The 57671-nt window shown below is 39.4% G+C and carries 55 protein-coding genes (2 of these 55 cut by a window edge); 26 read left to right on the forward strand and 29 right to left on the reverse strand.

All coding sequences use genetic code 11. The features are described 5' to 3' along the window. Nucleotides 1–1239, reverse strand: the 5' portion of a protein-coding gene (locus tag AC0N32_RS02600; RefSeq protein ID WP_476392313.1) for a glutamine synthetase III family protein. The gene continues 957 nt to the left of window position 1, outside the view; the window shows 1239 of its 2196 coding nt (coding positions 1–1239); its start codon is at nucleotides 1237–1239; its stop codon lies off the left edge, out of view. Nucleotides 1240–1736: 497 nt separating this feature from the next. Here AC0N32_RS02600 and AC0N32_RS02605 point away from each other — a divergent pair, with 497 nt between their 5' ends. The 4 genes from AC0N32_RS02605 (at nucleotide 1737) to AC0N32_RS02620 (ending at nucleotide 8286) form a co-directional block, all read left to right on the forward strand. Next, a complete protein-coding gene (locus AC0N32_RS02605) occupies nucleotides 1737–3425 on the forward strand; it encodes a DUF6909 family protein (protein WP_476392314.1) in 1689 nt (562 codons plus the stop codon). A gap of 204 nt (nucleotides 3426–3629) precedes the next feature. Further along, the gene (locus tag AC0N32_RS02610; protein WP_476392315.1) at nucleotides 3630–4094 is read left to right on the forward strand and encodes a DUF1572 domain-containing protein; all 465 of its coding nucleotides are present in this window, start codon (nucleotides 3630–3632) and stop codon (nucleotides 4092–4094) included. Between the two features lie 889 nt (nucleotides 4095–4983). Beyond that, entirely contained in the window at nucleotides 4984–6825 is a 1842-nt protein-coding gene (locus tag AC0N32_RS02615; protein WP_476392316.1) for a M1 family metallopeptidase, read from the forward strand. 702 nt (nucleotides 6826–7527) lie between these two features. After that, nucleotides 7528–8286, forward strand: a complete 759-nt coding sequence (locus tag AC0N32_RS02620) for a type III pantothenate kinase (protein ID WP_476392317.1) — start codon at nucleotides 7528–7530, stop codon at nucleotides 8284–8286. A gap of 84 nt (nucleotides 8287–8370) precedes the next feature. Here AC0N32_RS02620 and AC0N32_RS02625 read toward each other — a convergent pair whose 3' ends face one another. The 19 genes from AC0N32_RS02625 to AC0N32_RS02715 form a co-directional block, all read right to left on the reverse strand. Further along, entirely contained in the window at nucleotides 8371–8802 is a 432-nt protein-coding gene (locus AC0N32_RS02625; RefSeq protein ID WP_476392318.1) for a nucleoside deaminase, read from the reverse strand. 1 nt (nucleotide 8803) lies between these two features. Continuing rightward, nucleotides 8804–9409 carry an energy transducer TonB gene (locus AC0N32_RS02630; protein WP_476392319.1) on the reverse strand — a complete coding sequence of 202 codons (606 nt, stop codon included), beginning with the start codon at nucleotides 9407–9409 and terminating at the stop codon, nucleotides 8804–8806. Nucleotides 9410–9415: 6 nt separating this feature from the next. Continuing rightward, nucleotides 9416–10045 carry an energy transducer TonB gene (locus AC0N32_RS02635; RefSeq protein WP_476392320.1) on the reverse strand — a complete coding sequence of 210 codons (630 nt, stop codon included), beginning with the start codon at nucleotides 10043–10045 and terminating at the stop codon, nucleotides 9416–9418. Nucleotides 10046–10088: 43 nt separating this feature from the next. After that, nucleotides 10089–11009 (reverse strand): helix-turn-helix transcriptional regulator, encoded by a 921-nt coding sequence (locus AC0N32_RS02640; RefSeq protein WP_476392321.1) that lies wholly within the window; start codon nucleotides 11007–11009, stop codon nucleotides 10089–10091. Between the two features lie 300 nt (nucleotides 11010–11309). Then, entirely contained in the window at nucleotides 11310–11744 is a 435-nt protein-coding gene (locus AC0N32_RS02645; RefSeq protein WP_476392322.1) for a hypothetical protein, read from the reverse strand. A 3-nt stretch (nucleotides 11745–11747) separates the two neighbouring features. Then, nucleotides 11748–12356, reverse strand: a complete 609-nt coding sequence (locus AC0N32_RS02650; protein ID WP_476392323.1) for a hypothetical protein — start codon at nucleotides 12354–12356, stop codon at nucleotides 11748–11750. 40 nt (nucleotides 12357–12396) lie between these two features. Then, nucleotides 12397–12747, reverse strand: coding sequence for a hypothetical protein (locus AC0N32_RS02655; protein ID WP_476392324.1), 351 nt, complete (start codon nucleotides 12745–12747; stop codon nucleotides 12397–12399). 5 nt (nucleotides 12748–12752) lie between these two features. Then, nucleotides 12753–13490 carry an EndoU domain-containing protein gene (locus AC0N32_RS02660; protein ID WP_476392325.1) on the reverse strand — a complete coding sequence of 246 codons (738 nt, stop codon included), beginning with the start codon at nucleotides 13488–13490 and terminating at the stop codon, nucleotides 12753–12755. Between the two features lie 144 nt (nucleotides 13491–13634). Continuing rightward, nucleotides 13635–13877 carry a hypothetical protein gene (locus AC0N32_RS02665; protein WP_294304454.1) on the reverse strand — a complete coding sequence of 81 codons (243 nt, stop codon included), beginning with the start codon at nucleotides 13875–13877 and terminating at the stop codon, nucleotides 13635–13637. Nucleotides 13878–13885: 8 nt separating this feature from the next. Beyond that, nucleotides 13886–16246, reverse strand: a complete 2361-nt coding sequence (locus AC0N32_RS02670; protein WP_476392326.1) for a hypothetical protein — start codon at nucleotides 16244–16246, stop codon at nucleotides 13886–13888. Between the two features lie 92 nt (nucleotides 16247–16338). Next, entirely contained in the window at nucleotides 16339–18309 is a 1971-nt protein-coding gene (locus AC0N32_RS02675; protein ID WP_476392327.1) for a hypothetical protein, read from the reverse strand. Nucleotides 18310–18399: 90 nt separating this feature from the next. Then, nucleotides 18400–20046 (reverse strand): hypothetical protein, encoded by a 1647-nt coding sequence (locus AC0N32_RS02680; protein WP_476392328.1) that lies wholly within the window; start codon nucleotides 20044–20046, stop codon nucleotides 18400–18402. Between the two features lie 298 nt (nucleotides 20047–20344). After that, entirely contained in the window at nucleotides 20345–20512 is a 168-nt protein-coding gene (locus tag AC0N32_RS02685; protein WP_476392329.1) for a hypothetical protein, read from the reverse strand. A 163-nt stretch (nucleotides 20513–20675) separates the two neighbouring features. Next, the gene (locus AC0N32_RS02690; protein WP_476392330.1) at nucleotides 20676–21230 is read right to left on the reverse strand and encodes a hypothetical protein; all 555 of its coding nucleotides are present in this window, start codon (nucleotides 21228–21230) and stop codon (nucleotides 20676–20678) included. Continuing rightward, nucleotides 21230–21913, reverse strand: a complete 684-nt coding sequence (locus AC0N32_RS02695; protein ID WP_476392331.1) for a hypothetical protein — start codon at nucleotides 21911–21913, stop codon at nucleotides 21230–21232. Before AC0N32_RS02695 ends, AC0N32_RS02690 begins: the two co-directional genes overlap by 1 nt. A 70-nt stretch (nucleotides 21914–21983) precedes the next feature. Next, entirely contained in the window at nucleotides 21984–22580 is a 597-nt protein-coding gene (locus AC0N32_RS02700; protein WP_476392332.1) for a DUF2589 domain-containing protein, read from the reverse strand. A gap of 343 nt (nucleotides 22581–22923) precedes the next feature. Further along, nucleotides 22924–23961, reverse strand: coding sequence for a patatin-like phospholipase family protein (locus AC0N32_RS02705; RefSeq protein ID WP_476392333.1), 1038 nt, complete (start codon nucleotides 23959–23961; stop codon nucleotides 22924–22926). 181 nt (nucleotides 23962–24142) lie between these two features. Beyond that, nucleotides 24143–24643 (reverse strand): M15 family metallopeptidase, encoded by a 501-nt coding sequence (locus AC0N32_RS02710; protein WP_476392334.1) that lies wholly within the window; start codon nucleotides 24641–24643, stop codon nucleotides 24143–24145. A 168-nt stretch (nucleotides 24644–24811) separates the two neighbouring features. After that, nucleotides 24812–25582: an XRE family transcriptional regulator gene (locus tag AC0N32_RS02715; protein WP_476392335.1), complete on the reverse strand. Its 771-nt coding sequence runs from the start codon at nucleotides 25580–25582 to the stop codon at nucleotides 24812–24814. Nucleotides 25583–25643: 61 nt separating this feature from the next. On the opposite strand from AC0N32_RS02715, the gene dinB reads away from it, so the two are divergent. From dinB to AC0N32_RS02735, 4 genes are all read left to right on the forward strand, one after another. Then, nucleotides 25644–26804: a DNA polymerase IV gene (dinB, locus tag AC0N32_RS02720; protein ID WP_476392336.1), complete on the forward strand. Its 1161-nt coding sequence runs from the start codon at nucleotides 25644–25646 to the stop codon at nucleotides 26802–26804. 10 nt (nucleotides 26805–26814) lie between these two features. Next, nucleotides 26815–29880, forward strand: a complete 3066-nt coding sequence (locus AC0N32_RS02725) for a DNA polymerase III subunit alpha (RefSeq protein ID WP_476392337.1) — start codon at nucleotides 26815–26817, stop codon at nucleotides 29878–29880. A gap of 84 nt (nucleotides 29881–29964) precedes the next feature. After that, nucleotides 29965–30258, forward strand: coding sequence for a type II toxin-antitoxin system TacA family antitoxin (locus tag AC0N32_RS02730; protein ID WP_476392338.1), 294 nt, complete (start codon nucleotides 29965–29967; stop codon nucleotides 30256–30258). Then, nucleotides 30255–30746, forward strand: coding sequence for a GNAT family N-acetyltransferase (locus AC0N32_RS02735; RefSeq protein ID WP_476392339.1), 492 nt, complete (start codon nucleotides 30255–30257; stop codon nucleotides 30744–30746). The genes AC0N32_RS02730 and AC0N32_RS02735 overlap by 4 nt, the downstream gene beginning before the upstream one ends. A gap of 2 nt (nucleotides 30747–30748) precedes the next feature. Here the strand turns inward: AC0N32_RS02735 and AC0N32_RS02740 are convergent, their stop codons facing one another. Beyond that, nucleotides 30749–31891, reverse strand: a complete 1143-nt coding sequence (locus tag AC0N32_RS02740; protein ID WP_476392340.1) for a serine hydrolase domain-containing protein — start codon at nucleotides 31889–31891, stop codon at nucleotides 30749–30751. An 85-nt stretch (nucleotides 31892–31976) separates the two neighbouring features. Here AC0N32_RS02740 and AC0N32_RS02745 point away from each other — a divergent pair, with 85 nt between their 5' ends. After that, nucleotides 31977–33275 (forward strand): M48 family metalloprotease, encoded by a 1299-nt coding sequence (locus tag AC0N32_RS02745; RefSeq protein WP_476392341.1) that lies wholly within the window; start codon nucleotides 31977–31979, stop codon nucleotides 33273–33275. A gap of 28 nt (nucleotides 33276–33303) precedes the next feature. On the opposite strand, the gene AC0N32_RS02750 is transcribed toward AC0N32_RS02745, so the two are convergent. From AC0N32_RS02750 to AC0N32_RS02765, 4 genes are all read right to left on the reverse strand, one after another. Further along, nucleotides 33304–34830, reverse strand: a complete 1527-nt coding sequence (locus tag AC0N32_RS02750) for a hypothetical protein (protein ID WP_476392342.1) — start codon at nucleotides 34828–34830, stop codon at nucleotides 33304–33306. Nucleotides 34831–34917: 87 nt separating this feature from the next. After that, nucleotides 34918–36459 carry a glycine--tRNA ligase gene (locus AC0N32_RS02755; RefSeq protein WP_476392343.1) on the reverse strand — a complete coding sequence of 514 codons (1542 nt, stop codon included), beginning with the start codon at nucleotides 36457–36459 and terminating at the stop codon, nucleotides 34918–34920. Between the two features lie 274 nt (nucleotides 36460–36733). After that, the gene (locus tag AC0N32_RS02760; protein WP_476392344.1) at nucleotides 36734–37324 is read right to left on the reverse strand and encodes a hypothetical protein; all 591 of its coding nucleotides are present in this window, start codon (nucleotides 37322–37324) and stop codon (nucleotides 36734–36736) included. Then, nucleotides 37308–37796: an RNA polymerase sigma factor gene (locus AC0N32_RS02765; RefSeq protein ID WP_476392662.1), complete on the reverse strand. Its 489-nt coding sequence runs from the start codon at nucleotides 37794–37796 to the stop codon at nucleotides 37308–37310. The genes AC0N32_RS02760 and AC0N32_RS02765 overlap by 17 nt, the downstream gene beginning before the upstream one ends. Nucleotides 37797–37930: 134 nt before the next feature. Here AC0N32_RS02765 and AC0N32_RS02770 point away from each other — a divergent pair, with 134 nt between their 5' ends. Together AC0N32_RS02770 and AC0N32_RS02775 are read left to right on the forward strand one after the other, a co-directional pair. Then, on the forward strand, nucleotides 37931–38662 hold the full coding sequence (locus tag AC0N32_RS02770; protein WP_476392345.1) for a pseudouridine synthase: 732 nt from the start codon (nucleotides 37931–37933) through the stop codon (nucleotides 38660–38662). A gap of 455 nt (nucleotides 38663–39117) precedes the next feature. After that, nucleotides 39118–40140: a quinone-dependent dihydroorotate dehydrogenase gene (locus AC0N32_RS02775; RefSeq protein WP_476392346.1), complete on the forward strand. Its 1023-nt coding sequence runs from the start codon at nucleotides 39118–39120 to the stop codon at nucleotides 40138–40140. 370 nt (nucleotides 40141–40510) lie between these two features. On the opposite strand, the gene AC0N32_RS02780 is transcribed toward AC0N32_RS02775, so the two are convergent. After that, nucleotides 40511–40999 (reverse strand): SRPBCC family protein, encoded by a 489-nt coding sequence (locus tag AC0N32_RS02780; RefSeq protein ID WP_476392347.1) that lies wholly within the window; start codon nucleotides 40997–40999, stop codon nucleotides 40511–40513. A 192-nt stretch (nucleotides 41000–41191) separates the two neighbouring features. Here AC0N32_RS02780 and AC0N32_RS02785 point away from each other — a divergent pair, with 192 nt between their 5' ends. From AC0N32_RS02785 to AC0N32_RS02850, 14 genes are all read left to right on the forward strand, one after another. Continuing rightward, nucleotides 41192–42739, forward strand: coding sequence for a sensor histidine kinase (locus AC0N32_RS02785; protein ID WP_476392348.1), 1548 nt, complete (start codon nucleotides 41192–41194; stop codon nucleotides 42737–42739). A gap of 90 nt (nucleotides 42740–42829) precedes the next feature. Then, nucleotides 42830–43516, forward strand: a complete 687-nt coding sequence (locus AC0N32_RS02790) for a response regulator transcription factor (RefSeq protein WP_169231468.1) — start codon at nucleotides 42830–42832, stop codon at nucleotides 43514–43516. A gap of 68 nt (nucleotides 43517–43584) precedes the next feature. After that, nucleotides 43585–44229, forward strand: coding sequence for a hypothetical protein (locus AC0N32_RS02795; protein WP_476392349.1), 645 nt, complete (start codon nucleotides 43585–43587; stop codon nucleotides 44227–44229). 19 nt (nucleotides 44230–44248) lie between these two features. Then, nucleotides 44249–44617 carry a hypothetical protein gene (locus AC0N32_RS02800; RefSeq protein WP_476392350.1) on the forward strand — a complete coding sequence of 123 codons (369 nt, stop codon included), beginning with the start codon at nucleotides 44249–44251 and terminating at the stop codon, nucleotides 44615–44617. 105 nt (nucleotides 44618–44722) lie between these two features. After that, nucleotides 44723–47395, forward strand: coding sequence for a TonB-dependent receptor domain-containing protein (locus AC0N32_RS02805; protein WP_476392351.1), 2673 nt, complete (start codon nucleotides 44723–44725; stop codon nucleotides 47393–47395). Between the two features lie 138 nt (nucleotides 47396–47533). Continuing rightward, nucleotides 47534–48013: an N-acetyltransferase gene (locus AC0N32_RS02810; RefSeq protein ID WP_476392352.1), complete on the forward strand. Its 480-nt coding sequence runs from the start codon at nucleotides 47534–47536 to the stop codon at nucleotides 48011–48013. Beyond that, complete coding sequence (locus AC0N32_RS02815) at nucleotides 47988–48518, forward strand: hypothetical protein (protein ID WP_476392353.1); 531 nt, start codon at nucleotides 47988–47990, stop codon at nucleotides 48516–48518. The genes AC0N32_RS02810 and AC0N32_RS02815 overlap by 26 nt, the downstream gene beginning before the upstream one ends. Before the next feature lie 87 nt (nucleotides 48519–48605). Beyond that, entirely contained in the window at nucleotides 48606–49472 is an 867-nt protein-coding gene (locus AC0N32_RS02820; RefSeq protein ID WP_476392354.1) for a helix-turn-helix domain-containing protein, read from the forward strand. A gap of 84 nt (nucleotides 49473–49556) precedes the next feature. Next, nucleotides 49557–49976, forward strand: a complete 420-nt coding sequence (locus tag AC0N32_RS02825) for an OsmC family protein (protein ID WP_476392355.1) — start codon at nucleotides 49557–49559, stop codon at nucleotides 49974–49976. A gap of 214 nt (nucleotides 49977–50190) precedes the next feature. After that, the gene (locus AC0N32_RS02830; RefSeq protein WP_476392356.1) at nucleotides 50191–50796 is read left to right on the forward strand and encodes a TetR/AcrR family transcriptional regulator; all 606 of its coding nucleotides are present in this window, start codon (nucleotides 50191–50193) and stop codon (nucleotides 50794–50796) included. Nucleotides 50797–50806: 10 nt separating this feature from the next. Beyond that, nucleotides 50807–52075 carry an acetyl-CoA C-acetyltransferase gene (locus AC0N32_RS02835; protein WP_476392357.1) on the forward strand — a complete coding sequence of 423 codons (1269 nt, stop codon included), beginning with the start codon at nucleotides 50807–50809 and terminating at the stop codon, nucleotides 52073–52075. 4 nt (nucleotides 52076–52079) lie between these two features. Continuing rightward, complete coding sequence (locus AC0N32_RS02840) at nucleotides 52080–52505, forward strand: PaaI family thioesterase (RefSeq protein WP_476392358.1); 426 nt, start codon at nucleotides 52080–52082, stop codon at nucleotides 52503–52505. Nucleotides 52506–52562: 57 nt separating this feature from the next. After that, nucleotides 52563–53804: a beta-ketoacyl-ACP synthase II gene (fabF, locus tag AC0N32_RS02845; RefSeq protein ID WP_476392359.1), complete on the forward strand. Its 1242-nt coding sequence runs from the start codon at nucleotides 52563–52565 to the stop codon at nucleotides 53802–53804. Nucleotides 53805–53916: 112 nt separating this feature from the next. Next, nucleotides 53917–55038: a redoxin family protein gene (locus AC0N32_RS02850; protein ID WP_476392360.1), complete on the forward strand. Its 1122-nt coding sequence runs from the start codon at nucleotides 53917–53919 to the stop codon at nucleotides 55036–55038. A 59-nt stretch (nucleotides 55039–55097) separates the two neighbouring features. Here AC0N32_RS02850 and AC0N32_RS02855 read toward each other — a convergent pair whose 3' ends face one another. The 3 genes from AC0N32_RS02855 to msrB all read right to left on the reverse strand — a co-directional run bounded on the left by AC0N32_RS02855 (nucleotide 55098) and on the right by msrB (nucleotide 56815). After that, the gene (locus AC0N32_RS02855; protein ID WP_476392361.1) at nucleotides 55098–55478 is read right to left on the reverse strand and encodes a cupin domain-containing protein; all 381 of its coding nucleotides are present in this window, start codon (nucleotides 55476–55478) and stop codon (nucleotides 55098–55100) included. Between the two features lies 1 nt (nucleotide 55479). Then, nucleotides 55480–56244, reverse strand: a complete 765-nt coding sequence (locus AC0N32_RS02860; protein WP_476392362.1) for a murein L,D-transpeptidase catalytic domain family protein — start codon at nucleotides 56242–56244, stop codon at nucleotides 55480–55482. Nucleotides 56245–56371: 127 nt separating this feature from the next. Beyond that, nucleotides 56372–56815, reverse strand: a complete 444-nt coding sequence (msrB, locus tag AC0N32_RS02865; protein ID WP_476392363.1) for a peptide-methionine (R)-S-oxide reductase MsrB — start codon at nucleotides 56813–56815, stop codon at nucleotides 56372–56374. 132 nt (nucleotides 56816–56947) lie between these two features. Between msrB and AC0N32_RS02870 the strand changes: the two genes are divergently transcribed. Next, nucleotides 56948–57671: the 5' portion of a DUF445 domain-containing protein gene (locus AC0N32_RS02870; protein WP_476392364.1), read on the forward strand. 521 nt of this gene lie beyond the right edge of the window; 724 of the gene's 1245 nt are visible here — the first part of the coding sequence; the start codon lies at nucleotides 56948–56950; its stop codon lies beyond the right edge, outside the window.

The raw sequence follows: 57671 nt of genomic DNA on the forward strand, positions 1-57671 counted from the left end.
TACGGAAATAATTGCCGGCGGCGCTTCGTTGGCTCCGAGTCTGTGGTCATTACTTGCCGAAGCGATGCTTGCTCTTAAAAGGTCGGCATATTCGTGAACGGCTTTAATCGTATTAACAAAGAAGGTAAGGAACTGTAAGTTCTTCTTAGGATTTTTTCCAGGGCTTAACAGGTTTTCACCGGTATCGGTCGCCAATGACCAGTTGTTGTGTTTTCCGCTTCCGTTTACGCCTGCAAAAGGTTTTTCGTGGAATAAAATATGGAAATGGTGTCTGTGAGCAATTCTTGCCATAACATCCATTAGTAAAGAGTTGTGGTCTACGGCAACGTTTACTTCTTCAAACATCGGCGCCAGCTCAAACTGATTCGGTGCTACCTCGTTGTGTCTTGTCGTTACAGGAATTCCCAATTTCATACATTCAACTTCAAGCTCTTTCATGAAATTCATGACTCTCGTAGGAATTGAACCGAAATAATGGTCATCCAGCTGCTGTCCTTTGGCAGGAGAATGTCCCAGCAAGGTTTTACCCGTTAAAACAAGGTCCGGACGAGACTGGAACAATGCTGAATCTACCAGGAAATATTCCTGTTCCCAACCCAGTGTCGGCGTTACCTTTGTTACGTTTTTATCGAAATACTGCATCACATTGGTTGCGGCTTCGTCCACAGCGTTCAATGCTCTTAAAAGAGGGGCTTTATAATCTAAAGTTTCTCCGGTATAAGAGATGAAAATGGAAGGAATACATAAAGTCGTTCCCATGATAAATGCCGGTGACGTAGGGTCCCAGGCTGTGTAACCTCTCGCTTCAAAAGTGTTTCTGATACCTCCATTCGGGAAAGAAGACGCATCCGGCTCCTGCTGGATCAATAAATTCCCGCTGAACCTTTCGATTGCTCTTCCTCCTTCGATCGGCGTGAAGAATGAATCGTGCTTCTCTGCAGTGCTTCCTGTAAGGGGCTGGAACCAGTGTGTGTAGTGGGTTACGCCTTTGCTCATCGCCCAGTCTTTCATGGCTACCGCTACCTGGTCTGCAATGTGTCTTTGGATTTTAGTCCCTTTTTTTACCGCATCCATAATGGAATTGAATGCTTCTTTAGTCAGATATTCTCTCATCGTTTCTTCAGAGAAAACATTCTGACAGAATAATTCTGATAATTTCAAAGGAACTTCAACGGAATTATCTCTTCTAAAGTCCTTAAATGGTAAAGTTTCTAACGCTTTGAATCTTAAAGTTGACATATTAGGTTTGATTTTTACGATGCAAATTTACGAAAAAAATGAACAGAAAAAATTTTAACCCTAAAAAATTAAGGGGTATTATGGAAATTAACAAAAAATTAAACGGGAATTTAGTTTTTAAAAGGGGTGTTTTTAAAATTGAATTCAAAAAAGTATTAGTTTTTCGAATTTTTCTATGAAAAAGCTAGAACCTGCTGATATCTGAAGCACAATTTATAAATTTATATCATACGTTTGATGAATTTTTTCATTTATTTTTAATGATCTACCGATATGTTTTCATTAATCTTATTATTAAACAAAAATTAATGAATGTCATTCTGATTTAAACAGAATATAAAGATATCAATTGTGATAATAACAGGCTGTGAATACCTATTTGAAGTTATTATTTGTCTTTATGATCAGGCAAATTTTATATTATGTTAAGCCATTTATTAAAAGACACTTAAAATAATTTAGGCCGATATTTTGTATATTTGTGTGAAATTTATTGTATGACAAATTCCAGAGCAAGAGAAACAACGGAAGCCATTGAAAGATTATATATTTCTATGAGACACCTCTTTTACAGAGGTTTTTTTAAACCTGCCGGTGTTTCGGGAGAAACGATAAGAAGTTTGTTAAAGACCATCAACCCGGAAATTTACGGAAGCATGAATGTGCCGAGTAAACTGGAGCTGAACGGACTGATGTATGTACTCGACAGGCTTCCTGAAGGAATCGAAGAATGTGCCTTTATTCATCTTACCTCGGATGAAGGTTTTGATAAAGGAAGTTTCGAGCCTATTGTTCCCAAAAAGAGAAGAAGAAACTGCTACAGGATCGATGAACACCAGATGAACATCGAAGTCCTTCTGGGCCGTTCGGAAATCTATGATATTCTGACCCATTTAACGTTTTTATTCATCGAGGCTGATAAAATCAGAGACCTGGCATTCACTCAGGACGAAAACTGGAAACCTACGCGGGCTTTTAAGATCATCGAAGAGGTGGTGAAAGGTGAAAAAAAATTCAGCAGAAAGGAAAAAGAAGTGGCACTCATCCATCTTTCATCTTTAATAGGAAGAACTTTTGATGAAACTTTAGATGCCTACAATACTTTCGGTGAAGACAGCAATCCGGACCGCCTGTTTAAAATCATCTATAACCTGGCAAAAGTAAGCCTTGAAGATGCAAAACAGACCAGAGAACGCGAAATTCATTTCAGTGCTATTCTAAAGGAAAGAGTAGGGCATCACTATTTTGGTGAAAAATGGGCCAATAAAGTGAAAGAAGTGCTGTATGAAAATGATCTTCATATGCGACCGCTTCATATTATTTCGGCCAATATGCATTCTGTGAAAAATATGCTTTATGCCAATGAGGCCCTTAAGAAAAAAGACCATAAAGTAGATTATAAGCTATACGGAGATATTTCTGACAAAAAAGAGCTTCGCGACAAAGTTTCCAAATACGCTTTGGACGAAGGCATGATCTACATTAATGATAAGAGTGGCAGCAATATCGACGTGCAGATCATCGATCTCAGCAAAACCAATCTTAAAAACACGCCGTTCCAGGATATTAAATTTGGAGGAGACGATGTGATTATGGTTTTTGATTACGCCTTCGGAGAGCAGGCTTTCGAGGTCATGGATGAGCTGCTGAGGCCTTTCGAACACAAAGGAGAAGTGTATATGATGAAGGTGAAATCGGTATCGATTATGGGGAAAGCCGGAATTCTTGCCGGTGGAAAAGGCGATATCATGATTCCGACCTCTCACATCTTTGAAGGAACGGCCGACAACTATCCTTTTGAAAATGCTCTTAAGCTTGAGGATTTCAGGGATGATGAATTACAGGCTTTCGAAGGGCCGATGATTACCGTATTGGGAACGTCTCTTCAGAACAGAGATATCCTTTCTTATTTTATGAATACTTCCTGGAAAGCCATCGGGCTGGAAATGGAAGGGGCACATTATCAGAAAGCGATCCAGGTAGCGTCTAAAATTAGGCACCATATTACTCCCGATCTTTTTGTAATGTATGCCTACTATGCCTCCGATAATCCTCTGGAAACAGGAAGTACGCTTTCTTCCGGCGGTCTGGGACTGACAGGAGTGAAGCCGACTTACCTGATCACTTTAAGGATCCTCGAAAAAATCTTACAAAGCGGGAAAAAAGAAATTTCTGTTAAAAAATAATTGGAAATCATATTCAAAATTAATCCTTCAGGACTTCAAAGTCCTTGAGGATTTTATTTTTCAGGAGTTTCATAGATTGAATTAGAGATGTGCTAAATTTATTATTAAATATGCACAATCATCTCTGTAAATCAGTGAGATCTTTGATTTCTTTAGATAAACCGACAGAAGTAGAAAAATAATTATCTTTAAAAAAATAAACAAATGAGTACCACTTTACAATTAGCCGGAAGATTCAGGGAAGTTTTGCTGGATGGTTTTTGGATCGCCAATACCAATTTTAAAGATCAGCTATCTGAGGTCAACTGGGAAATGGCCACAAAAAAGATTGGTTCCATGAATACCATCGCCATGCTTACTTTTCATATCGATTATTATATCGCGGGACTGATAAACGTTTTTGAAGGCGGACCTCTCGAAATAAAAGACAAATACAGTTTTGATCTTCCTCCGTTGGAATCCCCCGAGCAGTGGGAACGCCTTAAGCATAAATTATGGAAAGATGCTGAAAGATTTGCCGCCTTGCTTGAACAGATGCCGGATTCTAAGATGAATGAAGGGTTCGTTGATGAAAAATACGGTACCTATTTAAGGAATATCGACGGAATGATCGAGCATTGCTATTATCATTTAGGACAAATTACTTTGATCAGGAAGCTTTTGAGCTAAAACACAAATGACACGAATATTTTCACGAATAGCACGGATTTTATTTGTGGCTAAAATATCTCCCGCAAATCAGGCAGATTGTGCGGATCTTTAACTTAAAAAATCTGCTTAATCTGCAAAATCAGCGAGAGAATTTTATAACTAATGATGTTAATCTCATTTAAACCTTAACAATAACTCTGCATTTGAGTTGTTATTTTCAGGAAGCTTTTGAGCTAAAACACAAATTGCACGAATATTTTCACGAATAGTACGGATTTTATTTGTGCCTAAAATATCTCCCGCAGATTAGGCAGATTGTGCGGATCTTTGACTTAAAAAATCTGCTTAATCTGCAAAATCAGCGAGAGAATTTCATAATTAATGATGCTAATCTCATCCAAACCTCAACAATAACTCCACTTTTGAGTTGTTATTTTCAGGAAGTTTTTGAACTAAAACACAGATTGCACGAATATTTTCACGAATAGTACGGATTTTATTTGTGCCTAAAATATCTCCCGCAGATTAGGCAGATTGTGCGGATCTTTGACTTAAAAAATCTGCTTAATCTGCAAAATCAGCGAGAGAATTTCATAATTAATGATGCTAATCTCATCCAAACCTCAACAATAACTCCACTTTTGAGTTGTTATTTTCAGGAAGCTTTTAAGCTAAAACACAAATTGTACGAATATTTTCACGAATAGCACGGATTTTATTTGTGCCTAAAATATCTCCCGCAGATCAGGCAGATTGTGCGGATCTTTAACTTAAAAAATCTGCTTAATCTGCAAAATCAGCGAGAGAATTTCATAATTGATGATGCTAATCTCATCCAAACCTCAACAATAACTCCACTTGAGTTCTTATTTTAAATACATATCTTTAGGAAAATAAAAAATTTTAAATGAAAAAATCGTTTGCAATCCTGTTTGCGTTTATCATTTCTCAATTTCAGTCACAGCAGGGGCCTTATTATCAGCAAAATGCGAAGTATAAGATGGATATCGATGTAAATGCTGAAAAATTTACCTATGAAGGCAAACAAACCTTAGAGTATACAAACAATTCACCGGACGAATTGAATGTGGTATACTTTCATTTATATTGGAATGCCTTTAAGCCAAATTCCATGATGGATCAGCGCGTGGCGGCCCAGGGGAAAAACGGCGATGGAAGGTTGCAGAAAGACGGAGTTTCAAGGCTCGCATCAATTCCCAAAGACCAGGAAGGAGCACAAAATATCCACTGGATCAGACAAAACGGGAAAAACCTGAAGTTTGAAATTCAGGAAACGGTAATGAAAGTGTACCTGGCCGAACCGATTAAACCCAATTCATCCACAACTTTTACCCTTGAATGGGATGCTGTCATTCCACAGCAGATCAGAAGAAGCGGAAGAAATAATAAGGAAGGCGTCGATATGACGATGACTCAGTGGTATCCTAAAATTGCAGAATACGACTACGACGGATGGGCAACTTTCGACTATATCGGAAGAGAATTTCATGCCCCGTTTGCCGATTTTGATGTTACCATTAAAATAAATAAAGACTACGTTATCGGCGCAGGCGGAATTCTTGAAAATCCAGCAGAAGTTAAAGGGTACGATGCGAATGCGAAAATAAAATCTGATAAAAATAAAGCCACCTGGAAATGGACTGCAAAAAATATCCTGGACTTTGCCTGGGCTGCAGATAAAGATTATATCGTAAAAAGTTTTGATGTTCCGCAAGGGCCAAAAGTGTACCTGGTTTATCTGAACAATGATAAAACCAAAGTGTGGGAAGAGGCCCAGCCTTATCTTGTAAGATATTATCAGTTGATGAATGCCCATTTCGGGAAATACGTTTACCCTACGTACGCCTTTATTCAGGGCGGAGACGGTGGAATGGAATACGGCATGTGTACCATGATCCTCGGAGAAGCCAAAAACATTGAAGGATTGATGGGGTTAATGGCCCATGAAGGCGCCCACTCATGGTATCAGCAGATGCTGGCCACCAACGAACCGATGCGTCCGTGGATGGATGAAGGATTTACAAGCTATGCGGAAGGGTTTGTGATGAACCGGTTGTTTCCTCCGGCAAAAGAGCTTCCGAATCCTTTTGTGAAAACCCTCGACGGGTATAGAAAATTCCTCAAAAAAGGAATCGAAGAACCGGCAGTTTGGCTGGGAGACCACCACGACAACGGTACTTCCTATACGTATGCCTCTTATATAAAGGGAGAGTTGTATCTGGTGCAGCTGGGTTATATTATGGGCGAAGAAAACCTTGCGGAAACCCTGAAGCAATACTATGATCAGTGGGTGCTGAAACATCCTTCCGACAGAGATTTCCTGCATATTGCCCAGAAGGTTTCCGGGATGGATCTGAAGTGGTTTCACCATTACTGGATCAATACCACAAAAACCATTGACTACGGAATAAAAGACGTGAAGTACGGCGAAAAGTCGACCACCATTACTTTGGTGAATAACGGTCAGGTGCCGATGCCGATAGATTTTAGTGTCATCACAAAAGATAACAAGCTGATCAATTATCAGATTCCACTCAACATGACCCGCACCTGGAAAACAAAAGATGCTTACGGCGAATTCAAAACAATGCCGTACTGGCCCTGGACCCAAAAAGAGTATATCCTTACCATACCTTACAATAAATCTCAGCTGACGGTAATGGGAATCGACATTAGTCAGCGACTCGCAGACGTCAATCCGGAAGACAATATTGTTGAGGTTAAATAAACCTTTATCTATAAAATATCCCTGAAGTTTTTTTTCAGGGATTTTTGTTTGAAAATAATAAGATGACCGTCATTAAATCCAAAATCTTTGCATTATAAGGCTAAATTCACAAAAGAATATTTTAGTGTATTGTTGGTTTGATTATACATCATCTGTTTTTAACTGAAAGATATTTTGATTTTTAATTAAAACACGAGTGTTTGTAATCTTTGTAAATGTTATTTGAATTAAAATAATATTGTTTTACCGTAATGTAAGTTGTATTTTAATTAAAACATGAGTGTTTGTAATCTATGTAAATGTTATTTGAATTAAAATAATGTTGTTTTACCTTAATGTAAGTTGCATTTTAATTAAAACATGAGTGTTTGTAATCTATGTAAATGTTATTTGAATTAAAATAATGTTGTTTTACTTTAGTGTAAGTTTCAATTTACTTGTAACAGGCTGTTTGTATTGTTTGTTAACGGCATTTGAATCCGGATGTGGTTGCTTGATCTAAATATATTATACAGCTCGGCAAACGGTTTCAATTCAGAAAAACCTGCTTCAGAAATATAAATCATTTCCGGGAAACACGTTCTTATAGGATATTGGATATTCTTTCATCAAAATGATTCCGGATAAATTCGTTTTCGCTTATATTAAAATCATTAAATTTATCGCCTTAAATAATTAGAGACTCCATTTTACGCTAAATAAATGAATTCAATTGTAATCAATGTAGGAAACAGCAATATCAGATTCGGTCTTTTTCATGATGACAACTGTTATATTTCCTGGGTAATCAATACCAAGCCATACAGAACGCCGGATGAATTGTATGTTCAGATGTCAATGTTGTATCAAACCTATAAAATCGAGCCGAAGGAAATTCATAAAGTGATCATCGGTTCTGTTGTTCCCCCGCTTACCAAAGTGATGAATGCGGCGATTAAAAAGATTCATGATCTCGATCCCGTGATTGTTGACCGGACGACACCCTCCGGAGTTGTGGCAAAATCTAAGCAGATGGGAACGGACATTTATGCCAATCTCGTAGCAGCACACCATCTGTATCCCGACCGGAAAAAAATTGTGCTGGATTTCGGAACGGCCCTTACGGCAAGTTGTGTTGCGGAAAACGGGGAAACTTTAGGGGTCATTATTGCTCCAGGGATTATAACGGCTCTGAATTCGCTGATCGCACAGACCGCCCAGCTTCCAAGTATCGAATTGGTGAAGCCGAAAACCGTACTGGGGCTCGATACCGTTACCTGTATGCAGAGCGGGATGGTCTACGGGTTTTTAGGAATGGTAGAAGGTTTTATCGACAGAATCAATGACGAAGTGCAAGACCAATGCTTTGTGGTAGCTACCGGAGGCGTTTCTCATGTATACAAACCGCTGACCGACAAAATTCATGTGATGGACAGGCTCCACACGCTAAAAGGACTGTATTTTTTAGGAAAAGATTTATAGGCAAAGGTTTAGGTAGAAACTGAAGTCAATGTTTAAGTAATATTTTAAGTGTAATTATCTTAACCTCAGCCTCAACGTCCACGATCATCTCTTTGATTTAAAGAATTCTTTCACAATGGAAGCGCATTCATTTTCTAAAACTCCTGTTATGATTTCTGTTTTGGGGTGAAGGGTGAGGTGTTTGTTGATAAAGCCGCGCTGTTCGTCTCTGGCACCGATAACGACCTTTGAGATCTGCGCCCAGGACAGGGCTCCCGAGCACATGACGCAGGGTTCCAGGGTTACATAGAGCGTACAGTTTTTCAGGTATTTCCCGCCAAGGAAATTTGCGGCAGAAGTGATGGCCTGCATTTCTGCATGCGCGGTGACATCGTTCAGGGTTTCGGTAAGGTTGTGGGCCCGTGCAATGATGCGGTTGTTGGACGCCACGACACAGCCGATCGGAACTTCATCCTTTTCCAGGGCGATTTCGGCTTCGCTGAGCGCCATTTTCATAAAGTATTCGTCGGTAAACATTTTAATCAAAATTTAAATTAAAAGGAAGCCGAAATCTGTATCTTGTCGGATATCCGTCTATCCTCGCAGGTTCCCATTTGTACTCTGTAAGATATACTGCAAGTTCTGCCTGTCTGTTGAAATCACCATTCGTTCCTTCGGCCTTTACATCAACAATGCTTCCGTCTTTTTCGATAATCATGGTTACCACAGTCCTTATTTTACCTTTAGCATTAATATTTCCTGCACAGAATTTGTCGACGATTTCCTGTTTGAAACCGTTGATTCCTGTAGGATAGCTTGGTGAAATTTCTCCTTTCTCATCAAGTGGCTGAATAGTTTTAGGATCAAAATGAATAACAGGCGGATTCAATTTTATATTGGAAAGTTCGGCTAAATATTCGTCATTTCTTTTAAGCTCTAAAGAATTTAACTCCTTTTCCTTCTGTGACTGAAGTTCTTTAGTTTGTTTCTTCGAAAGCTTTGCAGTCGCCATGCTTTCGTATTTGGCAATAATACTTTCAAATTCCGGAGCATATTTTTCTTTGATAAGTTTTAAACCTTCTCTTTGCTGCGCGCTGATAAAACTGAATAGTAAGATAGAGAGAATAGAAAAGTATTTCTTCATAAAAAATTATTCAAGATTCATCGTTAAAGGGAGCCGGAACCGGTATCGTATGGGAGTGCCGTTCACGATGGCCGGTGAAAATTTTTGCGGAACCGAGTACAGGGCAATTTCGGCCTGCCGGTTAAAGGTGAAATTATCTCCCCGGGCTTCAACATTCGTGATGGTGCCGTCTTTTTCAACAATAAAGGCGATATCTGCTTTAACGATTTTCACTTCAGAATATACACCCTCGAGATAAAACAGGTCGGCAACCTCTTTCCGGAGTTCATTGATTCCCCCTGGATAATCTGCCACTTTATCGGGGCCTGAAATCGGCGTAGCTGCATTTTCACCGGATGGCGTTTTAGGAGTTATGTTAATCCGGGAAAGATCCTCCAGGTTTTTAGTCTTTAAGAGAACCGCCGTGAGGGCTACATTTTCGATACTGTCCATTTTCTGCATAAACAGCAGATAATCATTCTTCACGGAAGCCTTTCGGAAATTGTCTGTTTCGGCATCAAATTTCTTTTTAAACTCGGTACCGAGCATAGCGCGATGCTGGTTGTAGTATTGTTTAACGAGCCTGAAATCTTCGGTCTGCTGCGAACAGCAAAGAAAGGAAATTAAACAAAGCAGATATGAAAACAGGAATTTCACGTGATATATTTATGTAAATGTAGTCAAAAATCCTTTATCTGTTTCAGTCTTTCATATAGCGGCTTAAAGACTCCTGCAAATGGTTACGGATTTCATCAACTAAAATCTTCGGTTCTAAAACCTGTACTTCTTTCCCATAAGACAAAATCTCCTGCATAAAATCGTAAGTGGGGTGTAGGAAGAATTCAAAAAATATTTCTTCCGGTGTTTCTTTTGTTTCTTTCTGAGACTGGTGAAGCGGAAAACTTTTAATATATTCTCCCTGATGCCTGCTGCATTTCAGAACAATTTTCTGAGGGTTTTGTGCAGTGAGGTTCATCACGCCGAAGGCATTTTTAAAATGTTCCCTGAAGTTATACTTATAATTTTCCCTGAATTGCCTGTCGCTTACATCAAGGTAATTGATCCTGTCGAGGCCGAAGGATTTCAGGGCTTTGTCTTTGGTATCGATGGCAATAAGGTACCACCGGTCTTTGGATTCTTTCAAAGCTAAAGGGTGAACTTTCCGCGAGGTCATCAGCTTATTTTTATAATTGTAATGCTCAAAAGAAACGATTCTTTTGTTTCTGATGGCAAAAAACAAATCGTAGAAATGTTCGACTCCGGTGGGTTTCCGGCTTTCAAAAAAGATAAAATCTGAGAAGTCGGGGTGCAGGTTGAGGGCATTGCTCACCTGGAAAGATTCCAGCAATTTCTGGTTGTATTCGTCGACTTCCATAATGGGTCGGCTTTCGATATAATACCGGTTGTCTCCCTTTTTTTTGTTGTGGATCGACAGGTTGAAAAGGTCGGAAATCTCCCGGATGTCTCTTTGCAAAGTACGGATCGAATAGCTTTTAATATCCGCGTCCTGAAATTCAAAAGAGTTGAGCAGATATTCCTCGAGCTGTCCGTAGGTAGCCGGAGAACTTTCTAATCTTTTGATGATTAACGCATATCTTGTCAGGTAAAAGTCTTTTTTCATTATTAAAAGTTTCTGACACAAATATATGGGCTTCATGCGACAAAAGGTGTCGTGTTTTATTTTTGTGGATAAGTTTTAAAGAGTGATCGGTTAAATTAGAATTTTGTATTGGCATTTAAAAGTCAGTTTTCCGGCTCATTTCAAAATATACTGAAGGAAGTTTTTAAAAGAAATATCCCTTTTCATAAAGTTAAAGCAGCCATTGTAGACTGCTTTATTATTTTAACTCATAAATGTCTTACAAAATTATAGTTATCAGCAATAAAGTCGTGGCTATTACAGCTATATCTACATTGTAAACTATTCTATCGAAAGATACATTGGTTTATTTTCTGCCAAACATTCTTCTGCAATAGTTACGATTTTGTAGAAATCCTGAATATTTCTGCTTTTCGGACTTATGAGACTAAGATTCATATCATACGATTTACCTTTCCATTCCAAAGTCCAACTTTTATATCTCCTTCCTTCTACAGGTTCTATTAAAGGTAAGGTGTTGTCTATCTGTTTTTCAAAAACAGCCATTATCTGCTCTGTTTGCTCTTTATTTAATGGGAAATCTTTAAAAGTTTCGTCTACTTTATTACCTAAAACCGTTCTTAATAAATCCTCGTAAAAAGGGACTATGGTGCTTGTACTGGAAGCAATTGCAAATTTTTCATAACTATCATTTTTGTAATAATCTAAAGGACTTTTATCGCTTTCCGTTACATTAGATATTATTATACTACTCATACTTTATTCTTTAATAAATTTTACAACGACTCTAGTTTTCAATACATTCACTGATGGATCTTTTATAACAGCCTTTTTAAATCCTTTAGCTTTTGCCCATTTCCCTGAAAAAGTTTCGTAAGCAGCTTCTTCGTAGGACATTCCATTATCTACAGCTTCCCAGAAAGCTTTTAGGTTTACCGATTGTCCTCCATAAGGATTATACACTCCATCTGTTTTCCAGAAACCGATCATTCCATCTGCTTCACCTATTTCTTTATTTTTCTTCATAAATTCATAAGTGTCATCCAATATCACTTTACCTATTTCTGCAAATTTATCAGTAACTTCTTTACTGATATTAATATCCCCGTAAATAATTTTTTCTCCTGAATTAATTGGTAATTGATGTAAAGCGGCTTCTTCTGGTGACATAATCTGTAAATACCCCGAGTGTTCCCCATTTATAAAATAATCAATGTAAATTTCTTTACCTTCTTTAGTTACTTTACGAGCAGTTTTTAAAATTGCTTCGCCAAATTTATCTACTAATGTTAGCTCTACTTCCGCCGCCTGATCACCTAATCTTTCTATATGCCAAACCTGTTGCAGGCAATTCTTAAATTCAGTCATTTTAAAAAATTAAAGCAGCCATTGCTGGCTGCTTGCTGTTCTAACTCATAAATACTTTCCAATCTTTCATCAGATCAATAAGCTCCTGTAATGGCATTGTTAAATCTTGATAAGAAGTAGAATTATAGTTATCTGCGATGAAGTAAGCTGTATCCTTGCTACATTTAAAATCTCCGCACATATAGCCTATTTGCATAAACATAAGATTACCATTCGCTTCTAACCAAGTTTTACTTTCATTTCTTACTCCTTCCAAAATATCTATGATCTCTTGAATGTTATTTGGAAAACGAAACTGGCCAATAAAAAGGCCTAATAACATATATTTTTCATCTGTAACTCCTTCATGTTTACCTAATTTTGGGTCATTTATAAATTTTATTTTATCCATTTTTTTTAATGTTTAAAGATTATGTACGCCGTTCTAATTTCTCTATTATTTTCATTAATATAAAATTCAATTTCAATACCTTCTTTACTTATTCCTTGATATTTATTTCCCATTATCTGTTTTGCATTTTCACTCGCTTCTTGCACTACTTTCTTTATTTTATTGATGTCCCATTTGCTAGGAAAAAAGGTGTGAGTATCTTTCTTTAGAACCCATTTTCCCATTTCTTGTATCCAATACTCTATTTTCGCTAAGCGAACTGTTTCTCCTGTTGGTAATACTTTAGTACCAAGATTTTCTGCAATTCTTACCAGTTTATTATTCAGCTTATTTAGAATATGAAAACCTCCTACCGTAGGACTATAATTAAATCCCCTTTCTGCTGCTTTTCCTCCTCGACTGGCCAGATATTCATATTCTTCTACAAGATTTTCAGCTTTATATTTCTTTATCCGGATGTGCCCGTCTTCTACATGTTCTTCAAATCGTCTTCCTATGATAAAAATGCCTTCCAGTAAATCATCAAGATATTTCACAGCAGCTTCTTCACCCATTTCCTTTAGTTTTTTAGCAAGAGCTTCCACCTGTTTTTTGCTTCCTGTAAAAACCGTAAACCCTTTATATTCAAGTCTGGTTATAAAGTTTCCATAAATACCTGCATTGAATGTTGTTTGCTGGAAAGTAGTTTTAGGTTTCAGTCCAAGATTTCCTAAAGTCTCTGCAATTTCCCTGCTGAAGCCCAATCCTAAAAATTCTTTGGCTTTGGAAAGTTTATATCTTGCTTTTAAAAACCGCTTTTCTAAAGTTTTCCAAACGGTCTTTAAGAAGTCTCAAAAATTTTTGATTTCTATTGTAAAAGAAAAAAACAGCCCGAAGACTGCTAAAAATTAATTTTCTATAATTTTTTTTATATCCTCTAAGATACTTCCTTGATATTCTTCTATGGAATTATAATTCGTATCACAGATTATCATTATTTCTTTTGCTTCTTCAAAAGTTATTTGAGGAAAATCCTTTCTCATTTTCTTCATCGATTCTAAAGGAGACAACGTTTTTTTATATTCTAAATAGATTTCAAAAACGTTTTTTCCATTTTTTTTAATTTGCTGATAATAATTTCTATCTTTCATAACTTTAATTATTTAATTTCAAATTCTTTAAAATAAACTTCCATTTTTTCACCAGGATTTCCTCCAAGTACTTCAGGAACTTCCATTAATTTTTTATCAAATTGTTGGTTCTTAATAAATTTTAATACATCATTGTTAATAACTGTTGAACCACCTAGTTCAGCACGTGTAAGATTTAGACTTTTAGCAATATTAAATACCTTAGTCCTATATTGCATAAAAGTAACTAAAGCCTTTCCTGATCGATCTGTAGTATAAAATATATGGCACCGTAATAAATTTCCCACCTTAATTATGTATCCTGATACATATCCTGAAGTTCTTGATACAAACTCAAATGATACATATTCTCCCAATAAAAATTTGGAAACAGCTACTTCTGAAACACCAATATCTCTAAGAGTAATCTTTTGCAATAAATTGTCCAAATATTTTATTGCAGCTTCTTCCCCCATTTCCTTTAACTCTTTAGCAAGAACGTCCACTTGTTTTTTACTTCCAGTAAAAACCGTAAACCCTTTATATTCCAATCGTGTTATAAAGTTTCCATACGGAACATTTATTGGGGCTGCGGTCGATTGAAAACCAAGCTTAGGTTTCAGTCCAAGATTTCCTAAAGTCTCTGCTGTCTCCCTGCTAAAGCCCAATCCTAAAAATTCTTTGGCTTTGGAAAGTTTATATCTTGCTTTTAAAAACCATTTTTGAAGCTCGTTCCAAACCTGCTGCAGGAATTTTTTCAACCCATTGCCTCCTTTTGAGAAAAGTTCCAGTAAAGCGGACAGTGCCCTGTATGCCTGATCCTTCCCATACTTTGCCGCGGCAGAGATAGCTGCTCCGACTTCTTTGTTTACCGCTTCAACGATTTCCGCAATTTTGCCTAATTTAGCAACTTTCAGAACCTGGGTAAAAGGTATAAAAAAACTGGCAATAAAAGCAATCCCGCTTCCTCCAATATAAGAAATCCTTACCCAATCATAATCTTCTTTATTGTGGGTTTTGCAAAAATCCAGCACCCTGTCATACATCTCCGAGGCTGCGGTTCCCAAATTATCCCAAAAATCTCCTCCAAATAAAAAGTCATAGATATTATCCAGGATTTCCATAGCACCCTGAAAGTCCAGGATTGTGTTAAATGGCGCTTCCAGGATACTTCCTATTAACTTAAAGAGCGAAGATATAAAATCTACTAATCCATTCCACAATCCGCAACGGTAAGCAATCCACATTTGCATTTTTCCTGCCAGGAAGTTACCCAATTCGTTATCTGCGGAACTATAAACCGCTTCTACCTCTCGTGTAATGAAATTGTTATAATCTCTGATAAATGTTTTTATTGCGTTCGAATATTTTTTAATGTATTCTTCAAGGATATGAGGCGTAATGTCATGGAGATCCAATCCTTTTTTATCTACAAAAAGCTTATCGATATCATTGAGAAAGTCATCTGTAATGATGATCGTTTTGAGAATATTATCTTTGTCAAAAAAATAATCTTCACTTTGGGTATCCCAAAAGTCATCTGCTATTCTAAGATAATCCAAACCGTTCCCTATATTATTACAAACCCATCCTAGTGCCTTTGATGTAGAAAAGAAATAGAGAAGTCCCTGTTTAAGAGTTGTTAAAATATTCTCCAGGTTTACATTGGTCTTTTCAATATTTCCTTTTTCAAGAAGCTCTTTTATTATATCTGTACCAAGGGCTGTATTGCTTGATAGAGAGTTCATTACTGAGGAATTAAAGAATCTTTCGTCCGGTTCTCCGTCTTTATTGTAGAATTGTTTTTTTACAAACGGAGAAACTTTAGCATAAAGTTTTTTGGAAGAGAAGAAATCTTCATCACCTTCAATAAAAAAATAAATATCATTTTCTCCTAATTTTGACGCATTGTATGCCTCACGAACTTTATTCCCATCGTCGGAGAAGAAAAAATAAACGGTAAACATCAGTTTTTCATCAGGGTCCCATATTCCATTAAGATTTTTATCAAAAAAGAAATCTAAAGAGGTGTACAAATAACGATCTTTAGTTGTCTTTTTCAAATCGTTTATAACAGTAAGATCTCCTTTTTGTTCTGTCTGCGCATCTATGAAATAACAATTTTTGATAGATTGTGCTGTTTTACTGTTGTTTGGAGGCTGTATCTGTAGCAATGGACTCACATTGCTCATCCCCCTCACGGTTTCTCCGAGTTGAATAGGTTGTGACATTGTGCTTTGGGTATTAAGGAAATCCTGGAAGCTTTTATTGTTTTGCTCCATCACTGAAGAGAAATCCAGGATGTTTCCGTTCTGCCAGTCTGCCAGAAGTTCTTGCTGTGAGGCGCCGTCAAAATCCTGTATTTCATTTAAATAATCCTGAAAATTCATTAGGTTTCATTTTTGTGTTAAACAATCTTTTCCTGTTCCCCTTCCATGGTGGGAAGGGGATTTATAGTTTCAGGAAAAGTTCAGATTTTAAATTACTGAAGGGCTTCTTTCAGTGCCGATAAAGGGAGCTGGGCCACAACTTCTTTTGGATCATCGTTTGTGGTGAGCTGAAGAAATCCTTTATTCAGTTCGATATTGTCTACAAATTTGTCCTGGCCTGAATTCAGCTGAGATTCAACAATAGAAAATTCGGTTTCTGTCACAACATCGGAAGGAACTTCAAACTCGGCAGGATTTTCCTTGGTGAACGGTAAAGCCGTAGCCGTCACCAGGCCAGCCGAATCTTTCTGGAGAATATTAAGCGAAGTCGGCAAAGTTGTAACCCATGCTTTTCCCTGTTTTACCCCTAACGGTTCGCGCATTTCATCAACAATGCTCATGTACATCGGATCTCCGATAACCGGCACTTCGCCACCATTCCAGATTCTTCCGGTTGTTAAGAAGAACTGAACAGCATCTTCAAATCCGGGATTTACGGTCACAATCACTCTCGCCATACCCGCCTGCAGAAAACTTCTGAATAGAGGATCTGCGCTTTCAGACAAATACATATTCTGCCATTCTTCACGGTTTGCCCAATAATACGGATAGAAAGTGTACTGCATGATGGTCCACTCGAAAGCCTGTTCCATAAATTTGGCTAAAGCAGTGTACTGATCCAGGTTGTTATCTAAAATGATACTGAAATCCTGCATGGCTTTAGCGCCATTGGTAAGCTTTTTACCCAATGCTGAATAATCCTGGAGCAAGAAAGCGATACAGTTGTGTTTAAGAATAACCCTTTCCATATCACGATAGAAGTTGGATAGTTTTTCCTTATTGGCTTCTTCCTGTTCTTTTGCCTCTGCGGCCAGTTCTTTTTTCTTCTCTTCAAATTCAGTATAAGCCTCCTGATAAGCTTTGATGATGGCATCAAAGTTTTCCTGTTTCCATGCATTCATATAGGCATCGGAAAGTTTACAGGTAATTTCAAAATTGAAATTTACGGAGTCAATATTCGAACCCTGATACACGAAATCATAGTTGCCTGTGACATTTTGCGGAGAAAATTCTGCAACAGCATCGATGGAAGTGCTTCCGTTAGAAAAATAAGCCATGCCCCCGCTAAAGTTGCTGGTCGATAAACCACTTCCTCCTCCTCTGTTTCTTTCAAAGCCATACCACATTTTTACGTGACTTGCCTGGTAATTGGCGGGAATATCAATCGTTAAATGCTTATAGCCACCATCACCATTGAGCTTTATCCATTGCAGCCCTGTGGTAAATTTTTTGGTCGAATCGATGAGTTCCGTCAGTTTTACATTATAAATACTGGCCCAATGCTGTATTTGAACCACAGTAGCTGATTTAGAATCGGCCATCGTCCAGGGCGCATCGGCTCTTCTTGGATCAACAGGCGCCGTTAATGTTTCTGTTACGGTAGCTGCGGTGGCCAGGCGGTGTAATTTTGCCGGTTCGGGGATCATGAATTCGAACATCGTACGCTTACCATAGTTGTAGATCTGGTTTTTCATTTTCTTATCTACCCATCGGTAGACGCCGATCACATGCTTGTCGCCGTTCCTGTTGTCAAATCCGTGCGCATTATTTTCTTCAAACTCTTCAATGATCTTTTCTACTCTTTCTTCTGCTACTTTGGCTAAAATTCTCTCGGTAGCCTTCTCAGTGATTTCCTGGGATTTTGCAATGGCCTGTCGGGTACTGTTTTCTTTGGCATTATGCGAGGCAAAGCTGCCTCCGACCTGGTAAGAATTTCCGCCATAATTAAAATGAGCCTCTGCATTGATGTCCTGCTGAATGATATTGGCTACTTCAGACTGCATATCATTTCTTGTGGTAGAGGTCGTATCGTTTAAATTTTCCCTTTCTGTCGATTTCGAAGTCGTCGTCTGAATTTCACTTCTCCGTAATTTTCTGGTTGATTTTTGCTTAAATTCTTTGGCCATAATGTTCTCAATATGAGTCACCTCACCGGGAACATAAGCGTGGGTGGTTTGTACCACCTTAAGATAATCGGCAATTCCTAATCTTTTGACTCCAAAATGCTTTGGAAAAAATACGCCTGGCTGCGCTGTTGTCTCTCCGCCGGTGTTTTATGATTCTTCAGAATATAAAATTCCGGTATAAGGCTGATTGATCGTTAGGTCTGTGTATTCCAGGGTTGCCTTCTTGCCATTGTTAAAGAAAATCTGGATGACTAATGACCGGATCGTTTTTCCAAATTTATCCGTCAATAACGGAGGAAGTGTGACTTTGTTGTCTAGAATGCCAATGCCCGAATAAGCTTCCTCAAATCTTCCAAAATCCGTACTGGCAAAAACTTTTAGAGATCCTAAGCTCCATGAACTGCTTTCTGCCTGGTAATAGAAGGTAAGGCAGGCTGGCGTTCTTGAACTGACGGGGCTATAGCTTGCATTTAAATAATAAGATCTTGGAACGGTCTCGGAAAGACTGCTTCTTGAGCTGCTTACCGGTACCAGAATATTCCCCAGGTTAAGATATTTCTGTTCCTGAAGAGGCGACTTCTGAAGCAATTGCTGAGTCGCAGCAGACAGCTCCTGGTCAATTTTTTCGAAAACTTCTGCATACGTATCGTAGAAATCACTCATTTTAACGGTAATTTCCCCAAGCTTTAATTTTCTGTTTGCGGAAACAGTAATATTTAAGAAATCATATCCGTCAAAGGGAATTTTTCCGCTTTCAGGTTCGGCGAAAATGCTTACAAATAATTTGAGATCATCTAAAGAAAGCTTGGCAACAAAATCTTCGAAATTAAGCTCGTCCTTAAAAACAAATCCAAACGGAGGAATTGTTAAAGGCTGCAGGCTTAAATAGAGTTTGTCAATTTCCGCCTGGGTCATTCCTTCCGTAATCTGGGCTTTGATGCGCTCAACCTGCACATTATAGGCGTCGATCTCCTTTTTATATTTATCTTTATAAGCCAACTGTGCGGTTTCATACGCTTTGTTCTTAGCTTTTATATATTCTGCCTGAATTTTTTCCAGCTTGGGTTTTAGTCCGGAAAGCCTTTCTTTATACAAATTCAGTTTTGAAACATCTGATATTTTATCACCTTCGGCTCTTAACTGGCTTTGAACCGATACCGGAAGTTCGGTATTCGTTATAGGATCTCTTTTTGAAGGTGCGGTGCCTTCGTATCCGTCTCCGAAAAATTTCATGGGCAACACGACACGTGCTTCCAGAGCCTTTGCCAGAAGGTTTTCCCCATTTAGCTTTACCAGATCCAGCGTGGGAGGCAGCGTACTCACGTATCCGTAATGAAGAGCTCTCAAAATATGAATGATTGCTTCTTTTACATAAAAATTATTTTCGGTAACCGTTTGAAAGATAAGGTTGTCCCATAATTCGGCCATTTTAGCCTGAATGGCTGTGCTGGTATATAAAGTTTTCGCTTTAGTTTGTTCTGCTTCCAGAAGAATTTCTTTTCTGGAGATTTTTCGCCCAATTTTTAAGGCGTCTGCAAAAACACCCTGTTCGATGTTCAGTTCCGATTCATATCCTTTGGTAGAAAAGCTTTTTGCCGCTCTTTCCAGGGATTGGAATTTAGCCAGTGCAGAATCAGCAGGATTTACCAGCTTATCAAAAAAGCTCGTCAGAGTGGAAGGTCTTAAGATAAACCCGAGATTTTCTTTTTTTGTTTCGGTTAATTGTGGATTTCGTAAGCTTACGAATCTGAAAAGTGTCTGTGAAGTATTGTTTTTACTACTTTCTATTGCCATTTGTATTAATTTTTTAATTGTTAAACAGTTTTTAAATAAGGATTTAAATGAAAATAATTACGCTAGAAGGCGTATGCGTTCTATTTTTTTTACAGCTGATTCTTTTTACATGCATTTTGTTTTTTAGGGTTAATAATTTAGTTGAACAGTTTGTGCAAGGCTCCTGCTTAGATTCCGGGTTTAATTTTATTCATATATTAGTTTTTAATGTAATTTCAGGCATTTTTCTGGCTGTTCATCATGGGGAATGACGAATGATCGTATGCTGGAAAGGAAGGGCTAAAAAGGGATATGTGCTTTACAAATCCTTATCAAGAATGTCGTTTTTGAAATCTTCTCTGAAGAAATTTTCAATATCGTTCAGGCAGTTTTCGTAATCGATTTCCGTGTTTTCGATGTCGCTCCAGTCGATGGTGTAGAGGTCTTCATCGAAAGCAATATCTGAGCTGTGATTTGGAGTTTCCATGTTATATTGATTTAGACTCGGGTTATCATTTAGTTTAAATAAAATCAGATTAAATCTGGGCAGGTATTGAAGCTTTCATGGTTATTAGTTTCTGATTCAAAGATATAAACGGGTGGCGACAGAACTTGACGTGATAAAAAAAATAACTCAAAAAATGAGTTATTTAGGTAAAGTCGCTTAAATCTATTTCGTCGCCCATGAGCATGAAAATATCCATTTCAGAGAGCAGTGATTTGAGCTTTACGGCGCCGATTTTCAGGTCATTATCAGATAAAATATAAATCCAGATTTTTCTGATAAAATCTTCAAACGGCTGGCTTTGATTATAAATCTGCGTATGGGTCTGAGCGGTAATTACAAGGAGCTGCTTTACAATTTCCCGGCATTCGTTCATCTTTTTCTCATAAGGTGTCAGTACGCTGAGGACGGTATTCTGAACATCGTACAAGATTCCGGCGGCAGTTTTTATCTGGTTTCTTTTAATGTTTGTGCCTCTTCCTTCTACCATTCTTGCCGCAATAATTTTACTTCTGAATCCTGCCAGTTCGGCCACTTCACTAATATTGTATGTTGAAAAGATATTCTCCGAAGCTTTTAACCAAAGCATGATTTTATCAATGAAGTAAGGATCTTTTTTTTCCAGAGAAGAAACGATTGCTGGAAACTCCAGCAGCTTTTCTTTCAGCTGGCTGACCAAAATAAACTGTGATTTTCTCATTATTCAGGAATTAAAGTTTCAACAATATTTCCGTTAATGTCTTCATAACGCGACCATTCCATCCCGGATTCACTTATGCTCATCTTGGCATAGATGAGGTACTTGGGATCAATATTCATGAGTTTGCTGGCTTCTACGATAACCTCATTTTCTTCTACTTTTTCGATGATTTTTCTGGCTTCAAAAAGCGTGCGGTCCCTGAGGCTGTTCTGGAGTGTATCAGATTTTACCTGATCCCATTTGAAATTCGGAAGATCCAGACAAAACTCCGTAATATACTGAGGAACGATATCAAATCTTTTTTCCTGTTCTACTGTAAGAGTCGTCGTATTTTCTTTCTTTATTTCGTTGATAGTGTCATCATAATATACTTCCATTTCGAGGAGAAAAGTCCTGAGTTTCTGGTCGCTTGAAGTATCGCCGGCATTGTAGCTCGTTTTCATCACTTTGGTAATCTCATCATAAGCGAAATCTCTCAGCTTGAGAATGGGTAAAACACCTCCCTGGGCAAAAGGAATAGTAAGGTCTACCGTTCCTATTTTCATTCTAGGGATAGAAAAATTTTTCAGCATTTCATCCTGAGCATATTCTCTGGCAATCTGTAAAGTCTGCAGATCGGCCATTTTTCGGGAGGAAGCAATTTCTGAAACAATTCCTCCCAGGTATTCATTTAATTTTGGCATGATAAGTTTTTTTTTAGGTTAATTAAGATGGTAGAAAAGGATGGCCGCAAGCGCAGCCATCCGAAAAAAATTAATTGTTGACTGCGGAAATGCTGTCTTCAAGCATATCCATCACTCTTGCAAGTCCGGCCGGCAATTCGTCATTTACCGCTCTTACATGAACCCCTAAAGTATAGGTTCTTTCGGTGGTTGATGTGCTCGATGACGTTTTTTTGTACGATGCAGAGGCATTGAACTTCACTTTCCAGAATTTTGCACTTAAACTGGCAGAACCGCTGAATTCGCTTGAAACATTCTGAGTTTCCACAGAGTTTAATTTAGCGTTAAAATCAATGGTCAGCTCATCAATTCTAAGAGCGGGAACGGTAAGCATTGAAAGAAAAGGAACCTTCAGGTTAACTTCCGCCTCCTTAAAAGGGCTGCTGTTTGGTCCGGAAGTGAGCGTTGAATCATAATCCGGGTTAGGAATTGATTTTTTGTAATTAAAATCTACGTACTTCAGCAAGTCGGGCTGTCCACTCGCTCCGGGAGTAAACCCAACTTCTTTAATAAAGTTCACCTGTGAGATGGATGCGTCATGTTGCGCTTTTACTGCAGCCTGCAGCGGACCGCCAATGTAAACGCTGAAATCTAAACTGTTTAATTCTTGTACTAAATTTGTTGCCATAATTAATGGGTTTTTAAAGGTTGATAATTGATTATATAGCAGTGCTAGCAAACTGATATTCATGGGTAATACCTATCCTGTTCAGCACGAAGCTGAATACAAAGATTAACGGATAGGGTTGAGGTTATTATAGCCCGGAGAATCCGGCTATTGAATTTTCTAAATCAAAAACTACAGCGCTGTAGAATATTTTTCATGATATTTGGTTTTTTGGTTATTGTTTTTAGTTTCTGGCTCAAAGATATAATCACATAACGACAGAACTTGACGTGAAAAAAAATTTTTCTTTAAAATAAAATTATAAGGTTTTTAGCTTATTTAAGCTTGGTATAAGTGGAAAAGCTTATATTTTGTTTTTTATCAGTTTCTGAACAATCTGGTTCAGGGTATCTCTGTTGTCATCAATATAAGACAGTCCTGCCTGTATGAGATTTTCAATATTCGATCTTCTCACATTATCCATCGCAGGAGAAGCATTTTTCAGCGAAGGATTGAGGCGGTAATAATTCTTCTGGTTTCTCTGTCCCAAAGTCTGAAACATTTGCCCCAGCTGGTAATCTACCGTTTCTGCATTGGCCGACATTAAAATATCAATAATCGGGTTTACCCAGTTTATTTTTCCGGCTTGCTCCAGCTTTTTAAAAGAATAGGATCTTGCCTCAATTCCGGTACCTATGGAAATAATAATCATATCGTTCACCGTGGGATGATTGGTTTTCTGATGGTTTTTCAGAACTTCCGCAAATGGGATTTTCCTGGCTTCCGCATAAGCGCAGAGTGACGGATTGTTGGCAAACATGCCACCGTCGATCAGGCTGAAAACCTGTCCGTACATCGATTTGATCTGAACCGGTGAAAAATACGTAGGGGCCGCCGAAGTCGCTCTGCACACATCTTTTACGTAAAAATTGTCTGTGCTCAGATCTGCTTTCCATGAGTTGAAGAGTTTGGCTCTTCTGTTCTCTATATCGTAACTGGTGATTAAGCAGGGTTTTATCAGTTCTTTTAATTCTAAATTTCCAAAAAAGTCATTCAGGTTTTTTTCAAGTGCTTCCTGGGATATTTTTTTGTTGATCAGCCCAAAAGGATTGATCAGTCTTTCCCAAAAAGACACCTGAAATATGTCGCCACCTTTTTCAGCATATAATTCCAGCCCTTTTTGGATAGAATATTTTGCTTTCCGGTGTTCATCGGGACATAGAATGATGGATGCAATCAGGCCTCCTGTACTGCTTCCTGCCACAAAATCAAAATAATCGCCCAGCTTGGCGCCCGGCTTGTCATGAATCTGCAGCTGCTCTTCTATGTAGCGTAGAATAATGCAGGTAATGATTCCTCTTATTCCACCCCCGTCCAAAGAAAGAATGGTTGTTTTTTTCATTTGATTTTACTTTTTTTCGGAGAATTCCTGACGCCTTTAGACAACTAAAACCAACAGATTCCCGAAGAAAGGCTGTTGGTTTTAATTTTTATCAATGTCGTTTTTGGTTCTCTAAAGCAAAAGTAGGTAGGGGAAACGACAGAACTTGTCGCATTAAAATAATTTTTCAAATAAAAGAGAATTAAAGCATGACATAATCATCTTTATCCCTTTTCATTTTGATGAGTGTCCTCCAGCTTGTTTTGATAACGCCTTTCGCGGTAGGGAGAGACTTTTTCTCAAAATGAGGTAGATCTTTAAAGGTTTTCCAGTTGCCGCCCCAGTCCCAGCCATGTCTGGCGAAAATCTTTACGCATTCGTACCAGTCGGCTACCTTATCGTTGTCCCAGTCCTTTGCCGTATCCCAGCTGGCGGTTTTTCCATCGATCATCAGGCAGATATCAACGGCCAGCCCGTAATTGTGGATGCTTTGCCCGGCTTTGGCATTGGTGACTTTTTTTCCTGACGTAATTCTTCCGATGGCATAGAGCTTTTCCTGTTCTTCAAAACTCCTTAGACCCTGGGTGATTCTTACTTTTGCCCTTCCGGTTAAGGCTTCATCGCATTCCTTAATAATTTGCTTCACTTCCTCTCTTACCGAAGGGTGAAGCTTTTCAATTCTTTGTAAAGTTACTTTGTCCATATGCTCAATGTGTTGATGTTCCGGAAGCAAAGGTATAAGGTCGGTGCGTCAAAACTCGACGTGTAATAATTTATTCATCTTAATATACTTGATTTTAATGCTAAGAATATGAAAATGAGAAATATAAAATAAGATATTTGTCAGGATATACCGATTTAAAGCAAGCAATTACCGGGAAATTTTATCATTCAGCTTTTTAATATCACTTCTTAATTCTAAGAACATATCTTTTAAATTATAGTTTTCAATATGGTCCGGCTCAAAATCTTCCGGGAAAATTCCGGAAGCATACTGCCAGATTTCCACAATTTCCCCCAAAGGAATATCATATGGAGTATAAAAAGAGTTGTCCGCCGCCACGGTGATTGATTTTTTATTTTTAGCCTTGAATCTTTTATAGGAAATACCGTCATTCAGCGTGACAAAAACATAGCTCTTATTGGGTTTTAAATCTTCAATGTTCTCAACATACTTTCCGATGATGTAGGAACCGTCTTTAAACGGTGGCATTGAATCCCCTTTTGCGGGAAAAGCCCTGTATTTCCCATTAACTAAAAAAGGCAGGGAAATTCGCTGTAAGCTTTCAATATACTCGGGATCGCTGTAGCCGGACAGATAGCCCATCGATGCTTTCTGCGGAACAATTTCAATACTGTTGTTGCCCAATTGATCCACCACTACCGGAAGAACAATACGGTTATCCGGAAGCCTTAATATTTCTTCCAGCGGATACTTTCGGATATCCACCGAGACCAGAAGGTCGATGCTGACGTTAAAAAATTTTGAAATCTTCACCAATACTTCAATCGGAGGTTCCGAACGGCCGTCTTCGTAAGAAACATACCGCGATCGGGTAATGATTAATGTATCCGCCAGATCCTGCTGGGTGATCCCTTTCTTACCTCTCAAAAATCTGATGTTATCTGAAAAAACTGACATTGTTATAATTTGTAACAACAAATATACAAATTTTGTTTAAAAACGTAACTAATTTTGTCAGGTGGACCGAGCGATTGTACATATGGACCTGGATGCATTTTTTGTATCCTGTGAGAGACTCAGTAACTCTCAGCTTGACGGTATTCCCCTTATTATCGGAGGCGGCGACCGTGGAGTAGTCGCATCGTGTTCCTATGAAGCCCGGAAATTCGGGGTGCGTTCTGCAATGCCAATCCGCATGGCGCTGAGGCTCTGCCCGGATGCGAAAATCATCAAAGGCGACTATGAGCTGTACTCGAATTTATCCCACACCGTAACGGATATTATTCAGGAAAGGGTTCCGGTTCTGGAAAAGGCGAGCATCGACGAATTTTACCTGGACCTTTCCGGGATGGATAAATTTTTCGGATGCTATCAGTGGACCCAGGAAATCGTAGCGGCTGTAAAAAAAGAAACAGGGCTTCCGATAAGCTTTGCTTTGTCTGCCAATAAAACCGTTTCCAAGATCGGGACGGGAGAAGCCAAACCTGCCGGAAAAATGGAAATCCGGGAAACGGAGATCCGACCATTTTTAAATCCTCTTTCCATCAGGAAGATCCCGATGGTGGGTGATAAAACTTTTCAGCTGCTCTCCCGGGTAGGAATCCGTACCATTCAGACGCTGTCTGAAATGCCCGTCCTGATGCTTCAGCAAATGATCGGGAGCAACGGCAAAGAATTGTGGAAAAAAGCCAACGGCATCGACGAAAACCCGGTAATTCCGTATTCCGAACGTAAATCCATTTCTACGGAAGACACGTTTTCAACAGATACGATGGATGTTCCGGAATTAAAAAGAATCCTTACCCGAATGTCGGAAAAGCTGGCTTATCAGCTGAGAAAGGAAAAATGGCTCACCTCGACCGTAGTCGTGAAGATCCGCTATGCCAATTTCGATACCGAAACCAAACAGAGCCGGGTAGCCTATACTTCGGCAGACCACACTTTATCAAGAGTTGCCCTGGAACTTTTCAACCGATTATATACCCGCAGGATGCGGATCCGGCTGATCGGCCTCCGCTTTACCGACCTGGTCCACGGAAACCACCAGATGAACCTCTTTGAAGATACCGAAGAACAGATGAATTTATACCAGACCATGGATTACCTTAAAAACCGTTTCGGAGCGGATGCTGTCGGCAGGGCTTCGGGCTTCGATTTAGAAAATAAAACAACCCTTTAATCTTTTTGTTATGTACCTCAATTGCCATTCCTTCCACAGCCTTCGTTACGGCACTTTGTCCGTAGAAGAACTTGTACAGAAAGCCAAAGCCCTGGAAATTAAAACCTTGGTGCTTACCGACATCAATACCGTTACCGCCATTTACGATTTTAAAAAACAATGTGACAAGGCAGGAATAAAACCTGTTGCCGGAATGGAGATCAGGAAAGATAACCGGCTGCTGTATATCGCCATTGCCCGCGAATTTTCCGGAATCGGGGAAGTGAACCGGATGATCACGGCTTATAATTGTGACAACGCAGAACTTTCGGAAAGAGCTCCCAGGTTTGAAAACGTATCGGTGGTCTACCCGCTGCAGAATATTCCGAAAGAACTTAAAGACAACGAATATATCGGCATTCGCGAAGAAGAGCTGAACTTCCTGGTGCGTCCTGAACTGAAAAAGCTTGTGGACCGGATGGTAATTCTTCAGCCCGTAACTTTCACCTCTCGGAAAGAATACAATCTCCACATGATCCTTCGGGCGATTGATAACAATACTTTATTGTCTAAACTCTCCGAACACGACATTTGCCGCAAATCTGAATATTTTAAATCTGAAAGAGAAGTAACCGAAGACTTCCAGTTTTATCCTGAAATTATTGAAAATACCCAAAAGCTCCTTGACGCCTGCAGCTTTGAATTTGATTTTAAAAAAGTGAGGAACAGGCAATATTATACACGGTCCAAAGCTTCCGATCTGAAGATGCTGACAAAACTGGCCTATCTGGGGCTGAAAAAAAGATACGGAGCCGATCATGCGGAAGCCAGACAAAGAGTAGAAAGGGAATTGTATGTAATAAACGAACGTAATTTCTGCTCCTATTTCCTGATTACCTGGGATATTGTCCGGTACAGCAACCGAATAGGGCTTATGCATGTAGGAAGGGGAAGCGGTGCGAATTCCATTGTAAGTTATTGTTTAGGCATTACCGATATCTGCCCGCTTGAGCTTGATCTCTATTTTGAGCGCTTCCTGAACCTGAACAGGGATTCACCGCCGGATTTCGATATCGACTGGAGCTGGCAGAACCGGGATACGATTCTCGAATATATTTTTAAAAGATATGGCAAAGAGCATGTCGCCTTTTGCGGGACCAATGTTCAGTTTAAATATAAATCGATTTTCCGGGAAGTCGGTAAGGTTTTCGGGCTTCCGAAAGAAGAACTCGACAGCCTGGCCAATGATCCTGTTGAAAAGCATGACCAGAATTCCATTGTAAAACATGTTCACCGGTATGGTGCTTTAATGGAGAAATTTCCGAACCAGCGGAGCATGCACGCCTGCGGAATCCTGATCTCCGAAGAGCCGATCACCAATTTTACCGCACTGGAAATGCCTCCCAAAGGTTTTCCGATTGCGCAGTTCGATATGGATACGGCGGAAGACATGAAGCTTGAAAAACTGGACATCCTTTCCCAGCGTGGATTGGGTACGATTAATGATACGGTAGCCCTCATTAAGAAAACCCGGGGCATTGATATTGATATCCGCGATACAAGCATTTCTAAAGATGAACCCAAATGCAATGAATACTTAGCCATAGGAAAAACCATCGGCTGTTTTTATATTGAATCTCCGGCGATGCGCGGACTGCTGAGAAGATTAAAATGCGATAATTACAGGATCCTGGTTGCTGCGTCTTCCATCATCCGGCCCGGCGTAGCCCAAAGCGGAATGATGCGGGAATATATTTTCAGGCATAACCATCCTGATCAGTTTGAATACTTCCATCCGGTATTTGAAGAGAACCTGAAAGAGACCTACGGAATCATGGTCTATCAGGAAGACGTTATTAAGATTGCCCAATATTTCGGAGGGGTTTCCCTGGCAGATGCCGATACGCTCCGCAGGGCGATGAGCGGAAAAGGACGATCGATTGAGAAGCTGCAGGAAGTAAAGGCTAATTTTTTTGATAAATGCTTGAAAAAGGGACATTCCGAAGCGCTTACGGCAGAAGCGTTCCGGCAAATCCAATCTTTTGCCGGCTATTCCTTCTGTAAGGCGCATTCGGCTTCCTATGCGGTGGAAAGCTATCAGAGCCTGTACCTGAAAGTCTATTATCCTTTGGAATTCATGGTTTCGGTGATCAATAACCAGGGCGGGTTTTACCACACCGAAGTGTATATCCATGAAGCGAAAATGTCCGGCGGGAATATCCAGCTTCCCTGTATAAATTCAAGTGACATCCAGACTACACTGAAAGCAAATGATATTTATCTCGGATTTGGCCTGCTGGAGGGGCTTGAGACAAAAATAGTCCATAAAATTACAGAAGAACGGGAAAGAAACGGAGATTATGCTTCTTTAGAAGATTTCATCAGACGTATTCCTGCCGGGGTGGAAACCGTGCAAACCTTGATTTTCATCGGAGCCTTCCGGTTTACCGGTAAGCAAAAGAATGAGCTGCTGTTGGAAGCCCGGATGCTGCTGGCTAATTTCAAACCTGAAAACCGTGGAATGATGCTGATTGAAGAGCCTATGCAGCCATTCCGGCTCCCGGAACTGAAAAGGGAACGTTTTGAAGATGCTTTTGATGAAATAGAGATCATCGGTTTCCCGGTTTCGTGCACGCCGTTCGATCTGCTGCAGACCAGATACCGGGGTTCGGTATTGGTAAAGGATCTGCCGCTGTACCATAAACGTCAGGTAAAAATGCTGGCTTACCTGATTTCCAGAAAGCATGTCCCTACGAAAAAAGGAGCGATGTATTTCGGGACATGGATTGATGCGAACGGAGAATATTTTGATACGGCCCATTTCCCCGACAGCCTGAAAGAATATGATTTCCAGGGCGGGGGCTGCTACCTGCTGCTCGGAACGGTGGAAATTGACTATCATTTCCCGACCGTTACCGTCCACAAAATGGCGAAAATGCAGATGATTGCCGACCCGCGGTATTCTTCTGACCAGGAAAAAAATTACCAGGTACATCACAAGCTCCGGGAAGATGTCAGCATGACCTCGCGTAAGCCTTATCCACAGGCGCATGAAATCGGGTTGCCGAGACATCGGATCAATAGCGGGATGAGGTGAAAGAATTTGAATTTGTACGGATATTTAACGTATAAATATTTTATTTTACGGAATATTCCCGTACATTTGTAAAAATATTTAACAATGGGTACAGTAAGTAAAGAACATGCACGTTTTGATGCAAGACTTTCTAAAGAACAAAAGCAATTCTTTGAAAAGGCTGCTTATTTGGGCGGCTTTAGAAGCTTAACAGACTTCGTTATCCTTACAGTACAGGAAAAAGCAAAGGAAATCGTTAAAGAAAAAGAACAGATAATAGCGTCCGAAAGAGACAGCCAGATCTTTTTTGATGCCATTACGAAGCCACAGAAGCCTTCTGAAACCTTAAAAAATGCTTTAGAGGATTATAATTCCTTTGTATCAGATTCAAAGAAATGATTGAGCTTTTAGACAAGAAACATAAGCGCGAAGATTTTGATTGCGGAAAAGAGCTTTTAACTCATTATTTAAAGTTCCAGGCAGGGCAGGATATCAAAAGAAAGTTATCTGCCTGTTTTGTACTGTCTGATAATGAATCATCCGTTAAAGGCTACTATACCCTGTCAAATAATAGTATTCCCTTAAACAGCTTTCCGGGACATATTCAAAAGAAACTTCCCAAATCATATACTTCTATCCCGACGACTTTACTTGGAAGATTAGCGATTGATAAAAAATATCAGGGTCAGAGAATAGGGAAAATACTGCTGATTGATGCTTTGAAGAGGAGTTATGAAATATCACAGAAAATAGGTTTTTTTGCAGTTGTTGTAGATCCCATAGATGAAGACGCTGAAAATTTCTATAAAAAATATGATTTCATAAAACTTCCTGACAGCAAGAAAATGTTTATAGCCATCAAGACATTGCAAGAACTATTTGGATGAAATCATTTATTCCCGCTAAAAAACTTCACCGTTTCATTCACTAAAAACTTCACCTGATCCGGCCTTCCCCGGTCGGTTTTCGGGAGGTTGTTGTAGCTTCCGGTTCTTACGATCACCATCTTGTGCTCCGGAACCATGATGATATACTGGCCCTGCAGACCAAGGAAATAATAATGTTTAATCGGGTTGTCGTTGTTGATCCAGAAGCCCATTCCGTAAATTTCTTCGGAATTTTTAGTCGGGGTTTTCATTAAGTCCATGAAATCAGGGTTCAGAATCTGTTTGCCGTTAACTTTCCCATTATCCAGAAACAACTGTCCCAGCTTGGCAAAATCCCGGGCATTGGAATGGATGCAGCAATAGGTTTTTTCCATACCGCTTTCATCAGTACTCCATGTAGCGTTTTGTTCCATGCCCATCGGGATCCAGAATTTTTCGGAAAGGTAGCTCGCCAGCGACTGTCCGACTGCTTTTTTTACGGCAAATCCTAAAAGCTGGGTGGAACCGCTCTGGTATTCAAACCGTTCGCCCGGACGGGATTTGAATTTCCTGGAGAAAGTTGCTTTGATCAGGCTTCTTCCGTAATAGGCTCTGGCATTGGGCAGAAACGGGTTTTTATAATCTTCGTCCCAGTCTAGGCCGGATTCCATTTGGGCTAAATGTTTTAGGGTTAAATGCTCTCCAAACCCTTTATTTTTAAACTCTTCAAAATAATCCGAAAACAGATCGTCTATGCTGCTGATCTTTCCTTCTTCCAGAGCTTTTCCCAGCAGCATCACCGTTACGGCTTTCGCCATGGAAAAAGAATTGGTGGTAGACAGGGCATGATAGCCTTTCCAGTATTGTTCGTGGAGTAATTTTCCGTCTTTAACCACAATAAAAGATGCCGTGTCCGAATGGATGAGATCGTCGGTTATATTTTTGGGAAGCTCTTTCTTATTATATTCCGGAGACTCCTCCCAAAGCACCGGAGATTCCGTAGCGATGAGGTTGGCGGAGAAAAATTTACCGTCGTCGATATTGGCGCTCATCTTTCCCCTTAGATAGGTTTTTGAAATTCCGTTGAAAAGATAGCCGTAGCCTAAAATATAAAAAATGGCCAGGGCAATGATGATGAACGCAGCAAGATAAATAAGAGTGGTCATAATAATCGGTCTGCAACAAATTTAAAATAAATTTGAAAACATGAAACGAAATGATTTACTTTTGTGGTTATTGATCTGAAAAACGATGAAAAAACTGATTGCCATACTGCTTTTATATTGCTGCAGTATAGTTTCCGGACAGGTATACAAACCCATAGATACTGCTGATTATGCACAACGTAAAGCCTTCCTTGCCGGCTTTTCCCAAAATACAGAAAATCTCGGAAAAAAAAGCAGATCCGATTATCCCGGGAATAAGGGAAGCGAATTATCTAAAATTTATAAAGAATTCGGAAAAGAATTTGAAAAAAAAGTAAAGGAAAAGGACTTCATTTTCAATTCCGTCTTTGATGCCAAGGTAAAAAGCCTGATCGAACGCCTGCGGAAAAACAATTCTCAGATCCCGCAGCAGCTGAAGATTCTTATTGCGAAAGACAATACGCCGAATGCCTATTGTTTTGCAGACGGTACTTTTGTGATCAATATGGGGCTTTTCAACTGGCTGAATAATGATGATCAGCTGGCCGCCGTTATTTCCCATGAACTGGGGCACAAAATAGCAGAGCATACCCTGAAAATTTTCCTGGGCCTAATCGATCAGAATAAAATGGACAGGATGGTGGTTCAGGACATAAAATCAAATAAAGAAAATCGGAATGAAAGAGCCTTTGATATTCTTAAAAACAGGATCTACAGAAAAGGTGCTGCAAACAGAAAACAGGAAATGCAGGCGGATTCTTTAGGCTATGTTATTTTCAGGAACAGTGATTTCAGGAAAAATGAATTTGTAAATGCGTTAAAAAGATTGGAAGATTTCGATACCATTTCACCAAGAGAACTGAAGGTAGAAACATACATAAAATATTTTAACCTTCCGAACCAGGAGTTTAAGGACAAATGGCTGGACAAAGAAGATTTTTCCCTCTACAATTATAATCATTTTAAAGAAAAGCTAAATAAGGATTCCTTAAAGTCGCATCCTGAAATGACTTTAAGAATAGATCATCTAAAAAAACTTTTTCCTGACCTGAGGTCTGATTTTGCCGATGAAAAGCCTTCTGAATCTTATGCTATACTTGAAAAGATAGCAAGAATGGAAACCCTGCCGAATTTTTATCATTCCGAAGATTATGGAGTGGGCATCTATGCAAGTTTGCAGTTTTTACAGGATGGGGAAGAGGAGAAGTATTATAAAAGCTGGCTCGGGAAATGTTTTGCCAAAATTTACGAAGCACGTAAAAATTATAACCTCAACCGGTACCTTGACCGGGTAGATCCCAAAAACCAGAGCGAAAGCTACCAGCAGTTCCTGAATTTCATGTGGAACCTGAGCTTGGATGAAATTAAGAATGTAGCCGATTATTATCAAAAAACAGAATCCTGACCATCGGTCAGGATTCTGTTTTTTTTGTTTAATAATTTAATCGCTCAAGACGTACCTTGTTGAATTTTTCCTTTTCATTATATTCACGCAATAGAATATAACCTTCTTTTGCAATATAAGGTTTTACCAGATAATCATCCTTTTGTGAGATAGGGATCACCTCCTGCTTAAATTCTCCTTTTATCAGCGTATTAATGAACAGTTTCCATGATTTCTGTTTGGTTTCTTTGTCTTTCTGGTAATCCCTGAAAAAGAATACTACATCATTTCCGTCATTGATATATTGTGAAAAAAGATAGTCTCCGGTACTAAGAGACTTTTCTTTAGCAAAAATCCGGACTCCTTTTATTTTAAAGTCCTTATCCGTGAAAATGTAAACGAGGTCCGTTGTTTTCGCCATCCCGGTATTGAAGTCAGCTTTTTGTTTTTCCAGAAGAAGTCCGATACTTCCGTCTTTGAGAAAAAATACGTCGCGTGGCTGCAGGTGGTAGCTTTTTTCTACATAACCCAACCGGTCTAGTTGTGGGATGTGGGTCGAAAGGTCGGTAATATAATTGATCTTTTTAGTGTCAACATCAAGTGTATTTTTATCAATGATCATCCGTGCGTATCCTGTGCCCAGCTTATCCTCAAAATTTCTTCCGAGGATCACAATCTTGTCATCAAAGGTTTTGTCACCATCCAGAACCCTTGTCATAGAAGAAAGCCTGCTGATATTTTCCAGGGTATCGTCAGAAAGGCCGGTAAGTGGCTTGTTGCTGATTTCTTTTCCTGTTCTCATATCCAGAACAAGAAGGGAAAACGTTTTTTTGTCATCATCCACTTTCTTTAAAATTCCGTACATGCGGTCATCATCTTTTTCCAGGAGGGTAAGTGAAGAAAAACTTTTTTTGGTTCCGTTTTCGTTATAGCGATACCTCCAGACCTCTTTTTTGTTTTCATCAAATTTGATGAGACTGTTTTTATTGATGTATTTTCCGTAGTCGTTGTATTCTACAGCGAGATAGCCGCCTTCCTTAATTTCGCTTACTACCGAAATATAGTTGTAGCCTTTCTCCTTTTTCTCGGTACGGCTTTCTTTTCTTTCTTCCTTGAAGGTTTTAGGTTGGGTGATCTCTTTAAAGGTTCCGTCTTCAAGATAATCGTAGTATACTTTGGGGTTTACCGTATTGGTTTTGGGATCGACGACCATAGAAACCGGTGCTGCAGCATCTTTCGCGAAGACCTGAGAATAATTAAAATCCGAAGGTCTGAGAATGATCTGTCCTTTAAAATCGATATATCCGAAATAATCAGCTACCAGAAGCGGTGCCTCAAATTCATTATTGGCAACGGGATTAAGGTTTTTATCCAGCAGAACATACTCGAATTTTTGTTTTCGGTCCTGTGTTTTCCCATAATTGTAAATAGAAACATATCCGTAAAGATTGTCTTTGGTATCAAAAAGGGCATTCATTCCTACATTATCTCCTGAAGCCAGAGCGGCAAGATCCTGGGTCTGGGCATAAGAAACGGCCTGGATAAGGCCAAACATCAATAGTGCTATTTTTTTCATGGTCAAAAAAATTGAATTCCAAAAATAATGATTTCGGCAATAGGTTTTCAGAAAAAAATTAAAGCCCCGATTTCTCAGGGCTTCTGTCTATATTTTTGAAAGCAAGTTTCTGAAACTTGTCTTTTCGTCGATAATCCTTCTCAGTTCCGAAACCGGTACTCTTTCCTGTTTCATCGTATCTCTGTCCCTGATCGTTACCGTATGATCCGTTAAAGAATCGTGGTCGATGGTGATACAATATGGGGTACCGATCGCATCCTGTCTTCTGTAACGTTTTCCGATCGCGTCTTTTTCCTCGTAGAACAAATTGAAATCGTATTTTAAATCATTAAAGATCTGCTCGGCATATTCAGCTAAACCGTCTTTTTTCATTAGCGGAAGAATAGCTGCTTTAATCGGTGCCAATGCCGGAGGTAAAGAAAGAACCGTTCTTTCCGAACCGTCTTCCAATACTTCGTCTTTTAAACAGTGAGAGAAAATAGAAAGGAATAACCGGTCCAGACCTACGGAAGTTTCTACCACATACGGAACATAGTTTTCGTTTCTTTCCGGATCGAAGAACTGAAGCTTTCTTCCTGAAAATTCTTCGTGCGCTTTTAAGTCGAAATCTGTTCTGGAGTGAATTCCTTCCAGCTCCTTGAACCCGAACGGGAAATTAAATTCAATATCTGCCGCAGCATTGGCGTAATGCGCCAGTTTCTCATGATCGTGGAAACGGTAATTGTCATCGCCCAGTCCCAACGCCAAATGCCAGTTCAGACGTTTTTGCTTCCATTGCTCGTAGAACTCCAGCTCGGTGCCCGGTGCTACGAAAAACTGCATTTCCATCTGCTCGAATTCACGCATTCTGAAGATAAACTGTCTCGCTACGATCTCATTTCGGAATGCTTTTCCGATCTGGGCAATCCCGAAAGGAAGCTTATGACGGGAGGTTTTCTGTACATTTAAGAAATTAACGAAAATACCCTGCGCCGTTTCAGGTCTCAAATAAAGATCCATTGCAGAATCTGCGGAAGCCCCTAGTTTGGTTCCGAACATCAGGTTGAACTGTCTTACCTCTGTCCAGTTTTTGGAACCGGTATCAGGATCGGCAATTTCCAGCTCTTCGATCAGTGCTTTTACATCGGCAAGGTCTTCATTTTCCAGAGATTTCGCCAGCCTGGAAAGAATAGCCTCCCTTTTGGCTCTGTATTCCAGTATTTTTGGGTTTGTAGCGACAAACTGATCTTTATCAAATGACTCACCGAATCTTTTGGCCGCCTTTTCGATTTCTTTGTTTTCTTTGTCTTCAATTTTAGCACAATAATCTTCTACCAGAACGTCTGCTCTGAAACGTTTTTTGGAATCCTTATTGTCAATCAGCGGATCGTTGAAAGCGTCTACGTGGCCCGATGCCTTCCAGGTAGTAGGGTGCATCAGGATGGCCGAATCAATACCTACAATATTTTCGTTCAGCTGAACCATCGCTTTCCACCAATACTGTTTGATATTATTTTTGAGTTCGGCACCGTTCTGTCCATAATCATACACAGCGGATAACCCGTCGTAGATCTCACTCGATGGGAAAATAAAACCATATTCTTTAGCGTGAGAAATCACTTTCTTGAAAACATCTTCTTGCTTTGCCATAATTTTTTAACGTCTGAAGTGCAAAAGTAGTGAAAAAGAGGGAAGTTAAAAGACCGGAGCGGGAAGTTTTTGCAGGACAGGTGGATAAGGAGCCGGGAACCTGCTTTCCGCTGTATCTTTTTTTGCCGGCCTCCGCATTTCCCCAGCGGCAAAAAAGGATGCCGCTGCAATCAGGGCTAAGGATAAAGGACCGCATAAACCTAACGGGTTTCCAAAATCCGTTAGGCTTTTCCAAGCATAAGCCTGCTTATCGAAATAGGAGCTGGTTGTGGCACTACTCCTTAAAGTTATTTTCAAGTCTTTCCAAAGCGGTGATTACCGCTGATATTTTTTCTTTCTGTTTCCTGATCTGTCTCGGCCTGATGATAAACCAGCTGATCATACACCATAGAAAGGTTGCTCCGTAGACCGTTACAATACCCAGCCATGACATCTTTAAGGCAAATTCATAAAAGTAAAAAGCAAAGCCCGCAGAAAGGATGAGATAATAAAAGCTTAGTCCCGTGGTCTGCATATAGATCTGCTGCTTTTCCGTCTGCTTCATCGCCGTGAGATATTCCTGATTGGTAGCGGCAGTACTCACTTTCTTTAAAATATTAACATTTTGGCCCACCAGGTAGCTGTAAGAAGAAACACCGATGAGCAGAAGGATAAGCCCGAATTTTGTTGTAAAAAAAGAAAAATTCGCAAATATCCAGATGACGCCTACGGTAAGGGCTGATACGGATAATAGGGCGATCAGTCCGATGTCTTTCATGAGCTGTTTTTTTCGGTATTTTTCAGCTTTAGCTTTTATTTCCTCCACATTGGGAACCTCTGTGTTTTTTCTGCTCCAGATTTCCTGGAAATTATAATTCGTTGGCATGTTTTGTAAATTTTTCGGTGAGTTTTTCTTTGATCCTGTGTATTTTAACCCTTACATTGGCCGGGGAAATCCCTACGACATCCGCAATGTCTTTCTGTTTCATCTCCTCAAGTTCGAGGGAAATGATAATCCGCTCCAGTTCGGGCAGCTCGGAGATACATTGGTACAGGAAATCCGTCATTTTCTCCTGTTCCTCCTTGTGGTCTTTTTCAGAAACATCGGTGATCTGATAGGGAAGCTCGTTTTTAGGCATTCTTTTTTCTACGTGAACCTGGCGAAGGCAGATATTCGTTGCGATCCTGTAGATCCATGTTCCGATGCTGGCTTCCTGTCGAAAACCCGGCAGTTGCTGAAAAACAGCGATAAAAGTTTCCTGACACAGATCTTTGGCCATGTCTTCATTATTCACATACCCCATGCAGAGCCGGAAGATCTTCTTCCAGTAGGTATGGTAAATTTCATCGAAGTTTATAGTGTGCATTGATCCTTTTAGAATTTAGAGAACATTCAGCCCAAAATGTTACAGAAACCTCCCGTGAAGATAGAAAATCTTTTGTTACGCATGCAATTGCTTCCGGATAACACAGAAATCTCTACTTTTGCCGGATGTTAGAAATTCTTTACCGCGACGAACATCTTATTGCCATCAACAAACCCAGCGGATTATTGGTTCACAAATCCTTTTACGCCGGCGAAGCGGATACGTATGCCATTCAGGAGCTGAAAAAGCAGATCGGGCAGAAAGTATATCCGGTACACCGTTTAGACCGGAAAACTTCAGGTGTCCTTTTGTTTACTTTGGATAAAGAAACGTTGAGGGCCATGAGTGAGCAGTTTGCCACCCGGGAAGTCGAAAAGAAATACATCGCCATTCTTCGGGGCTGGACGAAAGAAGAAGAAACCATCGATTACGATCTAATTAACGAAAATGAGGTGAAGCAGAACGCCTTGACATACTACCGGCGCTTGCAGACTTCGGAAATCGATCTGCCGTTTTTGAAACATCAGACTTCCAGATATTGCCTGGTGGAGGCTATTCCGGAAACAGGAAGGTTTCATCAGTTGAGAAAACATTTTAAACATATTCTGCACCCGATTCTAGGTTGCCGTAAGCACGGGTGTAACAAGCAGAACAAATTGCTGCTGCAGACATTCAACATGACCAGAATGACGCTTCATGCCTATCAGCTCACTTTTAATCATCCGGTTTCTAACGAAAGAATTACGCTGAGTGCGACGATTGATGAGGAATTCAAAAACGTAGGAGACATTCTGAACCTGGATTTGAGTGCTTATGTAAAGGATGATGAAAGTTCAGTTTGTCAGGAAATTAGCTGATTTTTTAACGCAAAGATGATTATTCAGTCCGCTCACTTTAGTCGGCAAAGGCAAATAAATTTGCTGCGCGAAGCTTACGCGGACGCTTCGTCAATCAGCTTGGTGATCCACTCTTTGCTGCCTTTAAAGTATTTATCATAAAAATAAAACTTTGCGTCGAAGAAATATTCCACTGATTTTGCAGATAGCGCAGATTTTTAACGCAAAGATGAACTATTCAGTCCGCTCACTTTAGTAGGCAAAGGCAAATAAATTTGCAGCGCGAAGCTTATACGGACGCTTCATCAATCAACTTGCTGATTCGTTCTTTGCTGCCTTGAAATAATATATTCCGAAAAGAAATCCTTTGCGATAAAAACAACTATCCTGAACAATTTAGTCCAGACCTTTGCTCTTCTGTCCATAAACTCACAATTTCCAACTAAAATCAATATCTTTGTATTCCAAAAAAAGGCATGTACAAAAACCTGATCCGCCCGATCCTTTTCAAATTCGATCCTGAAGAAGTGCATTATTTTACTTTTTCAATGCTTAAAAATTTCTCCTTTTTAGCCAAGCTTTTCCTACCGAAGCCGATTGTCGACAAAAGACTGGAAAGGGAAGTTTTCGGATTAAAATTTAAAAATCCCGTAGGGCTGGCCGCCGGTTTTGATAAAAATGCCGTGCTTTTCGAAGAACTTTCAGACCTCGGTTTCGGATTCATCGAAATCGGGACCCTGACGCCGAAAGGACAGTCCGGAAATGACAAGAAAAGACTGTTCCGTCTCATGGAAGACTCGGCGATCATCAACCGAATGGGCTTCAATAATGACGGCGTAGACGCTGCGGTGGAAAGACTCAAGAAAAATAAAAATGTTCTGATCGGCGGGAACATCGGGAAAAATAAAGTTACGCCCAATGAAGAAGCCGTAAACGATTATAAAATCTGCTTTGAAAAACTTTTCCCTTACGTAGATTATTTCGTGGTGAATGTAAGTTCGCCCAATACACCAAACCTGCGTGAGCTTCAGGATAAAGAACCTCTAACGCAGCTGCTGGGAACTTTACAGCAGATGAATACCCAAAAAGTTAATCCGAAGCCGATCCTGCTTAAAATTGCCCCGGATCTGTCGGACGATCAGCTTTTGGACATTATCGATATCGTCAACGATACAAAAATTGCGGGTGTTATCGCCACCAATACGACCCTTTCAAGAGAAGGATTGAAATCCGAAAATAAATCGGAAGCCGGCGGACTTTCCGGAAAACCGCTGACGAAAAGATCCACGGAAGTCATCCGTTTCCTCTCCGAAAAAAGCAACAGGGCTTTTCCGATCATCGGCGTAGGCGGAATCCATACGGCGAAGGATGCGATCGAAAAGCTGGATGCAGGGGCAAGCCTGGTTCAGCTGTACACCGGTTTCATCTACGAAGGCCCGGAACTGATCAATGAAATCAATAAAGAGCTTTTGAAGAGAGCAAGCCGCTTACCGAGATAAATCAGGTAATGGGAAGTATTTAAAAATAAAATGAAAGGGGTCTGACAAGAGGTCACTGAAAAACCCTCCATATTATAATAGTACGATTTGTTTTGGATGGAAATAAAGAGCTTATTGCGGATTTTTAAATCTTGTAATAGGCTAATAAAATCGGTCTTCGTCTTTTCTAAAAATTTGGGTAATGGAGGGGTTCAGTTTAGCGATGATTTGATATTTTGTTGCTTGACATTTTCAGAGTTTCGTTTCCACTGCAAGCTGAGTTGCCAATGATGGTATCTACTTACATCTCATTATCCTCGATCATTTGCAATAGTTTTGGTAATTCAGGGCCAGTTACCGATGGTCACGCTCCATTTATTATATTTTAAAATTATCTCATAAGAATCTCCTCCAATTGGTTTAAACCTGTTTTAAAACCTTCTTCAAATCCCATTTCCAGCAATTGATTCATGGCCTGCTCAGATGCAAAATGAATATTTACCGTTATTTTCGTTCCTTCTTCTACTCCTGTGAACCCGAACAGCCATTTTGCCTCCGGAAAATCAGGATTTACATTTCCGTTTTCATCACAAAATGTGTCTGTCCCGTCGAAGCTTCGATGTTCTGTTATTTCACCATAATTCACTTTGGCATAATGCCTTTCTCCTTCAGGGCCAACCATTGAATACAGCCAGCTCCCTCCATTTTTAAACTCCTGGGTTTTTGTTTCACATTTCCATGGTTTTGGTGCCCACCACTGATCAAGCAATTCGGATTTTGTAAAATGATCCCATACCGCGGAGACCTCTGCTTTATAAATTTTCATCACGTAGACCGTTGCCGAGTCTGCGTCTTTGTTAAAAATAATTTCAGATTTCATATTAATTTTTATTTATACAAATCTACTTTTTTATTTGTTGCAGCATATTGTCTCATAATAGTAATTTAAAAATTTATAAATAAATGTTAAAAAACAGGTTTTTAAGAAAAATTAAACAATTTTATGGCTCGTTTTTTGTTTATGAAGTCATAAAATATTTAATTTTAACATTCTATTTTTTAAATTATCATAATGAATAATAAATTCATCCCAATAATATCGGTGTTTATGACGATCTCACTGATTGTCTTCGTGACGCTCCAGTTTTATTGGTTGAAACGTTATTACGGCGCCCTGGATCAGGATTTTTCCTCTAAAGTATATTCCGCTTTAGAAAACACCTCCAAAATCATCGGTGAAGCCGAAGTAGACAAATACCTTAATGTTGAAAATAAAGACTTCAGAAATACCATTCTTGCGAACAACAATCAGCCGTCACTCACCACGATCCAGCAGGTAGAAGATTCCGGAAAGCAACGGCAAATCGTTTATTCAAAAAGCATCATTGAAAAAAATCAGCTTCCGATTTCTCCAAAAGGGGACTCTCTGAATCTTACGACCTTATATTCTGACGAAGCTGCCTACAAAATAAAAAGAGATACCACCAATCGTGAACTGCTGACCTCTGAAATCAACCGGGATATTGAAAATGGCGATTATGCGATGAAAGAGTTTGTGAAAGTCAACGGAAACAATCTCCCGATCACCAAGAGAGTGGATGAAAAGGTCCTGGATTCTGTCATTACGAAAGAATTGAGAATACGGGGAATTTCGGCAACCTTCGGCTACGGAATTACTGATAAAAACAATAAGCTTACCTCCGTCGTCAACAGCCTCTATAAAGACAAAAAAGACAACAATACTTACAGCTATCCGCTCTTTACAGATTCCAAAGAAAGAACGCTGTATACCCTGGCTCTGGTTTTCCCTAAAAAAGAGTACTCCCTTGCCATGAACAACTGGCCCATGCTTCTAGGGACATTCCTGTCATTGCTTACCATTCTGGGAATTTACATCATATCCATTAATTATATGATGAGGCAGAAAAAGCTTGCGGAAGTAAAAACCGATTTCATCAACAATATGTCCCATGAGTTTAAAACTCCACTGGCGACGATTTCCGTGGCTACCGATTCTCTGGCCAATGATAAAATAGCGACAAATCCTGATAAAGTAAAGTATTATTCTGAACTCATCAAGCAGGAAAACCTCAGAATGAAAAAACAGGTTGAAAATGTACTCAACATGTCGAAGCTTGAGCGGAATGAGGTAAATTTATTCTTAAAAGAAACCAATGTAAGAGAGCTCATTAAAAGGACGGTCGAATCCTTCAACCTGATCGTACAACAGAGAAACGGAACCCTTACACAGGAATTCAATGCTACGGAGTATAATTTCAAAATTGATGAATTTCATATTTCCAACATGCTGGTAAACCTGCTGGACAATGCCAACAAATATTCTCCGGAAGCTCCAGAAATTACTATAAAAACAAGAAATGAGGGACATTGGTACGTCATCGAAATTTCTGACAAAGGCATGGGAATGGAAACCCAGAATAAAACAAAAATTTTCGAAAAATTCTTCAGGGAAGAAACCGGAAACATTCATAATGTAAAAGGCCAGGGATTAGGGCTTTCTTACGTAAAGAAAATTGTAGAGCTTCATAAAGGACAGGTATTGGTAGATTCCCACAAAGGAAACGGAAGTACCTTTACCATAAAACTGCCGATGAGCTGATAAATTTAAAACCAAATAAACAAAATATAGGAAGACAAGAGTGACATGTTCATTCTTATTATTAAATTTTAATTCTAAATTATTAAAATTATGAGCAACAGAATATTATTAGTAGAAGACGATCAGAGTTTCGGAGCGGTATTAAAAGATTATTTAAGCATCAATAATTTCGAAGTTACTCTGGCCACCGATGGCGAACAAGGATTAAAGGAATTTACGGAAAACGAATTCGACATCTGTATCTTTGATGTCATGATGCCTAAGAAAGACGGTTTTTCATTGGCAGAAGACGTTAAAAAAATTGACAAAAATACACCCATTATCTTTCTGACAGCCAGAAACATGAGAGAAGACATCCTGAAAGGATACCAGCTGGGAGCAGATGATTATATTACAAAGCCTTTCGATACGGAGTTGCTTCTCTATAAAATAAAGGCTATTCTTCAGAGAAGTTCTACCCTGGAAAATGAGGAGCAGGAGCAGTTCAAAATCAGTAATATCTTCTTCGATTCTATGCTGAGACAGCTGAGAGTGGGTGACAACGAATACAAGCTTTCTCCTAAAGAAAATGAGCTTCTGAAGCTTCTCTGTATTCACAGAAACGACTTTATGCCGAGAGATCTTGCTTTAAGAAAAATCTGGAAAAAAGAAAACTACTTCACCGCAAGAAGTATGGACGTATATATTGCAAAGCTTCGTAAGCTTCTGAAAGATGACGAAGGCTTGGAAATCATCAATGTTCACGGAGAAGGATTCAGACTTTTGGTTAAAAATTAATACAAAATATCATTCTTACCTGCAAAATTAGCAAAGCAATTAAAAATGTTTTGCTAATTTTGTTTTATATGAAGAATACAATTTTTTGCTTATTAGCTCTTTCACTGCTTACCGTTTCATGTAAAAAAGACGAAAGAGCAACCTATATAAAGGAGGAAGCGGCTGTTGGCCAACAAACACCTGTGGCCAACCAGGCACCGAAACCATCACTTTTGGATCAGGCAGGCATCCAGAATGTACAAAACAATCAGGCTCCGGTTGCCACTGCCACTGCTCCGGGAATGAATCCTCCGCATGGACAGCCCGGTCATCGATGCGATATTCCGGTAGGCCAGCCTCTGAACAGCAAACCTGCTCCCGCAGCGCAAAATTCAGCTTCAGCACAAAATAATACCCAGACGATACAGATCGATCCCAACGCCTTACAGCCCGGAAAATTCACTGTAGACAACAACGGAAAAACAAAGAATATAACAACAGCTAAAGGAATGAACCCTCCGCATGGAGAGCCCGGCCATCGATGTGACATTCCGGTAGGCCAGCCGTTAAACAGCAAGCCTGCTCCCGCGGCACAACCGACACAGGTTATTGCCCAAAATACTCCGGCTCCGAATCCTACACCAGCTCCTACAGGACCAAAGCCTGCTTTAAATCCGGCACATGGCGAACCATGGCATAATTGCGGTGTAAAAGTTGGTGAGCCTTTGCCATAATTTTCGTACTTTTGTGGTAATGAAATTAGTTCAGATCATAACGATTATTTTCTGTTTGGGGATTTTTCTGATTCCCAAAGATAATTTTTATGGTCAGAAGATGGAGGAAACCTGTTGTAAAAAAAGCTCAGGAAGTGATTGCTGTAAGAAGCAGCATCAGGAACATTCGAAAGAAAACCACAACAAAAAGCAAAAAAATTCTTCATGCAATGACGACTGCTGTTCGTATTGCGCTATATGCTACAGTTTTATAGAAACCCCTCTTTCCAGAAGTCTTAAACTGGATATTTCGTTCTACAAAACCAATAAAAATTTACACTTTCAATATTCGGATCCTTACATTTCAGGACGTTTAAAGGAAATCTGGCAACCGCCGAAAATAGGTTAATTTACAAAATGTAACAATTATCAGTTTAGCAGTTTATCAACGATTGTCATATGATTACATCGCTATACTGCTACATTTAATTTATTAATCTAATTTTTAAACAACATGAAATCATATATTTCCAGGATTATTCTTGGTATATTCTTATTATTTACACCCTTTATATGGGCTCAGAATTTATCTCAAAATCAGTTTAAAGTAAAAGGAAACTGCAATTTGTGTAAAGAACGGATTGAAACCACTGCAAAAAAAGCAGGCGCAAAAGAAGCGACATATTCTGTTGATTCACAGACTTTAACATTAGAGACCAAAGATGGCGTTTCTACAGATAACATTCTCAGAGAAGTTGCCCAGGCAGGACATGACAATGAAAAATTTAAAGCCTCAGAAGCTGATTACAATGCTCTGCCTGCATGTTGCCATTATGAAAGAGATCAGCTGGCTACCGATCAGGAACATCATGCTCATTCAAAAAAGGAAAACGAGTTTTATGTGAAGGGAAACTGTGAATCCTGTAAAGCCAGAATCGAAAAGGCCGCAAAAGATGCAGGCGCAGACTTTGCAGAATGGGATGCTGAACGACAAACCGTGATACTGAATTTTAATCCTCAGAAAACCTCATCGGACAAAATTTTAAAGAAAATTGCCGATGCAGGACATGACAACGAGAAGTATAAATCCAGCGACAGCACCTATAAAAATCTTCCTTCCTGCTGTTTGTACGACAGGGATATTCCTTTTGGGGAAACAAATCCTAAAGTTCACGCAGAAGAAAATGAAATTCAGGAACATACAGGACACGTGCCATCCAATACGGCGGACCACAGTGAAAAAACCATAGAAGGCGTAACACTGACCGGAGGGAAAGCCTCCACTTCACTTAATAAAAAAGAAGCCGGATTGATGTTCAATATTGACCGGAAAGAATTGCTGAAAGCAGCCTGCTGCAATTTATCCGAAAGCTTTGAAACGAATGCAACGGTAGATGTTTCCTTCAGCAACGCCGTTACGGGAACCAAACAACTCAAAATGCTGGGTTTAGACCAGAAATACACGAGCCTCACCAAAGAATTACTTCCTGAAGTAAGAGGCCTGGCTTCAGCGTACGGACTGAGTTTTATTCCCGGACGATGGATTGAAAGCATCCAGCTTACCAAAGGCGGAAGTACGGTGACAAACGGCTATGAAAGCATTACAGGACAGATCAATACTGAATTGTTAAAAAATGCTGAAAAACCTGAAACTTCCCTGAATCTTTTTGCAGACTTCAATGGAAGAACAGAAGCCAATATCACCAGCGTTTCTAAAATCGATAACAAATGGTCGCAGACTTTCCTTCTTCACGGCAACGGAACTTTTGGAGATACCGACATGAATAAAGACGGTTTCCTGGACAGGCCGAAAGGAACCCAGCTGAACGCAGCCTACCTGCTGAATTATAACGACCTTGAAAAATCAGGATTTGGGTCGCATTTCGGGATCAATTTTATTAAAGATGAAAGAACTGCCGGCCAGATCGGTTTTGATAAAAAAAGTTCGCAGAATCAGCAATCTCTGTACGGAGTAGGAATAGACATTTCGCGATTTCAGGTATGGAACAAAACCGGATATGTTTTCAAAGGAAAACCTTATCAGAGCCTTGGCTGGATGAACCAGTATACGTTTCATCAGCAGGACAGTTTCTTCGGTCTCAGAAATTACTCCGGAAAGCAGCAAACGTATTATTCAAATTTAATATTTGAGAGCATTCTAGGAAATACAAATCATAAATATAAAGCCGGAGCGAGTTTCATGTATGACGGTTACGACGAAAATTATTTAACCGAAAACTTTAAAAGAAACGAAATTGTTCCGGGAGCTTTTGCAGAATATACTTTAACAGGCTTAAAATACACTTTAGTCGCAGGTGCAAGAGTTGACTTTCATAATCTGGCAGGTACCCAGTTTACGCCGAGATTAAATTTTAAATATGACATTACCCCTAAGACCATTCTTAGGCTTTCTGCAGGAAGAGGTTTTAGAACAGCCAATGTTTTTGCCGAAAGTCAGCAGTATTTTGCTTCCAACAGGAATATTCAGATTCTTCAGAATGGAGGAAATATTTACGGATTAAGACCGGAAATCGCCTGGAATTACGGAGCAAGTCTGCAACAGGAGTTCAAACTCTTCGGAAGAAAATCTACTATTGTCGCTGATTTTTTCAGAACGGATTTTCAGGATCAGGTAATGGTAGACCTGGACCGCTCGCCTCAGCAACTTACTTTCTATAATCTTGAAGGAAAATCTTTTGCCAACTCCTTCCAGACCCAATGGGACATCACACCTTTTAAAAATTTTGACGTTAGGCTGGCTTATAAATATTATGATGTACAGACCGACTACCTGGGCGGAAGACGACCGGTTCCTTTCATGGCCAGGCATCGTGGTTTTGTAAACCTGGCGTATGCTACCAATAAAAACAATAAAGGTGGCTTCTGGAGCTTCGACACCACCCTGAATATGGTCGGAAAGCAGAGAATTCCGGATACTTCTGCAAACCCTGAAGAGTTTCAGATGCCTTCATATTCGCCGTCTTATGCTGTTTTGAATGCACAGGTTTCCAGAAATTTCAACAGTAAGATCAGGGCATATCTTGGTGGTGAGAATTTAACATCGTATTACCAGAAAAATGCTATTATCGATGTAAAGAATCCTTTTGGAAATTATTTTGATGGAGGAATGGTTTATGACCCGGTTATGAAAGCCAATTTTTATGTCGGATTTGATGTAACGTTCTGATCTGAAATTTAATTTACTTATAAAAATTAAGCATGGCTTCGGAAATGAAGCCATGCTTTTTCCATATTGACTTTACCAAAATAAAAAACAGCAAACAATTAGTTTGCATATTTTGGAAACTTTTCATACCTTTATTTTATGAAGATTGTAGAAATTTCAACAGGCGAAAATTATCCGATAGAAGTTTTACCGCTGGAAAAATCCGACTACAAATCATTAACGAAGACAAGATATTTTTTTAATTGGAAAGAAGAAAAAGATCAGTACATCTACAAACTGGTTATTAAAGGTGATAATGATATTCTGGGACTTATTTCGTTCGAAATCATTCCTGAAGAATGGAGGATACATATCAGGCTGCTTACCGTTTCAGAAGAGAACAAGGGAAAAGGCAAGAAGTTTGACAGAATTGCAGGAAATCTGATTTGTTTTGTTTCTAAGATTGCCGTATCGGAATTTGCAGAAATGGCCTGTATTTCCCTTAAACCCAAGACTGAAATTTACAAACATTACATGGATAAATATAAAATGAACATTACAGGCGCGACCCTTAGCCTCGAAGTACCGGAAATATTAAATTTAATTAAAGAATATGAAAGCGACTCTCAAAGAAAATAGTAATGAAAATGCTGAATTTGGTGTCGATTCAAGATATCAAAACAACAAAGAACGGGAATCTGATTCCGTTGCCTTAATGGAAGCCCGTTTGAAAAGGATGAAAAATTTGTCTAAAGAACAAATTACGCAGGCCAGGCTTGCACAGTTGAAATTAAGAATGGAAAACTATATCAAGGCAGAAACTGATGATGCGCGGGATAGTTTTACCGGATTTCTGGAAGCATATATTGATACCCTGTATTCCAGAAGAACCGAATTTGCAAATGATGTTAATATATCTGATGTTTTATTGAGTCAGATTATTAACCGCCATCGTGAAGCCAGTAAAGATTTTATGCTGAAACTGATGATCCATTCTGAAAAAATATTTAGCAGCATATCTGATTTTAAAAAAGAAATATGGTATCAAATCTATTTTCAGGAAAAGATACGTGATATGATGGCGACCCAAAAAGATTGGCGTCCTGAAATCGAAAAACAGGTAAAACTGAAAGAATTAAATTAATGCAACATCATAAATATTCAGCATGGTTTCCCAAATCCTATTTTCCGGAACCATGCTTTTTCGTATATTTATCATAAACTAAAATCAATGCCGCAACCTCTTATTTTTGAAGACCAGTATAAAAAACTCGGTATTGAAAGTATTTCTGAAAGTCATCCCGAAGCTTTCAACGAAAATAAGTTCCGTTTCGACATTAAAATACTATACATTCCTGCCGGGTATGAAATTTCGGTAGACTTTAATACTTTTAAAACGGCAAGACCTTGCCTTTTTTTCCTGACCAATCAGCATTTAAAAATTACAAAAGCAAAAGGAACAGCAACACTGGTTTATTACAACCGGGATTTTTACTGCATTCAGATCCATGACAAAGAAGTTGCCTGCGACGGGCTGCTTTTTCACAATGTTTTTGAGATTCCTTACATTGAATTGGATAAAAGCAGTGATTCCGTGGTTAAATATTTATTTCAAAGCATTAAAGAAGAACTCGAAGCAAAAGATTCTTCCGCTGAAGAAATGATCCGCACCTATGTAAAACAGATCATCATCCGGGCGACCAGAATATGGAAAACACAGAATCTGCATCGTGATGAAATAAAGATCACCAACAGCGAAATTGATCTTTTCAGGGATTTCAGCAGGCATCTTGAGATTCATTTCAGAGAAAAGCATAATGTTTCAGATTACGCCGACTTTCTTCATCTGGCTCCTAAAACTTTAACACATAAATTTAAAAGCCTGCAGCTTGAATCTCCCAATCAGATGATCATCAGCAGGATTCTGCTAGAAGCCAAAAGACTGCTGATCTATACCGATAAAACCGTTAAAGAAATAGCCTATGATTTAGGATATGAAGACCCGGCTTATTTCAACCGTCTTTTTACCCACAAGACAGGAAGCACCCCAGCGGGATTTAAGAAAAATTATATGACGGGAAAAAAGTACAGCATTTAAGTGATTTTATGTATTTATTTGGAATAATATCTGATATATCTTTGTAACATCAAAATAAAATATTAACAAAAAAATTAAAGTATTATGAGACGTAACGCAACAGCCGTCTGGAACGGGAACATTAAAGAAGGAAAGGGACATTTAACAACACAAAGCACCACGCTGAACGAAACCCAATATTCATTCAACAGCCGTTTTGCAGACGGAGTAGGAACCAATCCTGAAGAATTACTTGCCGCTGCACACGCAGGATGTTTTACCATGAAATTGAGCGCAGAGCTTTCACAGGCAGGATTCACTCCTGAAGAGTTGAAGACCACTTCTGTTATTACCCTTGATCCCAGTGTAGGAAAAATTACAAAATCAGAGCTGACCTTAACGGCGAAAGTTCCAGGAATTTCAGAAGAAGAGTTTCAGAAGTATGCTAAAATTGCAGAGGAAGGTTGCCCGGTAAGTGCCGCATTTAACTTTGAAATCACATTGAACGCTACTTTGGAAAGCTAAGAATTTTTGGCTATAATATTTTATTACAGCAGATTATCAACTATCTCCTTAATAAAATCGACGACAAAATTATTGATAAAACGGGCCTTAAGTCCGTTTTTCTTATTTAAAGCGCTTTCAGGCTAAACCCATCTCAAGAAGCATTAAAATAAATAAAGAATAAAATATACCGATTGGTATTTTATGTATATTTGCAGTATTATTTAAACGGAAAATGTCAAAAGCAGAAAAGACGAAGCAATTCATCATTGAGAAAACAGCCTCTTTATTTAATACAAAAGGGTATATCTCAACGACCGTATCAGACATTACAGGTGCGACAGGCCTCACAAAAGGCAGCATCTACGGGAATTTTGAGAATAAAGATGCGGTTGCCCTTGAAGTTTATAAATACAATTCTCATTTACTGAAAAAAAGCATGTCGCGGTCTTTCAGCGAAGAATTCCCTTCAACCAAAGATAAACTGCAGGCCTTTGTCGCATTTTACAGGAAAAACTGGGAGGTGGTCTTTTCAAATGGCGGCTGCCCTCTGATGAATGCAGCCACGGAAGCCGATGACACTTTCCCGGATCTGAAGAAACAAGTTACTCAATCTTTTAAAGAATGGATCCTCAAAATCTCAGAAGTCATTACACAAGGACAAAAAAACGGAGAATTGAATGAAAATGCTGATGCTGAAGAATACGCTTCCCTGTTCGTCATGATGATTGAAGGCGGAATTTTATTGTCGAAGACTACCGGGGAACCGAAATTTTTAAATCAGGCATTAGGCAGAATTCTTGCCATTATTGATAAAGAACTGAACATCCATACATCATAAAATTTACAACATGGAAACAAAAAAAGTGGCCATCGTAGGATACAACAGGATCCCATTTGCCAGGATAAACACTGCTTATTCCGAAAAAAGCAACCAGGACCTGCTTACTTCCGCTCTCGACGGCCTTATCAACCAGTACCACCTCCAAGGCAAGCTTTTGGGTGAAGTTGCCGGAGGCGCCGTCATTAAACACATTTCCGAGAGTAATCTCATCAGGGAATGCGTGATGGAAACATCCCTGGATCCTGCAACGCCTGCCTGCGATCTTCAGCAAGCCTGTGACACAGGTATTGAAGCAGCCATTTACATCGGGAATAAAATTGCACTGGGACAAATAGAAAGCGGTATTGCCTGCGGTGTGGAAGCCATGAGCAACATCCCTTTCGAAACCTCTCTGAATCTTAGGAAAGCTTTGCTGAAAGCCAATAAAGAAAAGTCGGCCTTTGGAAAAATAAAGCAGTTATTAAATCCAAAACTGAAAGACTGGATGCCGATCCCCTACAAAGGTCAGGAACCCAAAACAGGACTTGTTATGGGTGGGCATACTGAAATCACGGCAAAATATTATAAAATCTCCCGAGAGGAGCAGGATGAACTGGCGTTTAAGAGTCATCAGAATATGGCAAAAGCCTATGATGAAGGGTTTTTCGATGATATGATAACGCCGGCTTTTGGTCTTGAGAAAGATAATAATCTCCGCCGCGATACAAGTTTAGAAAAATTAGCATCATTAAAACCTGCTTTCGACAAACAAAACGGGACACTTACGGCCGGAAATTCGACCCCTTTTACTGATGGCGCCTCTGCAGTGCTGCTGGCCAGTGAAGATTGGGCAAAGGAAAATAATTTACCCATACTGGCTTACATCACCTTTTCGGAAGTTGCCGGCATCGAATATGTCGAAAATAAACAGAACCTGTTGCTGGCACCTGTTTTTGCAGCCGACAGAATGCTGAAAAAAGCCGGTATGCACCTGGAAGATTTTGATTATTATGAAATACATGAAGCCTTTGCCGCGCAGGTTTTGGCCACCCTTAAAATCTGGGAAAATGATGATTTAGCTAAAAAATTCGGGTTGGAAAAAGCATTGGGAAAAATAGACAGGGACAAATTAAATGTAAAAGGAGGAAGTCTTGCTGCCGCTCACCCTTTCGCAGCTACAGGCGGAAGAATCATTGCAACATTGGCAAAACTCCTTAACGAAAAAGGAAGCGGAAAAGGATTTATTTCCATATGTGCCGCCCGCGGACAAGGCGTAACAATGATCTTAGAAAAATAGTAAAATGGACAGACTGGAACAATTAAAGAGATTCATCGGGAAGGAATTTACATCGTCGCCATCGCCTTTCATGCAGTGGCTGAATCCTATTGTGCTTTCAGCAGAAGAAGGCCGTCTTGAATTCCAATATACCGTACGCCACGAATGGCTGAATCCGGCCGGAAGCCTCCATGGTGGAATTACCGCGGCTATTATCGACGATATCATTGGAGCCACCATGTTTTCTTTGAATGAAAAATCTTTTATCACGACCATCAATAATGTTATCGATTATTTTTCTACTGCCGCAGAAAATGATATTATTGTAGCAGAAACCAAAATCATAAAGAGAGGCAAACAGTTTGTAAATGCCCAGTGTGAAATCTGGAATGCGGATAAAACACGCATCGTTGCAAGAGGAACCTCCAATTTATTTAAAATCAATAATTAAAATCATCGCCTTATCTTAAAACAAACGATGATACAACAAAAAAGATAAATACTACCTATGAAAAGAGTGGTCATTACAGGTCTCGGCGCAGTAACACCTTTGGGAAACAATGTCGGAGAATTCTGGGAAAACAGCATTAATGGAATAAGCGGAGCCAATAAAATTACCCATTTCGATTCGGAAAAATTCAAAGTGCATTTTGCCTGCGAAGTGAAAAATTTTGAGCCCAAAACTCATTTGACGCACAATGAAATAAAAAGAAGTGATCTTTTTTCACAATACGCCATGTATTCTGCAGCAGAAGCACTGAAAGATTCAGGACTCGAACTGGAAAATATGGATCCTTTTGATACCGGCGTGATCTGGGGAACCGGTCAGGGCGGAATGTGGACTTTCGAAAGCGAAGTGATGGAGTTCACGAAAGGAGACGGAACACCGAGGTTTAACCCTTTCTTTGTTCCTAAATTTATTGCCAATATGGCTTCGGGGATGATCTCCATGAAATTCGGACTCCAGGGAATCAATTATACGACCATTTCAGCATGTGCTACGGGAAATACTGCTTTGATGGATGCTTTCAATTATATCAGGCTCGGAAAAGCAAAAGTCATTGTAAGCGGAGGATCTGAAGCTGCCATTACGCCCGCATCAATAGGAGGATTCTCGATCATGAAAGCCATGTCTACAAGAAATGACGATTTTGCTACTGCAAGCCGGCCGTATGATGCAGACAGAGACGGATTTGTCATGGGAGAAGGTGCCGGAGCCCTGATTCTGGAGGAGTATGAACACGCCAGGGCAAGAGGGGCGAAAATTTATGCGGAGCTGGCAGGTGCAGCCATGACGGCAGACGCCTATCACATGACCGCGCCACATCCGGACGGGATCGGCGCCATAAAAGCGATGCAGCTCGCGCTTAAGGAAGCAGGGGCAAATGTAGAAGATATTGACTACATCAATCCCCACGCTACTTCAACACCGATGGGCGACCTGGTGGAGCTTAACGGAATCAATAAATTGTTTAAAGGAAATAAAAAGCTGGACATCAGTGCTACGAAATCCATGACAGGGCATCTGCTTGGAGCGGCCGGAGCTGCTGAAGCCATACTTTCAATCAAGGCAGTTGAAACAGGGATTATCCCGCCAACGATTAATCTTCACAGAATTGATGAAAACATTCCTAAAGATCTCAACATCGTGTTTGGTGAGGCCAAAGAAAAGAGCATCAACTTTGCATTAAGCAATGCTTTCGGTTTCGGAGGACATAATGCGACGCTGGTTTTCAAGAAGTTTTCTTAGTTGCCGATCATCTTAATAATTTCAAATTTTATTCCCTGTAATTTTTAAAAGCAGGGATTTTTTATGTATTGAAGTTTTTTGTAAGTTAGCCTCAATTAAACATATTCTTTTTATGAAAAAGCTGTTATCTGTTTTTCTGTTTATTTCTAATTTAATCTATTCTCAAAAGAATTTTGAAATCAGCCTTACCTCAGATTCTTACCTTAATGACAGTTTAATGCTTGGTGCGCCGTTGATGAAAAAGGCTTTTGGAAATCTTTATAGTTTTACATTACAACCGAACGTGAATATTATTAATTTCGGGGAAAACATCGGTGCAGACTATTCAATGTATCTCTTGAAAATTCAAAAAGAAAATCATATTAATGGCTATATTGAATATCCGCAACCTGTTGCTTTTATTTATTTTGATAAGAAAAAACAATCCGGTTACTGGACAAAAACTTTTTTCCTGGAAAAAGGAAAATATAAGATCCATTTGCCTGAAAGTATAAACAACACAGAAATCATTGTAGAAACGCCAACCAATAAGGATTACAAGATCTTACAGAAATCATTGGAAGAAGTGTATGTAAAATCTGACAATTTTAATAAAGCAGACAGCCTTATTAATCTTGACAAAAAGCAGCTGCTTCTTGCACAATACATCAAAAAGAATCCTAATTCCTATGCGGCGTTGTGGGAAATTGTCAATGATTATATGCTTTACAATTATCATCCCGATTATCTGAAGAATATGAATTTATTTTCAGAAAAATTCAAGCAAAATAAACTCTTCAGAAATATTAAAATCCGTCTGGAAGCTGAAAAGTCGACCGGTATTGGAAATAAAATTCCTGAAATTAATTTTGACGGCCGGAATAAACTGACTTCAGAAGATTTTAAAAAATATAAACTTACGTTTATTGACTACTGGTCAACAAGCTGTGCTCCCTGTATAAAAGGAATGCCTGAAATTGTAAAATTATATAACGAACTAAAGGATAAAAATGTAAATTTCATCACCATTACCGATGAAAGAACGCCGGAACGAATGGAACAGGCCAAGAATATCCTGAAAAAAAACAACGCCACGTGGCTCAACTTTTTTGACATTAATAAAGATTTTCAGAAAAAAGTGAATGCAACTTCATATCCAATGCATTTTATAGTCGACAAAAATGGTAAAATAATCGCGAGAATCAGCGGCAATCTTGAGGAAGCAAAAAATAAAATGAATGAATATCTTGATTAATTTTAAATGAAAAAAGCAATCAGAAAATGACTGCTTTTATAATCAATTAAAAAATAATTCTACTTAGGGTCCGGAATAAAAAAACTCTCACCATTATCGGCAACCGGCATGTAAAGTCTTTCCCATTTTTCTCCTTCTTCCAGCTCCCAGCTATGTCCTTTTCCTTCCACATCTTCAGCTAAAAGAATAATTCCGGGCTGTATGACAAATGTTGATCCGTCGCTCACTTTAAATCTGATCTTTCCTTGCAGGGTAACGACAAATTGTTTCCTTGGAGCAGGATGTTCAGATTTTTCCCATTCTTCCGTTGTATTGCTGAACCGGAAAGAGGTCGTCACAATATCTTTCAGAACAGGAATTCTTCCCGTTTCGAAAGTACAACTTCCGTCGGGATTGTTCAGTAATCTTACGGCAACAATAAAGCCTGGATCTTCGTTCATTTTAAACGGATGTTTTTAACCATTCCGATTTAGACAAATAATTCTGATCGGGGTAGTAAATAAAAAGAAGATTTCTCCCTTTTATGGTATTAATGATCGGCTGGGTAAGGTCTCTCGGTACGGCAGGGCATCCCCAGCTTCGTCCGATTCTTTTATGCATAGCGGCAAATTCGTCACTTACATAATCTGCGCCGTGCATCACAATGGCCCTTCTGTAAGCAGCATCATTAAATCCTTTATCCATTCCCAGTAATTTCAGGGAATATCCGTTGTCCCCGTTGTACGTCGCATCCGTAATATAAAAACCTAAACTGCTCTGAAGCGAGCTTTCGGTATTTGAAAAATTCGTTGCAAACTCTTCTCCGGTGTTTTTACCGTGTGCTACCAGTGAATTGAACAGTACTTTTCTCTCGTTCATATCAATTACCCAGAGTCTTTTCGTATTCGAAGACATGGAAAAATCGCATACCGTAAGCAGATGCGAATCCTGATTAAGCAAACCAGCTTTCTTCAAATTCTCAAAACCAGTTAAGGCTTTGAAGAAAACTTCTTCGTTAAGCTCATGTCCTTGTTCAAATGCGATAGACTTGTATAACTCTTCTGAGGATGATACTGTTTTTTCTGTGGCTGTTTCAGGTTTTGTAACCGTTACTTTTTCACTCTTTTTTGTACTGATTTCGTTCTTGGCTGCCCCTTTTTCCGGCGACAGGTAGAATGAAGTCGTTACCATGTAAACAATACTTAATAAGCTATAAAATCCTTTCATTCAAATATTATGTTAATCCAATTGAGTCAGCAAATGTATAAAAACATAGATATCTGAAAGAATAACTCCACAAGTTTAACTCAAATTTAAGAAACTTTAACTTCCTGATTTTGTGAATAAAAACAACTTAAAACGGCGTATCAGGCACGAATTCCAGGCTTACTGAATTCATGCAGTACCTTAGCCCGGTAGGTTTTGGTCCGTCATCAAAAACATGCCCAAGATGAGAATCGCACCTTTTGCACAGGACTTCTACCCTATCCATCCCATAAGCCAAATCTCTTTTATAATAAACGCCATCTTTATCCGCTTCAAAGAAACTCGGCCAGCCGCAGCTGCTTGAAAATTTGGAATCGGAACGGAACAGATGGTTCCCACAAACGGCACAGTAATATTCTCCCAATTCGTCGAACTCATTGTATTTCCCGGTAAAAGCCCTTTCGGTAGCCGCTTCTCTTGCAACAGCATAAAGATCAGGAGAAAGTATTTTTTTCCATTCATCATTAGAAATATTCAATGGCGTCTTGTCTGTTCTGGAGTAGTATGGATTGTTTTTTGCTTCGTTTTCCATGAAATTTATTTTAAATGAATCACGTCAAACACAAGGATTGAGATCTTTTGAAATAAAAGTATTAAATTTCATAAATCTTATGTTGACTGTGAATTTTATAACATCATAACCAAATGTACAAAATTTGAGCGTATGAATGATGAGGCCAAAAGAAAACAGCTGAGAAAGTATAAAGCATTTGCCACGGGGTTGTTCCTTCTGATGGCGGTCATTTTTATAGGAACAACGCTTCTTCAGAAAACGGTAGACTCCCATTGGGTAGGCTACGTCCGCGCATTTTCAGAAGCGGCCATGGTGGGTGCTCTGGCAGACTGGTTTGCCGTCACCGCACTGTTTCGCCACCCGCTGGGATTGCCTATTCCGCATACCAACCTGATTGAAAACAGCAAGCAACGACTTGGTGACAATCTGGGAAGTTTTGTGGTGGATAATTTCCTGTCTCCCGGAAACATCCGGCCTTACATCCAGAAGCTGAAAATTTCAGGTTTCGTCGGCGAATGGCTGGGGAAAGAGAAAAGCCAGCAAATCCTGATTAAAAATCTATCGGATATTGTTCTTGATATTTTAAATAAACTTGATGATGCTGCAGTGAGCCAGTTCATCAGCAAAAAGGTTCAGGAAATGACCGACGATATTAAGCTTAACAAAATTGTAGGAAACGGAATCAGCTATATTATCGAGAAAAATGACCATCAGAGAATCGTGACCAACCTCTCATCACAGATCAAAAACTACATCCTGGAGAACGATGAAATGATTAAAGAACGCGTAAAAAAGGGAAGTTATACTTTTATTCCTTCTTTTGTAGACAATAAAATTGCGGATAAGATCGCTACGGGATTATCAGATTTTTTCC

The sequence above is a fragment of the Chryseobacterium endophyticum genome (assembly GCF_056333165.1).

What these genes read in the sequence shown, in the direction of transcription:
- AC0N32_RS02605 (WP_476392314.1), top strand. Translation starts at nt 1,737, where the DNA reads ATGACAAATTCCAGAGCAAGAGAAACAACGGAAGCCATTGAAAGATTA.
- AC0N32_RS02610 (WP_476392315.1), top strand. Translation starts at nt 3,630, where the DNA reads ATGAGTACCACTTTACAATTAGCCGGAAGATTCAGGGAAGTTTTGCTG.
- AC0N32_RS02615 (WP_476392316.1), top strand. Translation starts at nt 4,984, where the DNA reads ATGAAAAAATCGTTTGCAATCCTGTTTGCGTTTATCATTTCTCAATTT.
- AC0N32_RS02620 (WP_476392317.1), top strand. Translation starts at nt 7,528, where the DNA reads ATGAATTCAATTGTAATCAATGTAGGAAACAGCAATATCAGATTCGGT.
- AC0N32_RS02625 (WP_476392318.1), bottom strand. Translation starts at nt 8,802, where the DNA reads ATGTTTACCGACGAATACTTTATGAAAATGGCGCTCAGCGAAGCCGAA.
- AC0N32_RS02630 (WP_476392319.1), bottom strand. Translation starts at nt 9,409, where the DNA reads ATGAAGAAATACTTTTCTATTCTCTCTATCTTACTATTCAGTTTTATC.
- AC0N32_RS02640 (WP_476392321.1), bottom strand. Translation starts at nt 11,009, where the DNA reads ATGAAAAAAGACTTTTACCTGACAAGATATGCGTTAATCATCAAAAGA.
- AC0N32_RS02645 (WP_476392322.1), bottom strand. Translation starts at nt 11,744, where the DNA reads ATGAGTAGTATAATAATATCTAATGTAACGGAAAGCGATAAAAGTCCT.
- AC0N32_RS02650 (WP_476392323.1), bottom strand. Translation starts at nt 12,356, where the DNA reads ATGACTGAATTTAAGAATTGCCTGCAACAGGTTTGGCATATAGAAAGA.
- AC0N32_RS02655 (WP_476392324.1), bottom strand. Translation starts at nt 12,747, where the DNA reads ATGGATAAAATAAAATTTATAAATGACCCAAAATTAGGTAAACATGAA.
- AC0N32_RS02665 (WP_294304454.1), bottom strand. Translation starts at nt 13,877, where the DNA reads ATGAAAGATAGAAATTATTATCAGCAAATTAAAAAAAATGGAAAAAAC.
- AC0N32_RS02670 (WP_476392326.1), bottom strand. Translation starts at nt 16,246, where the DNA reads ATGAATTTTCAGGATTATTTAAATGAAATACAGGATTTTGACGGCGCC.
- AC0N32_RS02680 (WP_476392328.1), bottom strand. Translation starts at nt 20,046, where the DNA reads ATGGCAATAGAAAGTAGTAAAAACAATACTTCACAGACACTTTTCAGA.
- AC0N32_RS02685 (WP_476392329.1), bottom strand. Translation starts at nt 20,512, where the DNA reads ATGGAAACTCCAAATCACAGCTCAGATATTGCTTTCGATGAAGACCTC.
- AC0N32_RS02690 (WP_476392330.1), bottom strand. Translation starts at nt 21,230, where the DNA reads ATGAGAAAATCACAGTTTATTTTGGTCAGCCAGCTGAAAGAAAAGCTG.
- AC0N32_RS02695 (WP_476392331.1), bottom strand. Translation starts at nt 21,913, where the DNA reads ATGCCAAAATTAAATGAATACCTGGGAGGAATTGTTTCAGAAATTGCT.
- AC0N32_RS02700 (WP_476392332.1), bottom strand. Translation starts at nt 22,580, where the DNA reads ATGGCAACAAATTTAGTACAAGAATTAAACAGTTTAGATTTCAGCGTT.
- AC0N32_RS02705 (WP_476392333.1), bottom strand. Translation starts at nt 23,961, where the DNA reads ATGAAAAAAACAACCATTCTTTCTTTGGACGGGGGTGGAATAAGAGGA.
- AC0N32_RS02710 (WP_476392334.1), bottom strand. Translation starts at nt 24,643, where the DNA reads ATGGACAAAGTAACTTTACAAAGAATTGAAAAGCTTCACCCTTCGGTA.
- AC0N32_RS02715 (WP_476392335.1), bottom strand. Translation starts at nt 25,582, where the DNA reads ATGTCAGTTTTTTCAGATAACATCAGATTTTTGAGAGGTAAGAAAGGG.
- AC0N32_RS02725 (WP_476392337.1), top strand. Translation starts at nt 26,815, where the DNA reads ATGTACCTCAATTGCCATTCCTTCCACAGCCTTCGTTACGGCACTTTG.
- AC0N32_RS02730 (WP_476392338.1), top strand. Translation starts at nt 29,965, where the DNA reads ATGGGTACAGTAAGTAAAGAACATGCACGTTTTGATGCAAGACTTTCT.
- AC0N32_RS02735 (WP_476392339.1), top strand. Translation starts at nt 30,255, where the DNA reads ATGATTGAGCTTTTAGACAAGAAACATAAGCGCGAAGATTTTGATTGC.
- AC0N32_RS02740 (WP_476392340.1), bottom strand. Translation starts at nt 31,891, where the DNA reads ATGACCACTCTTATTTATCTTGCTGCGTTCATCATCATTGCCCTGGCC.
- AC0N32_RS02745 (WP_476392341.1), top strand. Translation starts at nt 31,977, where the DNA reads ATGAAAAAACTGATTGCCATACTGCTTTTATATTGCTGCAGTATAGTT.
- AC0N32_RS02750 (WP_476392342.1), bottom strand. Translation starts at nt 34,830, where the DNA reads ATGAAAAAAATAGCACTATTGATGTTTGGCCTTATCCAGGCCGTTTCT.
- AC0N32_RS02755 (WP_476392343.1), bottom strand. Translation starts at nt 36,459, where the DNA reads ATGGCAAAGCAAGAAGATGTTTTCAAGAAAGTGATTTCTCACGCTAAA.
- AC0N32_RS02760 (WP_476392344.1), bottom strand. Translation starts at nt 37,324, where the DNA reads ATGCCAACGAATTATAATTTCCAGGAAATCTGGAGCAGAAAAAACACA.
- AC0N32_RS02770 (WP_476392345.1), top strand. Translation starts at nt 37,931, where the DNA reads ATGTTAGAAATTCTTTACCGCGACGAACATCTTATTGCCATCAACAAA.
- AC0N32_RS02775 (WP_476392346.1), top strand. Translation starts at nt 39,118, where the DNA reads ATGTACAAAAACCTGATCCGCCCGATCCTTTTCAAATTCGATCCTGAA.
- AC0N32_RS02780 (WP_476392347.1), bottom strand. Translation starts at nt 40,999, where the DNA reads ATGAAATCTGAAATTATTTTTAACAAAGACGCAGACTCGGCAACGGTC.
- AC0N32_RS02785 (WP_476392348.1), top strand. Translation starts at nt 41,192, where the DNA reads ATGAATAATAAATTCATCCCAATAATATCGGTGTTTATGACGATCTCA.
- AC0N32_RS02790 (WP_169231468.1), top strand. Translation starts at nt 42,830, where the DNA reads ATGAGCAACAGAATATTATTAGTAGAAGACGATCAGAGTTTCGGAGCG.
- AC0N32_RS02795 (WP_476392349.1), top strand. Translation starts at nt 43,585, where the DNA reads ATGAAGAATACAATTTTTTGCTTATTAGCTCTTTCACTGCTTACCGTT.
- AC0N32_RS02800 (WP_476392350.1), top strand. Translation starts at nt 44,249, where the DNA reads ATGAAATTAGTTCAGATCATAACGATTATTTTCTGTTTGGGGATTTTT.
- AC0N32_RS02805 (WP_476392351.1), top strand. Translation starts at nt 44,723, where the DNA reads ATGAAATCATATATTTCCAGGATTATTCTTGGTATATTCTTATTATTT.
- AC0N32_RS02810 (WP_476392352.1), top strand. Translation starts at nt 47,534, where the DNA reads ATGAAGATTGTAGAAATTTCAACAGGCGAAAATTATCCGATAGAAGTT.
- AC0N32_RS02815 (WP_476392353.1), top strand. Translation starts at nt 47,988, where the DNA reads ATGAAAGCGACTCTCAAAGAAAATAGTAATGAAAATGCTGAATTTGGT.
- AC0N32_RS02820 (WP_476392354.1), top strand. Translation starts at nt 48,606, where the DNA reads ATGCCGCAACCTCTTATTTTTGAAGACCAGTATAAAAAACTCGGTATT.
- AC0N32_RS02825 (WP_476392355.1), top strand. Translation starts at nt 49,557, where the DNA reads ATGAGACGTAACGCAACAGCCGTCTGGAACGGGAACATTAAAGAAGGA.
- AC0N32_RS02830 (WP_476392356.1), top strand. Translation starts at nt 50,191, where the DNA reads ATGTCAAAAGCAGAAAAGACGAAGCAATTCATCATTGAGAAAACAGCC.
- AC0N32_RS02835 (WP_476392357.1), top strand. Translation starts at nt 50,807, where the DNA reads ATGGAAACAAAAAAAGTGGCCATCGTAGGATACAACAGGATCCCATTT.
- AC0N32_RS02840 (WP_476392358.1), top strand. Translation starts at nt 52,080, where the DNA reads ATGGACAGACTGGAACAATTAAAGAGATTCATCGGGAAGGAATTTACA.
- fabF (WP_476392359.1), top strand. Translation starts at nt 52,563, where the DNA reads ATGAAAAGAGTGGTCATTACAGGTCTCGGCGCAGTAACACCTTTGGGA.
- AC0N32_RS02850 (WP_476392360.1), top strand. Translation starts at nt 53,917, where the DNA reads ATGAAAAAGCTGTTATCTGTTTTTCTGTTTATTTCTAATTTAATCTAT.
- AC0N32_RS02855 (WP_476392361.1), bottom strand. Translation starts at nt 55,478, where the DNA reads ATGAACGAAGATCCAGGCTTTATTGTTGCCGTAAGATTACTGAACAAT.
- AC0N32_RS02860 (WP_476392362.1), bottom strand. Translation starts at nt 56,244, where the DNA reads ATGAAAGGATTTTATAGCTTATTAAGTATTGTTTACATGGTAACGACT.
- msrB (WP_476392363.1), bottom strand. Translation starts at nt 56,815, where the DNA reads ATGGAAAACGAAGCAAAAAACAATCCATACTACTCCAGAACAGACAAG.